The sequence below is a fragment of the Streptomyces pratensis genome (assembly GCF_037137275.1).
Classification (GTDB): Bacteria; Actinomycetota; Actinomycetes; order Streptomycetales; family Streptomycetaceae; genus Streptomyces; species Streptomyces pratensis_B.
In genome coordinates, this window is record NZ_JBBBEN010000092.1 from 1 (window position 1) to 57,671 (window position 57,671).

Consider the following 57,671-nt stretch of genomic DNA (forward strand, 5'->3'; position numbering starts at 1 on the left):
AGGAGAGCCGGCGTGAGCTTGAGGATCGTTGTCTGTGTGAAGTACGTGCCCGACGCGACCGGTGACCGGCGTTTCGCCGATGACCTGACGTTGGACCGTGAGGATGTGGACGGTCTGTTGTCGGAGCTGGACGAGTACGCGGTCGAGCAGGCGTTGCAGATCGCGGACGGGGCGGACGGTGCGGAGGTCACCGTGGTGACGGTGGGTCCGGAGGATGCCAGGGACGCGTTGCGCAAGGCGTTGTCGATGGGGGCGGACAAGGCGGTTCACGTCGAGGACGGTGCTGTGCACGGCAGTGATGTGATGGGGACGTCGCTGGTGCTGGCGAAGGCGGTGGAGAAGAGCGGGTATGACCTGGTGGTCTGTGGGATGGCTTCCACGGACGGGGTGATGGGGGTGCTTCCGGCTCTGCTCGCGGAGCGTCTGGGTGTTCCGCAGGTGACGTTGGTGTCGGAGGTCGCGGTGGCGGGGGGTGTGGTGACGGGGCGGCGTGACGGTGACACGGCGACGGAGTTGCTGGAGGCGTCGTTGCCGGCGGTGGTGTCGGTGACCGATCAGTCCGGTGAGGCTCGTTACCCGTCGTTCAAGGGGATCATGGCGGCGAAGAAGAAGCCGGTGGAGTCGCTGGATCTGGAGGATCTGGGTCTGGAGGCCGGTGAGGTGGGTCTGGCGGGTGCGTGGACGGCGGTGGACTCGGCCGTGGAGCGTCCGGCGCGTACGGCGGGCACGGTCGTGACGGACGAGGGCGAGGGCGGCCGGCAGCTCGCGGAGTTCCTCGCGGGCCAGAAGTTCATCTAGTGCCCGGGCCTGTTCCCGTGTCCGTGTCGGGGTCTGTTCCGGTGTCCGTGCCCGGTTCGGCGCCGGTGTGGGTGGGGTGGCCGGGTGCGGGTGTGTGTGCGGTTGTGTCTTGTCTTCCTGTGTCTTCTCTGTCTGGAGTGCGTTGTCATGGCTGAAGTTCTGGTTCTGGTCGATCATGTGGACGGTGCGGTGCGCAAGCCGACCCTGGAGCTGCTGACGCTGGCCCGTCGGGTCGGTGATCCGGTGGCGGTGGCGCTGGGTGCGGGGGCGCGGGAGACCGCCGGGGTGCTGGGTGAGCACGGTGCGGTGCGGGTTCTGGTGGCGGAGGCCGCGGAGTTCGGGGAGTATCTGGTGGTGCCGAAGGTGGACGCGCTGCAGGCTGCTTTCGGGGTGGTGGCTCCGGTGGCGGTGCTGGTGGCGTCGTCGGCCGAGGGCAAGGAGGTCGCGGCGCGTCTGGCGTTGCGGGTGGGGTCGGGTGTGATCACCGATGCCACGGATCTGGAGGCCGGTGAGCAGGGTCCGGTCGCCACGCAGTCGGCGTTCGCGGCTTCGTTCACGACGAGGTCCCGTGTCTCGCGGGGGGTGCCGGTGATCACGGTCAAGCCGAACTCGGCGCCGGTGGAGCCGGCCGCGGCGGCCGGTGCGGTGGAGGAGCTGGCGGTGTCGTTCGGTGACGCGGCCAGGGGCACGAAGGTCACCTCGCGTACGCCGCGGGAGTCCACGGGGCGCCCGGAGCTGACCGAGGCCGCGATCGTGGTGTCCGGCGGGCGGGGGGTCAACGGTGCGGAGAACTTCCCGCTGATCGAGGCGCTCGCCGACAGTCTGGGCGCGGCGGTGGGCGCTTCGCGCGCGGCGGTGGACGCGGGCTGGTACCCGCACACCAGCCAGGTCGGGCAGACCGGCAAGTCCGTCTCCCCGCAGCTGTACATCGCCTCGGGGATCTCCGGCGCGATCCAGCACCGGGCCGGGATGCAGACCTCCAAGACCATCGTCGCGATCAACAAGGACGCCGAGGCCCCGATCTTCGACCTCGTCGACTACGGCGTCGTCGGCGACCTGTTCACCGTCGTCCCCCAGCTCACCGAGGAGATCAACACCCGCAAGGGCTGACCCCGCACCCCCTCGCACCACCCTCGCCCTGGGCCGCACGGTGAACCCCACCGCGCGGCCCAGCGCCGCACCAGGCCACCATTGACGCACACCCCCCAGACGCATGGCGCCCAGAGGGCACGGCCGGCGGCTGGTCACCCCCGCCCGTCGACGGCCCCGGAGGGGTGGTCGCGCCGGCCGCGGGCGTGTCCGGCGAGGCCGAAGGCGGTGAAGGCGGTCCGGTCGGGAAGGAGGTACGTCTCCTTGCCCGTGAGCGCGTTGACGATCACCGCTGAGCGCCAGGCGGCCAGCCCCAGGTCGGGTACCCCCACGCCGTGGGTGTGCCGCTCGGCGTTCTGCACGAAGACGGAGCCCCCGATCTCCGGTGCGAGGACGAGCCGTTGGGCCTCGTCGACCTGCGCACGCCCGGCGTCGTCACGGACGACGTACGGGTCGAGCGCGGCGAGCAGCCGGTCCACGGGGCGCTCCCGGTATCCGGTGGCGAGAACGACCGCGTCGGTGGTGAGCCGGCCCCGGGACTGCTGCTGGCCGTGTTCCACGCGCAGTTCGACGCGTCCGGTGTCGGTGACCTTCGCGCCGGTGACCTCGATGCCGGGGGTGAGCGTCACGTCGGGCCAGCCACCGCCGAGGCTGCGCCGGTACAGCTCGTCGTGGATGTCTCCGAGGGTCTCCGCGCTGACCCCCTTGTAGAGCTGCCACTGTCGGGGCAGGAGCCGGTCCCGGGTCGCCTGCGGGAGCGAGTGGAAGTAGCGGGTGTAGTCGGGGGTGAACTGCTCCAGTCCGATCTTGCTGTACTCCATCGGGGCGAACGCCGGGGTACGGGCCAGCCAGGTGAGGCCTTCCGCTCCGTCGGGCCGGGAGCGCAGCAGGTCCAGCAGGATTTCGGCCCCCGACTGGCCGGACCCGACGACGGTGATGTGCCGGGCGGCCAGCAGCCGGTCCCGTCGGCCGAGGTAGTCCGCGGAGTGCAGCACAAGAGCCGCCGGGTCCCGGACCAGGTCCCGCAGCGGTCCGGGCACGTGCGGGGCGGTCCCGACGCCGAGGGCGAGGTGGCGGGCGTGGGCGAGGCCGGTCGAGAGCGTATCGCCTTCGGGGCCGAGGCGGCTGAACTCCACGGTGAACGCGCCCTGTCCGGTGTCCCAGGCCACGGTGTCGACGCGGTGGCCGAAGCGCGTGGAGGGGAGTTCGGCACTGGCCCAGCGGAGGTAGTCGTCGAACTCGGAGCGGTGGAGGTGCAGGCGCTCGGCGAAGTAGAAGGGGAACAGCCGGCGCCGGGTCTTGAGGTAATGGAGGAAGGACCAGGGGCTGGTGGGCTCGACCAGGCTCACCAGGTCGGCCAGGAAGGGTACTTGGAGAGTCGCTCCCTCGATCAGCAGGCCGGGGTGCCAGTGGAAGGCGGCACGCTGTTCGTAGAAGAGGCTGCGCAGGCCGGGCACGCCGTCGGCGAGTGCGGCGAGCGACAGGTTGAAGGGCCCTGCGCCCACCCCCAGCAGGTCGAGGGGCGGCGTGCGCGGTCCGGGCGTCATCGGGTTCCTCCGGCAGGGGTCACGGGTGCGCAGGGGTGTCGCCGGTCGCAGAACGGCCCTCCACCGGCGATTCGCTGGTGAGGCTAACCTAACTCTCCCGACGAGGGGGACTGTCCGGTCCGGCGTGCCGGTCATCGGCCCCCGGACTCCCGTCCCCCGGCTGGGCCCCCGCTCCGCACGGCGCGTCCCGCCTGTTCCCCGGCGCGCTCCGCGCGCGGCTGTTCAGGCAGCCCGTTCGGCCCTCCGCCGGGGCCCGGCCGCTGCTTCCGGGCAGCGGCCGCGCGGCGCCTGGCGACGGCCGCTACTTCGCGTACCAGCCGCCCAGGGTGTTGGGTCCCCCTTCCGCGGCCCGCGACAGCGCATCGGGGGTTCCCAGCAGGTCGGGCGGCAGATAGCCGGAGCGCACGCCGAGGTCCCAGCCGTGCACCTGGACGGCGAGGGCCGCCAGGGCGAGGGCGCCGAGCGGCAGGAGCGTCCTCGGCGCGGGGTCGGGGCCCGCGCCCTCGCGGTGCTCGACGAGCCGGGCCGCCAACGCCTCCTCGAAGGCGTGCTGGTCGTCGTCGAGGAGAACGCGCAGGAGTCGCCGGTCGGCTGCCAGGGGGCCTGCGGCGTCCAGCTTCTCGGCCGCGCCGGCGCGTTCGCCGGCGTCGGGCTTGCACAACGGCACAGTCGGCCAGTCCCGGGGCAGATGCCCCTCGGCTTCGGTCAGATAGCGGCACAGAGCGTCCATCGCGGCGAGGTCCACCGGGTGGGAGACCGACTCCGGTTTCGTATAGGGGACCCCGTCGTGGAGGGCGGGCGCGTAGTCGCTCCTCAGCAGGAGGCCGATCACCCGCTGCCAGTCCCACACGAGCCCGCTGACCAGGCAGGTCGCGAAGGCGTCGAGCCATGTTGCGGCCGAGGGGGCCCGCCCGCCTCCGCAGGCGACGACATCGCCGAAGGCTATGTCCTCGCTGCTGAGGCTCTCGCCGATGAGCGGGAAGAGGATCTCCTGGTCGCCGTCGGGGAAGCAGCCGACACTCAGGATTCCCAGGGCGCACTCCGCCGCCGTCCGCAGTGCCGCACGTGCCGGGCCGTCGAGCGGGCGTCCTTCCCCGGCACGGGCGGCGACATGGTCGAGCAGCTCGTCGCCCGTCTCCCGCAGCCGCTCGGGCGAGGCGTCGTCGTAGCGCATCGTGTGCCACCGCCCCACGGTCCGCGGGCCGATGCCTTCCAGCGCCTCGTTCAGGCGCGGGGCGCCGACCTCATGGCACGTCACTTCCCGCACGTCAGTCGTCCTTTCGCTCATTCCAACGAAGGCGCACGTTAGCAGCGGGCTCGGACATCGCCCTGCGGCGGCGGTGGTCCGGGCAGCCTCCCGGGGAGGCCGCCCGGACCGGCCGTCCGTCGGGCGGCGGCACAGTGGGACCGTCGGCGGACCCGGCCGAGTTCCGCCCCCGTTCGACTGGTCGTCATGTGCTTCCCGACGCCCGGTCAGGTCGTCCGTCTCCAATATGCGGGGGCGGTGACCCAGATGTAACCGAACGGCGTAGTCGGGGCGGAACCACTGAGCTTCACAGGCCGTTGTTCTTGCCAATACACGGCCGCCGACCCACGGCGGCGACGACCGAGGGATGCGCTGTATGAAGAAGACAGTCGGGTGGGCCCAGGACGGCGACGACTGGACGATCACCGTGAACGGCACCTTGTACCGGGCGGTGGAGCGACCCGCGGACGGGCGGGTGCACGACTATCTGGTGCGGGGCAACGACCTGAGCGCCGAGTGCCCGAGCCTGGGACACGGGCTCAAAGTGATCCGGGCCCACGAATCCCGGAGCTGACCTCCGGCCGGCCCGACGACGAGGCGCGGCGGCGGTGGCCGCCCGCGCCGCGGCGCGGGCCGGGAAGCGCGCGTGGCCGGGGCCACGCGCGGACCACGGCCCCGCCGGCCGAGCGGGCGCGCCCCGGGCGGACCGGGTCCGCTCGGCCGGACCGTTCGCCCGGTCGCGGTCCGCGGGCGGGCCGTGACCGGCCGTGCGGCTCCGGTCCGCGTCGGCCGCGGCCCGTCAGCTGTCACCGCCTCCGTGCGCGCCGTCTGCTCCGTGCCGCGCGGGGCCCCCGGCGCTCCCCGTGCCCGGCTCGCTCTCCGGCCGGCGGCGCAGCAGGTAGGTGTCCATGATCCAGCCGTGCCGCGCGCGGGCCTCCGCGCGCAGTCGGCTGATCCGGCCGGCGACCTCGTCGAGCGGGCCGGAGACCAGGAGCTCGTCGGGGGTGCCGATGTACGCGCCCCAGTGAATCCACAGGCCCCGCCCCGTGAGGTGGGTGAAGCTCTCGTGGCCGTCGAGCATCACGACGATGTCGCCGTCGTCCTGGGGGAAGCCCTCTGCGAGCCGTCTGCCGGGCGTGATGTGGATGGGGCGGCCGACCCGGTTCAGGGTGACGCGGTGGCGGGCGGCGAGGGCGGAGACGCTGCTGATGCCCGGGATCACCTCGTGGTCGAACGCCACGGCGCCGCGGCGCCGGATGTCCTCCAGGACGGCGAGCGTGCTGTCGTACAGGGACGGGTCGCCCCACACCAGGAAGGCGCCGCACTGCCCCGGCTCCAGCTCCTCGGAGATCAGCCGCTCGCAGAGGTCGGCGCGCCGGTGGCGCCAGTCGCGCACCGCAGAGGCATAGCGCGCGCCGTCCTCCTGCGTACGGTCGCGCCACGGGTCCGTGGCCTCCACGACCCGATAGGGGCCGGTGAGGTGGGCGTCGAGGATGTCCCTCCGCAGCCGGGTCAGCGACTCCTTCTCCGGGCCCTTGCCGAGAACGAAGAACACCTCGGTCCGGCGCATCGCCTTCACGGCGGCGAGGGTCAGGTGGTCGGGGTCGCCGGCGCCCATGCCGATGACGAGGATGTGCCGCGGTGTGTCGCTCATATCGGCGTTCCTTCCTGAAGCATGGCAGCGATTCTTCCTGAGGACGCGGCGTGCGGCGCCGCTTCCGGCCACGGTCGGGGCGCGAGCCCCGGCAGGGATGAACGGCGGCCCCATGCGCGTTATGGGCGATGGTGTCCGGCTCATCCCCGAACCGGGCTCGCGGACTGGAGCTGGAGGCAGGCTGTGCACGGTGAGTACAAGGTTCCCGGCGGCAAGCTGATCGTGGTGGACCTGGACGTCGGGGGCGGGGCCCTGCGCGGTGTCCGTGTCGCCGGGGACTTCTTCCTCGAACCGGACGAGGCGATCCTGGCGATCGACGCCGCGTTGGAGGGCGCACCGGCCAACACCGACACGGCCGGGCTGGCGGCCCGGATCGAGGCTGCGCTTCCCGACTCCGCGGTGATGTTCGGGCTCAGCGCGGAGGGCGTCGCCATCGCCGTACGCCGCGCTCTGGCGCAGGCGACGGAGTGGAGCGACTACGACTGGCAGCTGATCCACGACGCACCGCAGTCGCCCGCGCTGCACATGGCGCTGGACGAGGTCATCACCGCCGAGGTGGCCGCCGGGCGGCGTCCGCCGACGCTGCGGGTCTGGGAGTGGGACTCCCCCGCCGTGATCATCGGCAGCTTCCAGTCGCTGCGCAACGAGGTCGACCCGGCCGGCGTCGAGCGCCACGGCGTGAACGTCGTGCGCCGGATCTCGGGGGGCGGCGCGATGTTCGCCGAGCCGAGCAGCACCATCACCTACTCGCTGGCCGTCCCGCAGTCCCTGGTCTCCGGGCTGTCGTTCGCCGACAGTTACGCCTATCTGGACGACTGGGTGCTGGAGGCTCTCGCCGACATGGGCATCAAGGCCTGGTACCAGCCGCTGAACGACATCGCCACCGAGGTCGGCAAGATCGCGGGCGCGGCGCAGAAGCGGATGGTCGGGCCTGACGGAGGGCCGGGGGCCGTGCTCCACCACGTGACCATGGCGTACGACATCGACGCGGACAAGATGCTGGAGGTCCTGCGGATCGGCAAGGAGAAGATGTCCGACAAGGGCACCCGGTCCGCGAAGAAGCGCGTCGACCCGCTGCGGCGGCAGACGGGGCTGCCCCGTCAGGCCGTGATCGAGCGCATGATCGCGTCGTTCCGCAAGCGCCACGGCCTCGCCGCGGGCCATGTGACGGACGCCGAGCTGGCCCGCGCGGAGGAGCTCGTGCGCACCAAGTTCGCCGCGCCCGAGTGGACGGCCCGGGTGCCGTAGGGCGGGCCCGGCGGGCGCCCGGGGCCCGCGGCTTGGGGGACGCGAACCGCCCCGGCGGGCACGGGGCCGGCCGGGGCGGGACAACGGACGCGAGGGCGTCGGCTGCGGGCCGGCGCCTGGCGTCCGTGGGATCAGGCGAGGCTCGCGATCGCCTGGTTGAACGTGGCGGACGGGCGCATGATCGCGGCCGCCTTGGCCGCGTCGGGCTGGTAGTAGCCGCCGATCTCGGCCGGCGAGCCCTGCACCGCGGCCAGCTCGGCGACGATGGTGTCCTCCTGCTCGGCCAGCGTCCTGGCGAGCGGGCCGAACGCCTCCGCGAGCTTGGCGTCGTCGGTCTGCCGCGCCAGCTCCTGGGCCCAGTAGAGCGCCAGGTAGAAGTGGCTGCCCCGGTTGTCGATGCCGCCGAGGCGGCGGCTCGGGGACTTGTCCTCGTTGAGGAAGGTCCCGGTCGCCCGGTCCAGGGTGGCGGCGAGGACCTTGGCCCGCGCGTTGTCCGTGGTGGTGGCGAGGTGCTCGAAGCTGACGGCCAGCGCGAGGAACTCGCCCAGGCTGTCCCAGCGCAGGTAGTTCTCCTTGACCAGCTGCTGCACGTGCTTGGGGGCCGAGCCGCCCGCACCCGTCTCGAACAGGCCGCCGCCGTTCATCAGCGGGACGACGGAGAGCATCTTCGCGCTGGTGCCGAGCTCCAGGATCGGGAAGAGGTCGGTGAGGTAGTCACGCAGCACGTTGCCGGTGACGGAGATGGTGTCCTCACCGCGGCGGATGCGCTCCAGGGAGAAGGCCGTGGCCTCCTCCGGCGTGCGGATGGAGATGTCCAGGCCGTCTGTGTCGTGGTCGGCGAGGTAGGCGTTGACCTTGGCGATGAGGTGGGCGTCGTGCGCGCGGCCCTCGTCCAGCCAGAACACGGCGGGGCTGCCGGTCGCGCGGGCGCGGGTGACGGCGAGCCTGACCCAGTCCTGGATCGGCGCGTCCTTGGTCTGGCACATCCGGAAGATGTCGCCGGCGCCGACGGCCTGCTCCAGCACGGCGGTGCCGTTCGTGTCGACGACGCGAACGGTGCCGGTGGCGGGGATCTCGAAGGTCTTGTCGTGGCTGCCGTACTCCTCGGCCTTCTGCGCCATCAGGCCGACGTTGGGCACCGAGCCCATGGTCGACGGGTCGAAGGCGCCGTTGGCGCGGCAGTCGTCGATGACGACCTGGTAGACGCCGGCGTAGCTGCTGTCCGGCAGGACGGCGATGGTGTCGGCCTCCTCGCCGTCGGGGCCCCACATGTGACCCGAGGTGCGGATCATCGCGGGCATGGAGGCGTCCACGATGACGTCGCTGGGGACGTGCAGGTTGGTGATGCCCCGGTCGGAGTCGACCATCGCGAGGGCGGGGCCCTCGGCGAGCTCGGCCTCGAAGGACGCCTGGATCTCGGCGCCCACGTCCGGCACCGATCCCAGGCCCTTGAGGATGCCGCCCAGGCCGTCGTTGGGGGTCAGCCCCGCGGCGGTGAGCACATCGCCGTACTTGGCGAAGGTGTTCGGGAAGAAGGCGCGGACCGCGTGGCCGAAGATGATCGGGTCGGAGACCTTCATCATGGTGGCCTTGAGGTGCACGGAGAACAGCACGCCCTCGGCCTTGGCGCGGGCGACCTGCGCGGTGAAGAACTCGCGCAGCGCGGCGACGCGCATGACGGCCGCGTCGACGACCTCGCCCTTCAGGACGGGTACGGACTCGCGCAGCACCGTGGTGGCGCCGTCGTCGCCGTGCAGTTCGATGCGGAGCGAGCCGTCCTCGGGGACGACCACGGACTTCTCCGTGGAGCGGAAGTCGTCGACGCCCATGGTGGCGACGTTCGTCTTCGAGTCGGCCGACCAGGCGCCCATGCGGTGCGGGTGGGCCTTGGCGTAGTTCTTGACGGACGCGGGGGCGCGGCGGTCGGAGTTGCCCTCGCGCAGCACCGGGTTCACGGCGCTGCCCTTGACCTTGTCGTAACGGGCGCGGACGTCCTTGTCCTCATCGGTCCGCGGGTCGTCCGGGTAGTCCGGAAGGGCGTACCCCTGCTCCTGGAGCTCGGCGATCGCGGCCTTGAGCTGCGGGATGGACGCCGAGATGTTCGGCAGCTTGATGATGTTCGCGCCGGGCGTCCGGGCCAGCTCGCCCAGCTCGGCGAGTGCGTCGTCGATACGCTGCTCGGCCTTCAGCCGCTCCGGGAAACTGGCGATGATCCGCCCCGCGAGGGAGATGTCACGGCGCTCCACCGTGACGCCTGCGGTCGAGGCGTAGGCCTCGACGACGGGCAGGAACGAGTAGGTCGCCAGGGCAGGGGCCTCGTCGGTGTGCGTATAGATGATGGTCGAGTCAGTCACCGGGTGCTCCGCTCCACGTCTGCAACATTGCTTGACATCAAGATATCTCCTCGCCGCCCGGGGCTCCACAAGGCCCCCGCGCGGCTTCCCGGCCAGGACGGGAACGGGCGCGGGAGCGGCGGGGGCCCCGTGCTGTCACGGGGCCGGTGGCCGGTGCTCGAACCAGCGCCGGTCGTCCTCCAGCTGTGCGGCGAGTGCGATCAGCCGCTCCTCGCTGCGGGACGGGCCCAGTAGCTGCGCGCCGACGGGGAGCCCGGCGCGGGTGAAGCCTGCCGGGACGTTGACGCCGGGCCATCCCAGGACGTTCCAGGGCCAGGCGTACGGACAGGCGGCCGTCATCGCGAGGTCGGTGCGCCAGGCGCTGAGGCCGTCGAACCGGCCGATGCGGGGCGGCGGGGCGGCCGTGGTCGGGGTGAGGAGCACATCGAACCCGGAGACGTCGAAGAACGCTCCGATCCTGCGGTGCTGGCGCACCTCACGGGCGCGGGCGGCCCTGACCGCCCGGCCGCCGAGGCGGGTCCCGGTCCGCAGGGCGCTGCGGGTGCGCGGGTCGAGCAGGGCCGGGTCCGGGTGGCGGGCCGCGCATTCGGCGATCCCGGCCGTGGCGCGGGGGACGAAGGCGAGGCCGATCAGCCCGTACCGGGGGCGGGCCTCCTCGACGTGGTGGCCGAGCCGGGCGAGGGCTTCGGCCAGGTCGGTGACGGCCCGGCGCACCTCGGGGTCCGGGGCCGCGCCAGTGAGGGTGAGCGGGGGCCGCCAGGCGAGGGCGATGCGCAGCCGGCCCGGGTCTCGGCGGGAGGCCTCGACGGCCCGGATGGCGGGCGGCCGGTGGGGGTCGTCCGGGTGCGCCCCGGCGACCGCGTCCAGGAGCAGGGCGGCGTCGGCGACCGTGCGGGCGAGGGGACCGTTGACCGCGAGTCCCTGGAACGCGTCGCTGTACGGGTGGACCGAGACCCGGCCGCGCTGGGGTTTGATGCCGACGAGGTGGGTCCAGGCCGCGGGGATGCGCACCGACCCGGCGCCGTCAGAGCCGAGCGCGGCGGGGACGAGCCCGGCGGCGACGGCCGCCGCCGATCCACCGGACGATCCGCCCGGGGTGTGGGCGGTGTTCCAGGGGTTGCGGGTGGCGCCGAAGGCGGGGCCCTCGGTGAACGGCCACTGGCCCAGTTCGCAGGAGTTGGTCTTGCCGACGACCACGGCCCCCGCCGCGCGCAGGCGGCGGACCGCCTCGCTGTCGGCATCGGCCGGCGGCAGCTCGCCGCCGCACCCGAAGTGCGTGGGCAGGCCGGCCACATCGGTGTCGTCCTTGACGGCCACCGGCACGCCGAGAAGCGGCAGCCGCTCCCCCTCCGCCAGCCTGCGGTCCGCCTCTGCGGCTTCGGCGAGGGCCGCTTCGGCGCGCAGGTGGCGGAAGGCGTTCAGGGTGGGCCGGGTCGCCTCGATGCGGGCGAGCGCGTCGGCGACGAGTGCGGTGGAGGTGGTGGAGGAGTCGGCGAGCTTGCGCACGCTCTCCGTGAGTCCGGGCATCGGCGCGGGGGCGGGGCGGGGGGCCCGTCCGGCGCGGGGCTCGGGGGACGGGCCGGTCCGTTCGGTGGACTCCGCTGAGGACATGGGCGTGCCGCCTCCCTCGTGGGTGCGGGGCGGCCGGTCGTCCCGGCTGCGACCCCGCGTACTTACTGGAGGGTAACGAGAGGCGGCGGCACGCTCAAGCGTTCCGGCGGGCCGGCCCCGGGCGCGCCGGGCACCGCACCGTCCGGGCGGCGCGCCCCGAATCGGAGGTCCGGGCGGCCGGTGGTTCACGTCCGGGCCGGGGCCGGGCATCGCCCGGGCGTCCCTGCGATGACCGCCGGGCCGTGCGACCGCGGCCACGGCCCGGCGGTCACAGGCGGACGTGGATCTCGCCGATGCCGGCGCCGAGCGCCGGGCAGTGGGCTGGGCCGCCCGAGCGGGCGCGGCGGCCACCGTCCTCGCCCTCACGGGCCCCCGCCCGGCCCGGGGGCCCGTCCCTGTCGGGCCGGGCCCCCGGGCCGGGCGGAGGGGTCAGCCGGTCAGGGCCGGGATGACCTCGCTCCCATACGCGTCGATGGTCGCCTCGCGGGCGTCGTGCATGGCGTACAGCGCGAACTGGTCGACGCCCAGCGCCCGCAGGGCCCGCAGCTTCTCGATGTGCGCGTCGGCGGGGCCCAGCAGACAGAACCGGTCCACGATCTCGTCCGGGACGAAGGCGGTGTCCGGGTTGCCGGCGCGCCCGTGGTGGCTGTAGTCGTAGCCGGAGCGCCCGGCGATGTACGCGGTGAGCGCTTCGGGGACCAGGCCGGAGTGCTCACCGTAGCGGGCGACCAGGTCCGCGACGTGGTTGCCGACCATCCCGCCGAACCACCGGCACTGCTCGCGGGCGTGGCCGAGGTCGTCGCCGACGTAGGCCGGGGCGGCGACGCAGACGGTGACGGAGTCGGGGTCCCGGCCCGCGTCGGCCGCCGCGTCCCGTACCGCTTTGATCATCCACTCGGTGAGGAAGGGGTCGGCGAGTTGGAGGATCACTCCGTCCGCCTTCCGCCCCGCCAGGGCGAGCGCTCTGGGCCCGTAGGCCGCCATCCACACCGGCAGCCGCCCGCCCTCGACCCAGGGAATGCGCACCGGCTGCCCGTCGACCGCGGTCTCCCGGCCTTCGGCGAGGTCCCGGATGACGTCGATGGCCTCCCCGAGGCGGGCCAGGGTGTTGGGCCGGCGGCCCGCGACGCGCCTCGCGGAGTCGCCGCGCCCGATACCGCAGACGGTGCGGTTGCCGTACATGTCGTTGAGGGTGGCGAAGGTGGAGGCGGTGACCTCCCAGGTGCGGGTCGACGGGTTGGTGACCATAGGGCCGACCACCATCCGCTCGGTGTGCTCCAGGATGCGGCTGTAGATGACGAACGGCTCCTGCCAGAGCACCGCCGAGTCGAAGGTCCAGCCGTAGCGGAAGCCGTTGCGCTCGGCGCGCCGCATCAGGCCGACGACGGCGGACGCGGGCGGGTCGGTCTGGAGGACGAGTCCGAAGTCCATGGCGGGGTCTCCTAGTCCAGGTACTGACACGTGGCGCGGGGGGTGTACATGCCGTGCCCGGCGCGACCGGTGAACGTCCTCTTGTCGATGACGGTCTCGCCGCGTGAGAGCACGGTCTCGACCTGGCCGGTGACGCGCCTGCCCTCGTACGCGGAGTAGTCGACGTTCATGTGGTGCGTCCGCGCGGAGAGGGTCTGCCGGGCGGCCGGGTCGTAGACGACCACGTCCGCGTCGGCCCCGGGGGCGATGGTGCCCTTCTTCGGGTAGAGGCCGAACATCCGCGCCGGGGAGGCGCAGGCGATCTCGATCCAGCGGCGGCGGGAGAGGTGGCCGTCCACCACCGCCTGGTGCAGCAGATCCATCCGGTGCTCCACGCCGGGCATGCCGTTGGGGATCTTGGAGAAGTCGCCGCGGCCCAGCTCCTTCTGGCCGACGAAGCAGAAGGGGCAGTGGTCGGTGGAGACGACCTGGAGTTCGTCGTTGCGCAGGCCCCGCCACAGGGCCGCCTGGTGTTCCTTGGGGCGCAGCGGGGTGGAGCAGACGTACTTGGCGCCCTCGAAGTCCGGCTCGGCCAGGTTGTCGGTGGACAGGAACAGATACTGCGGGCAGGTCTCACCGAAGACCGGGAGGCCTTGGCGGCGGGCGCCGGCGATCTCGGCCACGGCCTCGTCGGCGGAGACGTGGACCACGTAGAGGGGGGCCCCGGCGACGCGGGCGAGCTGGACGGCGCGGTGGGTGGCCTCGGCCTCCAGGGCGACCTTGCGGACGTCCCCGTGGTAGCGGGGGTCGGTGTGGCCCTCGGCGAGCGCCTGCTCGACCAGGACGTCGATGGCGATGCCGTTCTCCGCGTGCATCATGATCAGCCCGCCGTTGCCTGCGGCCCGTTGCATGGCCCGCAGGATCTGGCCGTCGTCGCTGTAGAAGACGCCCGGGTAGGCCATGAACAGTTTGAACGAGGTGATGCCTTCGGCGACGAGGAGGTCCATCTCCTTCAGCGAGGAGGGGTTCACGTCCGCGAGGATCATGTGGAAGGCGTAGTCGATGGCGCAGTTGCCGTCCGCCTTGCCGTACCAGCTGTCCAGCCCTTCGCGCAGGGAGCGGCCCCTGCTCTGGATCGCGAAGTCGACGATGGTGGTGGTGCCGCCCCAGGCCGCGGCGCGGGTGCCGGTCTCGAAGGTGTCGGCGGCGTACGTGCCGCCGAACGGCATCTCCATGTGCGTGTGGGCGTCGACGCCGCCCGGGACGACGTATTTGCCGGTGGCGTCGATCCTCCGGTCGGCGCTCCAGCCGGCGGCGGCGTCGGTTCCGTGGGCGGCGAGCGCTGCGATGCGACCGCCCTCGATGAGCACGTCGGCGTGGATCTCGTCGGACGCGGTGATGACGAGGCCGCCGTGGATGACGGTGCGGCTCATGGGTGCCTCCTCACTGCGGGGCGCCCCGCCGGCCCCGTGGGCGTGCGGTGGGGCGCCCCGCGCGGCGTTGGGTGTACGGTGCCGGCGCGTGGGTCCGGGCGGGCCTGGTCAGCCCGCCGCGTGCAGTGCGTCCGCGAGGATGGCCGCGCCTTCCTCTGCCTCGGCGACGGTCAGGGTCAGCGGCGGGGCGATCCTGAGGACGCTGGTGCTGTGGCCGCCGCCCTTGCCGATGAGCAGCCCGCCTTCCCGGGCCGCTTCCAGCACGGCCGTCGCGGCGCCGGGGTCGGCCTCTTCTGTGCCGGGTCTCACCAGCTCGACGCCGATCATCAGGCCCCGGCCGCGCACTTCGCGTACGGCCGGGAAGCGGGCGGCGACGGACCGGAGCCGCTCGATGAGGAGCCCGCCGACCCGGCGCGCGTTGCCCTGGAGGTCGTGCTCCAGCAGATACGCGAGGTTGGCCAGCGACGCGGCCATGGTCACCGGCGAACCGCCGAAGGTGGAGATGGAGTTGGCGTCCAGGCAGTTCATCACCTCGGCGCGGGCGACCACTCCGCCGACGGACATGCCGTTGCCGATGCCCTTGGCGAAGGTGAGGATGTCCGGCGGCCCGTTCTCCGCGTGCGCCTGCCAGCCCCAGAAGTGGTCGCCGGTGCGCCCCCAGCCCGTCTGCACCTCGTCCGAGATCCACAACACCCCATGCCGGTCCAGGACTTCGCGGAACGCGGCGAACAGCCCGTCGGGCGGCGAGGTGAAACCGCCGACTCCCTGCACGGGTTCGGCGATCAACGCCGCGGGCCGACGGCTGTGTCCGAGGAGGTCTTCCAGGTCGGCGACGCACGCCTCGATGAAGCGTTCGTCGCTCAGTTCGGCGTACGGTCCCCGGCCGCGGACGCCGCCATGGACGTACAGGGTCTGGAGCGGCGAGAGACTCGTGGGCGACCAGGCCTGGTTGCCGGTGATGGAGACCGTGGAGAACGACCGGCCGTGGTAGCTGTTGCGCATCGCGAGGATCTGGTTGGACCGGCGGTACGCGGTGGCGAGCAGCAGCGCCGTGTCGTTGGCCTCGGTGCCGGACGTGGTGAAGAAGACCCGGGCCTCCGGGATGCCCGAGAGGACGGCGATCCGCTCGGCCAGCTCCACCATGGGGCGGTTGAGGTAGAGGGTGGAGGAGTGGATGATGCGCCCGGCCTGTTCCGTGACCGCCTGCGTCACCTCGGGCAGGGCGTGGGCGGTCATCGTGGTGAGGATGCCGCCGAAGAAGTCCAGGTAGCGGTTGCCGTCCGCGTCCCAGACGTGGCGGCCCCGGCCGTGGGTGAGCTCCAGGGGGTTTCGGTAGTAGAGGGCCAGCCAGTCGGGGCTGACGGCGAGGTGGCGCTCGTGCAGCCGACTCACGGCTCCACCAGCCCGTCGTACGCGTCCGGGCGGCGGTCCCGGTAGAAGGCCCACTGGTGCCGCACTTGTTCGATCAACCCGAAGTCCAGGTCGCGCACGAGGAGTTGTTCCTCCGTGTCGCTCGCGACGTCCCCGACGAACTGGCCGCGCGGGTCGACGAAGTAGCTGGTGCCGTAGAAGTCGTTGTCGCCGTACTCCTCCCGGCCGACCCGGTTGATCGCGGCGACGAAGTACTCGTTGGCGACGGCGGAGGCGGGCTGTTCCAGCTGCCAGAGGTGGCCGGAGAGACCGCGTGAGGTCGCCGAGGGGTTGTACACCAACTGGGCTCCGTTGAGGCCGAGTTGCCGCCACCCTTCGGGGAAGTGGCGGTCGTAGCAGATGTAGACGCCGACCTTGCCGACCGCCGTGTCGAAGACCGGCCAGCCGACGTTTCCGGGCTTGAAGTAGTACTTCTCCCAGAAGCCCTCGACCTGCGGGATGTGGTGCTTGCGGTACTTGCCGAGATACGAGCCGTCGGCGTCGATCACGGCCGCGGTGTTGTAGTAGAAGCCGGGCCGCTCGACCTCGAAGACCGGGACGACCACGACCATGCCGGTCTCACGGGCCAGGTCCCGCATCCGCCGGACGGTCGGCCCGTCGGGCACCGGCTCGGCCCAGCGGTAGTGCTCCGGTTCCTGGACCTGGCAGAAGTAGGGGGCGTTGAACACCTCCTGGAATCCGATGATCCCCGCCCCCTGCCGGGCGGCCTCGCGCGCGTGCTCCTCGTGCTTGGCGATCATGGATTCGGTGTCGCCGGTCCAGGTCGCCTGGACGAGTGCGGCGCGTACGACGTGGGACATGAGCTGCTCCTTCGACGCGGCGTCAGAGAGCCTGCACGCGTTCTCTACGCACGTAGATCGGTGCATGGAGGGAGAACGTAAGCCCGTCCGTCCGGCGGGGCAAGACCATCGCCGTGAACCGGCGGAGTCGATCATGTTTCGCACCCGAGCGGTCCACAACGGATACCCGGACCGCCGCCCCCGGGCGTTTCCCGTCACAACAGACGACGGCGGCGGCGGAGAGGGAGGGGCGCGCCCTCGCCGCCGGCGCCGTTCGTACCCGTGACCGTGTCCATGGAGCGGCCCGGCGCGGCCACCGGCGGCCGGGGTCAGAAGGTGACGGCGATCCCGGTGTGCGGACGCTTGCCCAGCCGGACGACCGTGGCCGGCCAGTCGACCAGCCAGAACTTCCAGGTGTACTTGCGGGCCAGCAGTTTGCGCGCCTCGCGGGTGCCGTCCTCGTCGAGGAGCCGCGCGGCGCCCTCGGCGCTGGGGGCCCCTTCGGCGATCCGGCCGCGTACGTCGCAGACGGTGACGCGGACGGCGCCGTTGTTCCGCAACCGCTTGACCTTCCCGGAGTCGGAGCGGGTCCAGACGTAGAGCACGCCCCCTTCCGCCGCCGCCCAGACGGGCGTGGCGACGGGCGTGCCGTCCTTGCGGTACGTGGTCAGGCTGACGTATTCACTGCGGGCGAAGTCCTGGAGAGTCACGGGCGCGACCCTACGCCCCGGCGCATCGGGCCGCTACGCGATCAGGGGGGCCGCGGCCGGTTCCGGCGCGCAACGGCCGAGCAGGTCGTCCAGCGAGAGGCCCAGGGCCCCGGCGAGGGCGGCCACCGTGAAAAAGGCGGGGGTGGGCGCGCGACCGGTCTCGATCTTGCGGAGCGTCTCCGCGGAGATTCCGGCGCTCGCGGCGACGGAGACCATGCTGCGGCCCCCGCGCGCCTCACGCAGCAGTCGGCCGAGCCGTTCGCCGCGCAGGCGCTCTTCGGGAGTGAGAGGGGTGCGGACCATGAGGCGATCCTACTACGCGACGCCCCCTCCTGCCGTTATTACTATAACGGCTCGACCGGTATAGTAATGGGCATGGTGCAACTCAAGACAGACACATCCATCGACGCGATGCGCGAGGCCGGCCGGGTCGTCGCACAGATGCTCACCCGGGCCAGGGAGGTGGCGGCGGTCGGCGTGACGCCCCGCGAACTGGACGAGGCGGCCCACGGGATACTGCGCGAGGCGGGAGCCTCCTCGCCCTTCCTGAACTACCGCCCCCACTTCGCTCCCACCCCGTTCCCGGCCGTCGTCTGCGTCTCGGTCAACGACGCGATCGTGCACGGCATCCCCTCGGCGGAGCCGCTGCGTGAGGGGGACCTGGTCAGCGTGGACGCGGGTGCGCTCCTCGACGGCTGGGCCGGAGACTCGGCCGTCAGCTTCACCGTGGGCCGTGCCCGGCCAGCCGACACCCGGCTGATCGACGCCGCGTACGAGGCTCTGGCGGCCGGGATCGGCGCGGCCGTCGTGGGCAACCGGATCGGCGACATCGCCCATGCCATCGGCACGGTCTGCCGGGCGGCGGGCTACGGCATCCCCGACGGCTTCGGCGGGCACGGCATCGGACGGTCGATGCACGAGGACCCCTCCGTGCCGAACGAGGGGCGCGCCGGGCGCGGCATGCCCCTGCGGCACGGGATGGTCCTGGCGATCGAGCCCATGCTGATCGGCGGCGGCCTCGACGACTTCCGGCCCGACCCGGACGGCTGGACCCTGCGGACGACCGACGGCAGCCGGGCCGCGCACGCCGAGCACACGGTGGCGATCACGGACGACGGCCCACGCATCCTGACCGCGCTGTGACCGCTCGCTGATCGCGGGGCGCGGGCCTTCGGAACGGCCGGGCACGGCGGGCGGGCCTCGGCCCGGCACGGGGGCGGGCCCCCGGCCGCCGGGGGCGCCGCGGCCGGGCCGCCCCGGGCATGCGGGCACCGTGCTCGGCCCGCACCACGGGTACCCGGAGTGCGGTCGCGTCGTCTGGCGCGTGGCGGCCGCGCCGGGAGCGGACTACGGCCCCGTGACGAACTTCCCGGCCAGCTCCTCCCCCCGGCTCCGCGCCAGCGCGCCGTCTTCGATCGAAGCGATGCGGGAGTCCTTGAACGCGATGTAGGTGACCCCGGATTCGGCGCCTCCGCTCACCGGGTCCGGGTCGATGCCCAGCTCCCGGGCCATGGCGTAGGACGCCTCCCCGATGATGCCCGCGGGGCCGGTGTCACCGATGACGCCGTACCGGACCCGGTCGCGGTACACCACCGCGACGACGCTGCCGCCGGTGAGCCCCGCCGTGCGGTAGTCCCACACCCCGCTCGGTCCCGGTACGACCACATGGGGCAGGGCGGCCGAGTCGAGGGGCTCGCCGCGCGACGTCCGGAACGCGGTCTCCGGCAGGAAGTACGGGTCGGTCCGCTTGTTGCAGACCGCGGTCTCCCGGCCGTCGCAGTCGATGTCCATGTCCGCCTTCCAGAACACGGCGTCCGTGGTGCCGCAGACGGGGACGGTGGCCTTCGCGCGGCCGCTGTCCGTGCGGTACCGGCCCTTCGAGATCCGGGTGCAGGAGCGGACCTCGGCCAGCAGTTCGGCAGCGGTCACGGCGGCGCCGTCCTCCTGGACCGCGCTCGCCGGCGCCGCCCCGGGGCCCCGGAGGGGGCCGGGGACGGTCTCGGCCGTCGCGGGCAGGGCCGCCGCCGCGAGCAGCGCGACCCCGCCCGCGGCGGAGGTCAGGGTGAGCGTTCGGGTGCGCATGGTGCGGTGGGGACCCTTCCGGTGGACCGAGGGGCCCGTAAGGGCCCCCTTGCCGGCGCGTCGTTCCCTGACCGCCCCCGCGGGCGGACGTGCGCCAAGGCCGCGGGGCCGACGGTGCGCGCTGTCCCGCGCGTCGCCGGTCCCGCCGCCCCTGCGTCCGGCCGGCTCAGTGCCTGCCGCCCGGACGCACCACCATGGCCGAGCCCCCGCCCCGGCGCACCTTTTCCGCCGCCGCCAGCCACCGGCCGTCGGGCAGCCGCTGGACGCCGGTGGCGGCCCCCAGCTCCGGGGTCTGCCGGAAGACGTGGCCGAGCCGCTCCAGCTCCGCGCGCACCGGGCTGTTCCACAGGCCCGGTTCGATCTGCGTCGTCGCCGTGTTGCGCTGGCTGGCACGGGGCGAGGCGATCGCGTCGACCAGCGGGAGTCCCCGGTCCAGGTGCCCGGTCAGCGTCTGGAGGACGGTGGTGATGATCGTGGCCCCGCCCGGCGAGCCGAGGGCGAGCACCGGCTCACCGTGCTCCAGCACGATGGTCGGGGAGATCGACGAGCGCGGCCGCTTGCCCGGGCCGGGCAGGTTCGGGTCGTGGACCGCCGGGTCGGCCGGGGCGAAGGAGAAGTCCGTGAGCTCGTTGTTGAGGAGGAAGCCGCGGCCGGGCACCGTGATGCCGCTGCCTCCGGTGGACTCGATCGTCAGGGTGTAGGCGACGACATTGCCCCACTTGTCGGCCGTCGTCAGGTGCGTGGTGTTCTCGCCCTCGTACGTGGTCGGAGCGGCGGCGCCAACGCTCCCGCAGCGCTCGGGGTGGCGGGGGTCGCCCGGGGCCAGCGGGCTGGCCAGCACCGCGTCGTCCTTGATGAGACAGGCGCGCGCGTCGGCGAACCGCTGGCTCAACAGCTCTTCGGTGGGGACGTCCTCGAAGGCCGGGTCGCCCACCCAGCGCCCCCGGTCGGCGAACGCGATGCGGCTCGCCTCGATGAGCCGGTGCAGATACCGGGTCCGGTCAAGGCTTGAAAGAGAGGTGGTCTCCAGCATGTTGAGGGCCTGGCCCACGCTGGTCCCGCCGGACGACGAGGGGGCCATGCCGTAGACGTCCAGGCCCCGGTAGCCGACCTTGGTCGGGTTCTTGCGCAACGTCCGGTAGGAGGCCAGGTCCCCGCGGGTCAGGTCGCCGGGCCGCACCGCACGGGCGGCGCCGGGGTCGACGGGCGGGTTGCGCACGGTGCGGACGATGTCGTGGGCCAGCTCGCCCCGGTAGAGCTCGCCGACGCCCTTGCGGCCGATCTCCTCGTACGTGCGGGCGAGGTCGGGGTTCTTGAACACCGAGCCGACGACCGGCAGCCGCCCGCCCGGGAGGAACAGCTCCGCGGAGGCCGGGAAGTCCGCGAAGCGCGCCTGGTTGGAGGCGGTCTGCGCCCGGAACGTGCCGTCCACCACGAAGCCGTCCCGCGCCAGGCGTCGGGCCGGCTGCAACAGCGCCCGCAGGGACTTGGTGCCCCAGGCGTCCAGGGCCCGCTCCCAGGTGGCCGGGGTGCCGGGCGTGCCGACGCCGAGGCCGCTGGTCTTCGCCTCCTCGAACGGGACGGGGCGGCCGTTCTCCAGGAAGAGGGAGGCGTCCGCGCTGCGCGGCGCGGTCTCGCGGCCGTCGATGGTCCGCACCGCGCGCGACTTCGCGTCGTAGTGGACAAGGTAGCCCCCGCCTCCGATGCCCGCCGAGTACGGCTCCGTCACGCCGAGCGCCGCCGCGGTCGCCACGGCCGCGTCCACCGCGTTGCCGCCCTTGCGCAGCACCTCGATGCCGGCCGCCGACGCGTCGGGGTCGACGCTCGCCACCGCTCCCCCGTGCCCCACCGCCACCGGGGACTTGGGCGGCGCCGGGCGCGGTCCGGCGGGGGCGGCCGGACCGGCGGGGGCGGCGCCCACCGAAGCCATCACGGCGAGCACGGCCAACAGCGACATGTTCCGACCGACGGAACGGCGCATACGTACCTCCAGTCAACGGATGTTCGCGCAGAGTAGCCCCGGAGCGCCCGAATCGTCAGGAGCGCCTCGGCCGAAAGACCCGGACGCCAGGGGCCGTGCGCGCACGGGACGGTCCGCGTCCGCGCGCCCTCCGCCGAAGTCGGTACCGGGCGGCCCGGCCCCGCCGCCGGACATCCCGTAACGGGCACGCCGACGGCCGCGTCCCGCGCCGTCCCCGTGCGATCGGCACACACCGGTCCGGTAGGCGTCTTCGGTAGCGAGTCCGCCCGGAACACGCCATTGGCCGTTCCACGCCAGCGTGGGGCAGGACACGCGCGTCCGCGCCCCGTACCCCCTCCCAGGTGCGTCGCTGCCGTGGGAGAACAGCCTTCACGCCACTGTGTGAAGGCGCGCGCACACGGCCTCCACCGTCGCACCGCTTTCAGCCGTGGTCCGTACGCGGTGCGGCGCGGGGTGCAGACGGTGTCCTGAAGCCGTGCTTAATCTCCCGGGCCATGAGATTCACTCGCACGAGACGCCTAGGTCTCGCCACCGTCATCGCCCTCGCCCTCGCCGTCTTCGGCCTGGCGCCCTCCGCGACCGCCGCCGACCCGGCCCCGGCCGAGCTGTCGTTCAGCACCGACGCCGCCACCACCACGCCCGGCGGGGCGGTGAACCTGTCGATGACGCTGAAGAACAACCAGACGTACGACATCTGGTTCGTCTACCAGACCATCGACCCGACGTGGCTGACCACCCAGCGGCCCGACCTCAAGTACAGCTTCACGGGGTGCAGTCTGGCGACGGACGCCGGGGCCGTGCCGTGCTCCGGCACCGGACCGGCCGACCTCGGCGGCAACTACGGCACCACCATCCCGCCGGGCCAGAGCCGTACCGTCACGCTGACCCTGCAGGTCGCGGAGGACTCGGGCTGCAACGGCAACATCGGCTTCTACTCCTACTTCTACGCGGAGTTCAGCGACAGCACCAGCCTCAGCGGCGGTCCCGTCCACACCCCGGAGACCCGTGTGACGTGCGCCTGACCGCACCCCCGCGCGCCACCGGCGGCGCGCGGCCCTGCTGAACGGACCCCGAAAAACGAAGACGGCGGCCGCCCCCTGCTCCATGTCGGCCGCCGTCGGCACGCCGTTTCGAGGATGACTTGATTCCGCTTCCCGTCGGTCGGCGTTCTGGTGGAGACCAATGACGTCTCGCCTCCCCACGATCCGGCCGGTCGCGGCCCACCGTTCTCCTTCCGCAGCAGCACACAGGCCTGCGGGCATGCCCCTCCCCCGCCAGACGAGGGCACCGCATCACCCCGGCCACCCATCTTGTCGCACTAATAGCCACATACGTTTTTCCGTCAAGTTCCTCGGAGAGCACACAAAAGCTCCACACAGACCTCACCATGTGAGGCGACGAACGCGTCGACGACCGGCGTCCCGAAGGGGCGTCGGCGTGCTCATGGGGGTGGGGCAGGCTCCGGCAGGAGCCCACTCTCCCCTGCCCTGGGGAGGGGTTCTACCGCATGAAGCGGACCATTCGCACCACCGCGCTCTTAGTGGGCACCCTGATGACAGCGGTCATGCTGCCGACGGTCACTGCCCAGGCCGCCGCTCCCACGCCGCGCGTCGATCTGCGCGTGCTGGTCGTGAGCGACGGTGGGCCGTCCACCGACGCCATCGCCGCCGAGCTGGAGAACGCCGGAACGCCTTACACGGAGGTCGACCTGCGGGACGCCGACCGGTCCGTGATCGACGCGGCCTTTCTCGCCGACACGTTCGACGGCCGACCGCGTGCGAAGTACCAGGCCGTCGTCCTGCCCAACGACAACCCCTTCCCGACGGGCTCCAGCGAGATGGCGGCCCTCATCGCCTACGAACAGACGTACGCCATCCCGCAGGTCGACGCATACACCTACGCGCGTCCGCAGGTGGGGCTCAACGCGGCGGTGGGCACCGGCTACGCCGGCAGCGTCGACGGCGTGCGGGCCGAGGTGACCGAGGCCGGCAAGGCCGGAGTCTTCGGCTATCTGGAGGGCGCCGTCCCCTTCGAGGACAACTCCCCCACCGTGGGCGAGTCCTACGCCTACCTCTCGACTCCGGCGGCCGGCGCCGACTTCGTCCCCTACGTCCAGGCCGCCATCCCGGGCCGGGCGACGAAGGGCTCCCTGGTGGGCGAGTACCGGCACGACGGTCGGCGTGAACTCGTCGTCACCTTCGTCTACAACCAGCACCAACAGCAGTTCCGTCTGCTGGCCCGGGGCATCGTGGAGTGGATGACCGGAGGGGTGCATCTCGGCGCGAACCGCAACTACTTCGCGGTCCACGTCGACGACGTCTTCGCCGCCGACGACCGCTGGGACACCGTGCTCAACTGCACCCCGGGCGACGTGGACTGCCAACCGGGGGAGGGCACCCTGAACCCGATCCGCATGGTCCCCGCCGACGTCGACCACGCCACCGCCTGGCAGAACAGCCGGGACTTCACCCTGGACTTCGCCTACAACGCGTCGGGCACCGTGGACCACCGCCAGGACAACGGCGGTCAGGACCCACTCGCCGACAGACTGCTGGCGGAGCGCGACCGGTTCCGCTGGATCAACCACACCTACACCCACGCCTTTCTGGGCTGCGTGCAGGACACGGCCGTGGTGCCGTGGAAGTGCGCGACGAACCCGGACGGCTCCACCCGCTGGGTCGGACGGAACGAGATCGCCGACGAGATCGCGGCCAACGAGGCGTGGGGTGTAGCAGCCGGACTCCCCCTCCACAAAGTGGAGTTGGTCACCGGCGAGCACTCCGGTCTGAAGGTGACCCCGCAACAGCCGGTCGACAACCCCAATCTGGGGCCCGCCCTCACGGACACGGGTATCGCCTGGCTGGGCTCGGACAACTCCCGTGACCCCGTGCAGCGCCGGGTCGGCACCGCCACAACGGTCTCCCGCTACCCGATGAACGTCTTCTACAACGCCGGGCGCACGGCCGAGCAGGTCGACGAGTACAACTGGATCTACACCAGCCGCGCCCAGGGCGGCAGCGGGATCTGCGAGGACAACCCGGCCACCTCCACCTGCCTGGCCGCGCCGCTGGACGTCGCCACCGGCTACACCGAGCACATCGTGCCGCTGGAGACCCGGATCGCGCTGGGACACGTCCTCGCCAACGACCCCCGGCCGCACTTCATCCACCAGTCGAACCTCGCAGAGGACCGCATCGCCTATCCGGTTCTCGACGGTGTCCTCGGCGACTACGAGGCCCTGTTCACCGACGACGCCCCCGTGATGAACCTCCGTATGAAGGAGATCGGCGTCGAGATGCGGCAGCGGACGGCCTGGCGGGCCGCCCTCGACGCCGGCACGGTCACCGCCTACCGGATCGGCGACAGAGTGACCGTGCTGACGCCCGGCGATGTGGCGTTCGCGGCCACCCTGCCCGCCGGCGCACAGCACGACGGCACGGACTTCGGGACCCCCTACGCCGGCGCGGTCTCCGGCTGGGGCAGGAGCGGCGGGTCGCCGTACACCCTGGACCTCCCCCCGTCCGCCGACACGCCGACCACAGCGGTCGCACCGGGCCGCACGCCCGCCCCGGCTCCCACCGCACCACGCACCGAGGTGCCCGCCGGCGCCCGTCAGCAGATCCCCTACAGCGCGGAGCGCTGACAAGCGCACGCCCGGCCGCCCCGGCCGCCGGCACGGCGGCCGGGGCGGGCCCGCGTCCCCGGGCACATGACCCCCACTTCCCTGCCGTGGAGCACAGTTGAAGCACTTTCCCCACGGCGCGCGACGCCCCGGCGCGTCGCGCGTCACCCTGCTCACCGAAGGCACCTACCCGCACAGCCACGGCGGTGTGAGCGTCTGGTGCGACCAGCTCGTCACGGGCATGCCCGACATCGCCTTCGACGTGATCGCCGTCACCGGCACCGGGCGCGAGCCGGTCGTCTGGGACGTGCCCGCTCACGTCGGCCGCGTCGTCTCCGTCCCCATGTGGGGCCCCGCCCCGGACGGGCGCGCGCCCCGCGGATACCGTCTGGGGCAGCTCTCCGAGGCCTACGAGCAGCTCCTGGCCGCCCTGCTCGACCCACGTGCCGAGGACGGCTTCGGCCCGGCCCTGTACGCGCTCGCGCGGGCCGCCCAGGCCGGCCGGCTCAGCCCGTTCCTGCGCGGGGACCAGGCCATCGGCATCCTGGCGGCACTCTGGAACCGGCCCGGGCTCCCGGTGCACGAGGCCCGGCCGACCCTCCAGGACGCGGTGACCGCCACCGTGCTGCTGGAGCACGCGCTGCGACCGCTGGCCGCGCCGTTCCCGCGGACGGGTGTGGCGCACGCCGTCAGCGGCGGCGTGGCGGCGCTGCCCGGCCTCGCCGCGCTGGAGGGGCACGGGGTGCCGCTGCTGCTCACCGAGCACGGTGTCTACCTGCGCGAGCGCTACCTGGGATACCGCACCGCCCCTTACCGGTGGCCGGTGAAGGCGCTCCTGCTGGGCTTCTTCCGGCTGCTGGCGGAGGAGACCTACCGGCGGGCCGCCCTGATCACTCCGGGCAACCGTTACAACCGGCTCTGGGAGGAGCGCGGCGGCGCGGCCCCGGAGTCGATCCGGACGGTCTACAACGGCGTGGACCCCGCCGCGTTCCCTCCCGCCGGGCCCGAGCCGGCCGGCCCCGTGCTCAGCTGGGCCGGCCGGGTGGACCCCATCAAGGACCTGGAGACCCTGATCCGCGCCTTCGCCCTCGTACGTGCCCGGGTGCCCGCCGCGCGGCTGCGCCTGTTCGGCGGAACGCCGCGGGGCGGGGAGGGCTATCGAAACCGGTGCGAGGCGCTGGCCGCGGAGCTGGGCCACGCCGAAGCGGTCACCTTCGAGGGCCGGGTCGAGGACATCAAGGACGCCTATGCCGCGGGCACCGTGGTGATGCTCTCCAGCATCAGCGAGGGCTTCCCGTTCACCCTGATCGAGGCCATGTCCTGCGGGCGGGCGACCGTCTCCACGGACGTGGGCGGTGTCCGGGAGGCCGTCGGCGACGCCGGCCTCGTCGTGCCGCCCCGCGACCCGGCCGCGATGGCCGCCGCGGCGCTGGAGCTGCTGGCCGACGCGGGGAGGCGCCGGAGGATGGGCGAGGCGGCCCGACTCAGGGTCATCGAACAGTTCACCCTGCGGCAGACCATCGACACCTTCCGCTCGATCTACGCGGAGCTTTCGGAGCCCGGCAGCCGGATCTCGACCGCAGAACGCGCGCCGACGGCGGGCGGATCACCGGTGAGGAGGGCGGCCGGATGAGCGGCCCCCTGCCCCTGGGACCGGGCGGCGCGGAGCAGGACGCCCTGGCCCTGCGCCTCGCCGACGACCGTACCCTCGCCCTGCGCGTGGCCGACCAGCACACGCTGACGCTGGTGCTGCCCGGCCACGCGGCGCGACGCGACGCGGTGGACCGGCTCGCGGCCGCGCTGGCCGACCGCATAGCGCCCGCGGTTCACCCGTACGAGGTGGCCGCGCTGCTGGAGTCCGAGGGGCTGACAGGCGAAGCGATCCGGGAGAAGTACGGGCACGCCGACCTGTTCTCGCTGGCGTCGGCGTTGTACCAGTGCGTGCCGCGGGCGTACCCCGAGCCGCCGCGGGGCCCCGACCCCTGGCGGCCGGACCATCTGCGGTGCGCCCTGCGCGGGCTGCTGTTCGCGCTGCCCGGCCTCGCCTACGCGCTCGCCGGGCGGCTGCTGCCGTCCGACGGCACGGTGCGGGCGCTGGTGGTGGCCGGGCTGGTCTCCTGGGCGTGGAACCAGGCGCTGGGCCACCGGGCGTACCTGCGCCTGGCCGTCGGGCGGCGGGAGGCGGGCCGCACTCTGGCCAGGGGGGCGCCGCTGGGCGCTGTCGCGGCGGCGCTCTCCGGCGCCGCGCTGGCCGGTCCGGGCGCGACGGCGGCGGCGGTCGCGGTCCAGTCCGCGTATCTCGCCGCGGCCGGAGTGCTCCTCGTCCTGGGCCGGGAGCGGTTGCTCCTGGCGGCCCTGGCGCCGGTCACCGTCGGCGGGGCGGCGCTGCTGTGGTGGGAGCCAGGGACCGTGCTGCGGGCCGGGCTGCCGCTGCTGTCGCTGCTGGGAGCGGTCGCTGCGGCCGGCTGGGCGGTGCGGGCCGCCCGCAGGGCCCCGGCCGCGCCCGGCGCCACGCGTGCGCCGCTGTGGCCGTCCCTGCCGTACGGGCTGTTCGGCCTGGCCGCCGGGTCGCTGGTGTTCCTGGCGGGCCGGCACCATCCCTGGGCGGTGATCGTCCTGACCCTGAGCATGGGACCGGCCGAGTGGCTGCTGTACCGCTACCGCGGGCTGTCGACAGCGGCGTTGCGGTCCACGAGAACACCGGCCGGGTTCCGGGCCCGTTCCGCCGCCGTCCTCACCGGATGCCTGATGGCGTACCTCGGCCCGCTCGTGCCGGCGGCGTTGCTCGTGGACGCAGAGCCGGTCGCCCTGCTGCTGCTCGCCGCTGTGCTGTGGGTCTCTCTGCTGCTCCAGGCATTCGGCATCGCGTGGCCGCCGGCGGCCCTGTGCCTCACCGCGGCGATGCTCACCGCCGCGGTGACGCTGACCGGAGCCCCGCCGGGCGCCGTGGTGCTGCCGCTGTCCTGCGGCGCCGCCGTGCTCGCTCTGGGCGCGGTGGCCGTGCGGCGGCTGGGCCGGCCGGCCGCCCACGGCTGACGGCGCGCTCGCTCCACCGCACCGCTCCTCCCGTCCTCCCGGGCCGCCCGCGGCCCACCGTCGTCCATCTCCCACTTCCTGCCGGAAGGACACCGCCTTGACCGCCGCACCGCTCGCCGCCGTCACCGGAGCCGAGGGCTTCATCGGCTCCCACCTCACCGAGGCGCTCGTCGCCTCCGGGTTCCGGGTGAGGGCCATGGCGCAGTACAACTCCTTCTCGTCGTACGGCTGGTTGGAGACCCTGCCCCCCGATGTCCTGGACCGGGTCGAGATCGTCCTGGGCGACGTCCGCGACCCGGGCTCGGTCCGCCATCTCGTCGAAGGAGCCGAGTGCGTCTACCACTTGGCCGCGCTCATCGCGATCCCGTACTCCTATCGTGCACCGCACAGTTACGTGGACACCAACGTGACCGGCACCCTGAACGTGCTGGAGGCGGTGCGGGCCGCGGGCACGCCGCGGCTGGTCCACACCTCCACCAGCGAGACGTACGGCACCGCGCAGACCGTGCCGATCACCGAGGACCACCCGATCAACACCCAGTCGCCGTATGCGGCTTCGAAGGCGGGCGGGGACCGGCTCGCCGACAGCTACCACGCGAGTTTCGCCACGCCGGTGGTGACGTTGCGGCCGTTCAACACGTTCGGACCGCGACAGTCCATGCGGGCGGTGATCCCGACGGTCATCGGCCAGGTAGCGGCCGGGGAGCGGACCATAACCCTCGGCGATCTGCGGCCCACCCGTGACTTCACCTTCGTCAAGGACACCGCGCAGGCGTTCCTGGCGGTCGGTTCCGCGCCCGCCGGACACGTCGTGGGCCGCACCTTCAACGCCGGTACCGGTGGCGAGATCTCCGTCGGCGACCTGGTCGCCCTCATCGGCAAGGTGATGGACACCGAGCTCGACGTACGGGAGGACCCGCAGCGGCTGCGGCCCGCGAACTCGGAGGTGATGCGCCTGGTCGCGGACGCCGGCCGACTGCGCGCGGCGACCGGCTGGAGCCCGGCGCACGATCTGGAGCAAGGACTCGCGCGCACGGTGGAGTTCTTCCGCGAACCGGCCAATCTGGCCCGCTACAAGACCGGCATCTACAACATCTGACCGCGTCCCGCACGTCGAGCAAGGGGATAACCATGCACGTAGTGATCCTGGCCGGTGGCAAGGGCGTCCGTCTGCGGCCCTACACCACAGCGCTGCCCAAGCCCCTGGTCCCCATCGGCGACCAGCACGCCATCCTGGAGATCGTCCTGCGTCAGCTCGCGTCTGCCGGCTTCAGCAGCTGCACCATCGCCATAGGCCATCTCGGGGAGATCATCCGCGCCTATGTCGGCGACGGCTCCCAATGGGGCCTGGAGGTCGACTACTGCACCGAGAGCTCCCCGCTGGGGACCATGGGGCCGTTGGTGACGATGCGTGAGCGACTGCCGGAGCACTTCCTGGCGATGAACGGGGACATCCTCACCGACCTCGACTACGCCGACGTGCTGCACCGCCACCGGGCCTCCCGGGCGCCCCTGACGATCGCCACGTACGCGCGCGAGGTGCGCATCGACTTCGGGGTGCTGACCACCGAGGCGAGCCGGGTCGTCGCCTTCACCGAGAAACCGACCATCGACTACCGCGTCTCCATGGGGGTCTACGGGTTGTCCCGGGCGACACTGGACGGGTACACCGCCGGGCTGCCGCTGGGCTTCGACGAGCTGGTGCTGGACCTGCTGGGGTCCGGAAGCCCACCGCACGCCTACGATTTCGACGGCTACTGGCTGGACATCGGCCGCCCCGACGACTACGACCGGGCCAACGCGGAGTTCACCAGCCGCAAGTCCCTGCTGCTCAAAGGAGTCTGAGCACCGCATGCGCATTCTCCTCCTGGGTTCCACCGGCTTTCTGGGCGCCCACGTCGCCGAGCGGTTCGACGCCCTGCGGGGCGCGCGGCTCCTCACCGGCGGCCGGTCCCCCGCCGCCGACGTCCCCGTCGACCTCGCCGCCGACTCCGCCCGGCAGCTCGCGAAGACCCTGGCGTCGGTGGCCCCCGACGCCGTGGTCAACTGCGCCGGTGCGACCGGCGGCGACCCGGTGGCGCTGGCGGAGGCCAACGTCCGGGGGCCCGCCGTCCTGTGCGCGGCGATCGGTCTCGCCTGCCCGTCGGCCCGGCTGGTCCATCTCGGTTCGGCCGCCGAGTACGGGCCGGCGACCGGCCGGGTCCCGACGGCGGAGTCGGCGGCCACCCGCCCGCTCACCGCCTACGGGGCCACGAAACTGGCGGGCACGGTCACCGTCTCCGCCTCCGCTCTGGACGCGCTCGTACTGCGGGTCGGCAACCCGGTGGGGGCGGGTGCGCCGGCTGCCGGCCTGCCCGGCCGGGTCGCCCGGCTGTTGCGGGAGGCGGGGCCGGGCCCGGACGCGGTGCTCCCTCTCGGGGACCTGTCGGCGTACCGCGACTTCGTCGACGCACGCGACGTGGCCCGTGCGGTGGAGCGGGCGGTGACCGCGGCCGCCCCCCTGCCGCGCGTGCTCAACATCGGCGGCGGTGACGCGGTGCCGGTGCGCCGTCTGGTGCGTACGCTCGCGGACATCGCCGGTTTCGCGGGGCGCGTCGAGGAGCGGGGGGCCGGCTCCGCCCGTTCGGAACAGGTGTCCTGGCAGTGCTCCGACATCTCCGCCGCCCGGGAGGCCCTGGGCTGGCGCCCCTCGCACACGCTGGAGGGATCGCTGGCGGCGCTGTGGGCGGCCGGCGACCGCCCCGCGTACCCGCGCGGGGGAGGCGAGCCGGCGTCGTGAGTCTGCTGATCCCCCTGTACGTGCACCCGGCCGAGGACCCGGACGCCTGGCGCCGTCTCGTCGCGGCGGCCGACCGCACCTGCGCGGTCGTGCTCAACCCGGCGGACGGGCCGGGCAGCTCGCCGGACCCCGCTTTCACGGCCGCGGCGGCCGCGGTGCGTGGAGCGGGCGCGCGGCTGCTCGGCTACGTGGACACCGACTACGGGGCCCGGCCCGCCGCGGAGGTTCTCGCGGACGCGGCCAGGCACCGGGAGTGGTACGCGACCGACGGTTGTTTTCTGGACCAGGTGAGCGCGGACGCGGGCGCGCTGCCCGCCTACCGGACCCTGGTGCGGGCGCTGCGCCGACGGGGCGCGTCTCCCGTCGTGCTCAACCCGGGTGTGCACCCGGCCGCCGGCTACGCGCGGCTCGCCGATCTCCTCGTCACGTTCGAGGGTTCCTGGGCCACCTACGTGTCCGCGTTCAGTAGACCCGGCTGGACGACGCGTCACTCCTCCGACCGTTTCTGCCATCTCGTGTACGGGGTACCGGAGGCGCTGGTCCCGCTGGCCGTGCGCACCGCCCACGAGCGGGGGGCGGCGGTGTCGGGCCCTGTGACCGGGGAGCCGCCCAACCCGTGGGCCCGGCTGACGCCGGTGCTGGGCGGAGCGGATCGGTGAGGCGGGGGGCCGGGGCGCTGCTGACGGTGCTGGCGGCCCTGGCGACGACCGCGCTCGGCGGCTGTTCCGTCGCGGGGGGCAGCCGTGGCGAGGCGCCGGCCGAGCGGTGGCAGCCCCGTCCGGGGCTGGCCTGGCAGTGGCAGCTCGACGGGAAGGTCGACCCGGCGGCGGCCGACGTACCGGTGTACGACATCGACGGTTTCGAGAACGACGCCGCCGACGTCGCCCGGCTCCACCGTGCGGGCCGCAAAGTCATCTGCTACGTCAACGTGGGCGCCTGGGAGGACTACCGGCCCGACAAGGACGCCTTTCCCCGGTCGGTGCTGGGTCGGGCGAACGGCTGGCACGGCGAGCGCTGGCTCGACATCCGGCGGATCTCCGTGCTGCGGCCGATTATGGAACGGCGGTTCGACATGTGCCGGGAGAAGGGGTTCGACGCCGTGGAGCCGGACCTGATGGAGGGGTACGGCGACGACACCGGTTTCCCGCTCACCGCGCGGGACCAGCTGAGGTACAACCGCATGATCGCCCACATCGCCCACGAGCGCGGACTGGCCGTGGGATTGAAGAACGACCTGCCCCAGGTCCCGGACCTCGTCGACGCCTTCGACTTCGCGGTCAACGAGCAGTGCGCGCAGTACGGCGAGTGCGCGCGGCTCACACCGTTCATCGAGGCCGGCAAGGCGGTGTTCCACGTCGAGTACACCGAGCCGACCCACCGCTTCTGCCCCGAGTCACGCAGGCTGGGGCTTTCCTCCATGCAGAAGAAGTGGGAACTGGGGGTCTGGCGCAGGGCTTGCTGAGCAGTCGGCCCCGGGCGCGCAGGAGCCGATGGAGCCGTACCGGTTCGGTCGGCGGGGCTGGCTGCCGAGGGGCCTGCCTCCATCGCCACCAGGCGGCAAGTCACCTTTTTCCGGAGCGGACGGAACCCGGCCGGGGAGAAATCGCCTCTCCCCCGGTGAGCGTTCCCGCCCTGGAGGTTTTTCCGTTGAGTTCCGCACGCCCGCACATCCGTCGTACCCCCGCGGCCGGCCGCAGCGCCCGGCTCGTTCTGACCGGCCCGGCGGCGCTGCTCTGCGCCGCGCTCACCGCCTGCTCGGGCGCGTCGGCCGACGTGGCCGTCACGCCGGGTGGGGAGACGAAGGCGCCCGACACCGGCATCTCGGTGAACCTGCGGGGTGAGGCGGCGGCACCGGGCGAGCCGGTGAAGGTCACGCTGGCGCACGGGAAGCTCGCGTCGGTGTCCGTGACAGCCGACGAGGGGGACGCGCTGGCCGGGAGGATATCCGCCGACGGCCGGACCTGGACGTCCGCGCGGGTCGCCGCTCCGGGCACCGCGTACACCGTGGAGGCGACCGACGCGGACGGTGGAAGCGACCGGGCCGCGTTCACCACCGCAGAGGCGGAGAAGGTCAACAAGCTGACGCTCGCGCCGGGCAAGGACACCACCGTCGGCATCGCCCAGCCGCTGTCCGTCGTCTTCGACCACCCGGTGAAGAACAAGGCTGCTGTCGAGAAGGCGCTGCGGGTCTCCACGTCCAACGACACCGAGGGCTCCTGGGGCTGGCTGCGGGACTACTCGGGCCGGGACCGCGTCGACTGGCGGCCCGAGGAGTACTGGAAGCCGGGCACGAAGGTCACCCTGGACGCGGAGCTGAACGGGATCGACACGGGCGCGGACGGCGGCTGGTTCGTCCGCGACTACCTGACGACGTTCACCGTCGGCGCGGCGCAGGTGGTCGAGGTCGACCTGGACCGGCACCGCCTCGCCCTGCGGCGGGACGGGCGGCAGGTCCTGGACGTGCCGATGTCGGCGGGGACGCCGGGCGGCGAGAAGGCCTCGTGGCGGGGGACGGCGGTGCTCATGTCGAAGGAGGGCACGATCAACATGCGCTCCGAGACGGTGGGCCTGGGAGACGCCTACGACAAGATGGTCGACTACTCGATGCAGCTCACCTGGTCGGGGATGTACGCGCACGCCGCTCCGTGGAACGTCGGCCACTTCGGCCGGGCGAACCGGAGTTCGGGCTGTGTCGGCATGAGCGACGCGGACGCCGCCGCCCTGTACGGGCAGGTGCGGGTGGGCGACCCGTTCGAGATCACCGGCGCGGACGCCAAGGGCACGGTCGCCGAGGGCAACGGATACGGCGCGTGGAACGTCTCGTGGGCCGACTGGCAGGCCAAGAGCGCCCTGAAGTGATCCGGCGGCCTCCGCGGCGCTGCTGACGCCACGTCCGACAATCGTTACCCTCACGCAACACACCAGGGAGTTACCAGCGGTAAAGACGCGGGGTTACCGTCGGGTCACTTTGCACTGACACGCGTGAGGAGTGACCCGTGGCACCCCCCAGACCCGCCCTGCGCACCACCGCTTCTACCGCCATCGCCGCCGCCCTGCTCGCCGGCGCCGCCTTCGGTGCGACCCCGGCGGCCGCCGTCCCGGTGACCGCCCCGTCGGCCACGACCACGCAGGGGCTGACGTTCCACGACATCCCCGGGCACGGGGGCATCACACTCAAGGGCAACGTCGTCGTCCCGGCCGGGGCGGCGGCCGGGGCGAAGTATCCGCTGATCGTGTTCCCCACGAGCTGGGCGATGCCGCAGATCGAGTACCTGGCCCAGGCGCAGAAGCTCGCCGACTCCGGCTACGTCGTGGTGAGTTACACCTCCCGGGGCTTCTGGCTCTCGGGCGGGAGCATAGAGGTGGCCGGTCCGCCGGACATCGCGGACGCGTCCGCCGTCATCGACTGGGCCCTGGAGCACACCTCCGCCGACGCCGACCGCATCGGCATGGGCGGCGTCTCCTACGGTGCGGGGATCAGCCTGCTGGCGGCCGGACATGATCCCCGGATCAAGGCGGTCGCCGCGCTCAGCGGCTGGGGCGACCTGATCGACTCGATCTACAGCGGGCGCACCCAGCACCTCCAGGCCGCCGCCCTGCTCGGCGGCGCGGGCCTGGTCACCGGCCGCCCCGGCGACGAACTGACGTCCATACTGCGGGACTTCCTCGGCTCCCGCCTCGACAAGGAGCCGGAGATGATCGCCTGGGGGAAGAAGCGCTCCCCCGCGACCCATCTGGACCGGATCAACGCCAACGGCGCGGCCGTCATGCTGGGCAACGCCTGGGGGGACACGATCTTCCCGCCCAACCAGTACGCCTCGTTCTACGAGAAGCTCACCGGCCCCAAGCGGCTGGAGTTCCGTCCGGGCGACCACGCCACCGCAGAGGCCACCGGACTGCTGGGGCTGCCCAACGACACCTGGACGAGCACCCGCCGCTGGTTCGACCGCTATCTCAAGGACGAGCGCAACGGCATCGACACCGAGCAGCCCGTCCAGCTCTCCTCGCGTACGGGCCGGGGCTACGAGGGCTACCCGGACTGGAAGTCGGTGGGCGCCGTCAAGGAGCGGATACCGCTGGACGGCACCAAGAAGGTCTGGGCGAACGTCGATTCGGGCGCCAACGGCGGCGTCTCGATCCTGTCCAACGCGCTGGACCAGTTCCTGCGACTGCCCCCGGCCGTCTCCGTGCCGCTGCTGCCGCGCACCTTCGCGGGCGTCTGGCAGTCGCAGAGGTACGCCAGCGCGCAGCACATCCGCGGCACGGCCGAGCTGCACACCACGGTGACCAGCACGAAGTCGAGCGGCACCCTCGTCGCCTATCTCTACGACGTGGGCCCCCTCGGCGTCGGCAAGCTGGTGAGCAACGCTCCGTACACGTTCCACGGACAGACGCCGGGCCGGCCGTTCCCCGTCGACCTGGAGCTGTACTCCACGGCCTACGACGTCCCGGCCGGTCACCGGCTCGCCCTGGTGATCGACACCGTCGACCCGCTCTACATCGAGCACAACCCGACCGGCGCGCAGCTGACCTTCTCCTCGCCCGGCACGGACCCGAGTCATCTCTCGGTCCCGCTGCGCGAGGAGTGATCACCGACTGCTGCCGGGCGGGCACGGCCCGGCTACTGCCCTCCCGGCAGCAGCGTCCCCGGTTCGGCCGGGGCCACCCCCACCGCCTTCGTCCTCGGACTGCGCCGCTGACGTCGGGCTGCCCAGGTGGCGAACCACGAGAGCAGCATGCACATCCCGATGTAGATCGGAGAGATCACCATCACGACGGGGATGAAGGGAAGATCGTAGTCGAGATTCGACGCGATCAGTTTCCCGGCGTGGAGGAATTCCTCATAGGTGATCAGATAGCCCAGTGAGGTGTCCTTGAGCGCGACCACCAGCTGGCTGATGATGGTCGGCAGCATCGCGCGCACGGCCTGGGGCGCCAGAACGAAGGTGGTGACCTGCGTCTTGCGCATGCCCAGCGCGTACGCCGCCTCACGCTGGCCCCGGTCCACGGAGTCGATCCCCGTGCGGAACACCTCCGCGAGGACGGAGCCGTTGTAGAGCGTGAGCCCGGCGACCAGGGCCGGTAGCGGCCGTACCTGGAGCGCGACGAAGATGAAGAAGATCATCACCAGTACCGGCATCGCCCGGAAGAACTCGACGAGCAAGGTGGAGACCCAGCGCAGCGGACGGTGCGCGGAGAGCCGGCCGACGGCCAGCAGCGCCCCCAGCGCAAGCGAGAGGACTGCCGCGTACGCGAACGCCTTGAGCGTGTTGCCGAGCCCGCGGAGCAGGAGCTCCTGGATGCCCTCGTAGGCGAAGGGCCGCCACTTCTCGGTGGTGAACTGGTCGGTGGCGAAGAGCAGGTGGACGATCAAGCCGAACAGCGCGGCGATCACGGCCGTCGAGGCGATCGCGTAGACGCGGTGCCGTTTGCGGGCCGCCGGCCCGGGGACGTCGTACAGCGCGGTGGCCGAGGGCTGTGCCTGTTTGCGGGGGCGGACGGGGGTTCGGGTCATCGTGCGACTCCCCAGCGCTTCTCCAGCACGTTGAAGAGCGCGCTGATGGTCAGGGTGATGAGGAGGTAGCCGACGGCGATCCAGACGAAGGACCAGATGATGCTGTATCCCAGCTCGTTGAGCGTCTTGTAGGTGCCGAGCAGCTCGGTGACGCTGAAGGCCCCGGCGATGGCGGAGTTCTTCGCCAGGGCGATCAGGGTCGAGCCGACCGGCGGGATCACCGAGCGGAAGGCCTGCGGCAGCACCACGGTGCTCAGGGTCTGGCCGAAGTTCATGCCGAGACTGCGGGCTGCCTCGCCCTGGCCCCGGGGGACGGTGTTGATGCCCGAGCGCAGCACCTCGCAGATGAACGCGGAGGTGTAGCAGCCCAGCGCGATGACCGCGAAGACCTGGAAGGGCAGCACGAGCCCGAAGCGGGGCAGCCCGAGCAGGACCGCGAAGAACAGCAGCGTGAGCGGGGTGTTGCGGAGCACGGTCACCCAGACCGCGCCCAGCACTCGGAATGAGCTGATGGGCGCGACCCGGAAGGAGGCCATCAGGAAACCGAGGAAGAGTGCCAGCGCGGAGGCGTAGACGGTCAGTTCGACGGTGCCGAGGAAGCCCTTGCCGTAGAGGGAGAAGTTGTCTGTCAGTACGTCCATGGAGTGGGCCGTCCCCTCAGTTCGCCGGGTAGCGGTCGATGGGCGGCGGGGTCGGCGCGGGCGCTCCGGAGAGGCCCAGCGTCGCTTCGAACGCCTTCTTCCAGTTGCCGTTCTTCTCGTTGGCCTCCAGCGCGTCGTTGAGCGCCGTCCGCAGCGCGTCGTCGTCGCGCGGCACGCCGATGCCGTACGGCTCCTCGGAGAATGCCTTGCCGACGACCTTCATCTCCTCCGGGGCCTTGGCCGCGAACCCCAGCAGGATCGCGTCGTCGGTGGTGACCGCGTCGACCTGGTAGGTCAGCAGGTTGTCGACGCAGATCGAGTACGTGTCATAGGCGACGAGCAGCGCCTTGGGGAAGTCGGCGTCGATGCGCTGGTAGGGCGTGGAACCGGCCGCGGAGCAGACGGTTCTGCCGTCCAGGTCCTGCGGGCCGTCGATCCCGTCCTCGTCGGTGCGCACCAGCAGCCCCTGACCGGCCAGGTAGTAGGGCCCGGCGAAACCGACGAGTTTCTTGCGCATGTCGTTGATGGTGTAGGTGCCGACGTAGTAGTCGATCTGCCCGTTCTGCAGGGCGGTCTCGCGGTTCGCGGAGGCGATCGTGCGGAAGCGGATCGTCTTCGGGTCGAATCCGATCGAGGCCGCCAGCATCCGGGCGATCTCGATGTCGAACCCGGAGTAGACGCCGGTGGCCGGGTCCTTCTCCCCCAGATACGGCTGGTCCTCCTTGGCGCCGACCACCAGGTGGCCGCGCTGCCTCGCTCTGGACCAGGTGCCGGACTCAGGCAGTCGGAAGCCGGCGTCGACCTCGTACACCGGCAGGGCCTCGGCCTGCGGCCCCTTCACCGGCGGACTGCCCTCCTTGCCGCAACCCGCGGCGAGCGCGGCGAGCAGGAGGCCGGCCACGAGGGCGGCGGCCCCGCCCGTACGCGTGTTCCTGGTGCGCGACATGACATCCCCCTCAGTGCTTGAGGATCTTGGACAGGAAGTCCTTGGCGCGGTCGCTCGACGGGGACGTGAAGAAGTCCTCCGGGGTGCGGTCCTCGACGATGCAGCCGTCGGACATGAACACCACGCGGTTGGCCGCGGAGCGGGCGAAGCCCATTTCGTGGGTGACGACGATCATCGTCATCCCGTCCCGGGCGAGTTGCTGCATGACCTCCAGCACCTCGTTGATCATCTCCGGGTCGAGCGCCGAGGTCGGCTCGTCGAAGAGGAGCGCCTTGGGGTCCATGGCCAGGGCGCGGGCGATGGCCACGCGCTGCTGCTGCCCGCCGGAGAGCTGGGCGGGGAACTTGTCGGCGTGGGCGGCCAGGCCGACCCGCTCCAGCAGTTCCCGGGAGCGGCGGTCGGCCTCCTCCTTCTTGCGCTTGCGGACCTTGAGCTGCGCCAGCGAGACGTTGTCCACCACGGTCCTGTGGGCGAACAGGTTGAACGACTGGAAGACCATGCCGACTTCGGCGCGGAGCTGGGCGAGCCCCTTGCCCTCCTCCGGGAGGGGGCGGCCGTCGATCGTGATGCTGCCCGACTCGATCGTCTCCAGCCGGTTGACCACCCGGCAGAGGGTGGACTTCCCGGAGCCGGAGGGTCCGATGACCACCACCACCTCCCCGCGGCCGACGGTGAGATCGACGTCCTGAAGTACGTGCAGCTCTCCGAAGTGTTTGTTGACGCCCCTCAGTTCGATCAACGGATCGACGGCCATACGCTGCCCTGCCCACTTGTCGCTGTGTCGAGGTCAGCGCAAACTATCCGCCCCGATAAGGGACTTCGCACCCGACACGCGCAGATGCCGCCATAAGGCTTCTTATCCGGATCAGATGACGAGCGCAGTCGCCCGGTCAGCTCTCCGCGGACTCGGCGTAGACCTGCGACAGCTCGGGGCTGCCCGTCACCGCCCAGTCGAGGCCGGCCGCGACGACGTCGATCTCCCGCCCGGAGGACAGCCGCACCACGGGCTGTCCGTTCGGCCGGAACTCCCACGCGGCGCCCGCGACGGTCCGGACGGTCACGGTGCCGAGGTAGAGACCGGCGTCGTTGCCCAGCCAGGGCAGCTCCTCCGGGTCCTCGCGCCAGCGGGGCGGCAGCTGGTCGAGCGCGGCCAAAGACGCCGGTGTGTCGTCGAGTTCGAGCCCTTGCTGTCCTGCCCGGACCCTCAGCAGCTCGCACTCGGCGAGCATCTCGGCCACGCCGTCGGGGTCTGCCTCGACGGCGGCCGCGAGCGCGCCCCCCTGCGTACCGCCCTGACGTTTACGCCAGTTGTCCAAGAAGGGGAGATTCATACCGCCAGGGTCCCACCACCGCCGACTGCGCACCACGAGGCGCGCGGCGTTCTCCGATCCGGCGCCCGCCCCGTCGGCGGCCGGGAGCGGGTGCTTAGGGTACGGGCATGAATGCGCAGACCTACGTGTCAGAACTGTTCTCGCTGGAGGGCCGGGTGGCCGTGGTGACGGGCGGCAGCTCCGGCATCGGCCGGGGGATCGCCACCGCCCTCGCCCACGCGGGAGCGGCGGTCACCGTGGTGGCCCGCCGGGAGGCGGAGCTGAGGGCGACCGTCGAGGGGCTGACCGCCGACGGCTGCCGGGCGGCCTGGGTGAGCGCGGACCTGGCCACTGCCGAGGGCGCGCGGGCGGGCGCCGAGGCAGCCGCCGACGCCTTCGGGGAGCCGGACATCCTGGTGAACTGCGCGGGGGTCAACCTCCGCCCGCCGATGAACGACCTCGGAGAGGACGTCTGGGACACCACGATGGCGGTGAACCTGAAGGCGCCGTTCCTGCTGGGGCAGCGCTTCGGTCCGGGCATGGCCGAGCGGGGCTACGGGCGGATCATCCACGTCACCTCGCAACAGGCCCACCGGGCCTTCGTGAACAGCGGCGCGTACGGGGCCTCCAAGGGCGGACTGGAGTCCCTGGCCCGCTCGCAGGCGGAGGCGTGGTCGGCGCACGGGGTCACCGTGAACACCCTGGTGCCCGGATTCGTGCTGACGCCGCTGAACGAGCGGCTGGCCTCCGATCCCCGGAAGGTGGCCTCGCTCGCAGCGCGGACCCTGGTCGGCCGCAACGGGCTGGCGGAGGACTTCGCGGGGGCGGCGGTGTTCCTGGCGGGGCGTTCCTCCGCGTACGTCACCGGGCAGTCGGTCTTCGTGGACGGCGGGTTCTCGGTGCACTGACCTCGCGGCGGGCACGGGAGGGCCCCGGAGCCCGCCGTCCGGGGACGGGCGGACGCGCGGTCAGGGCTGCTGCCGCCCCAGGGCGTCCGCCGCTTCGGCCACCGCGGTCTCGACAGCGGCCGAGACCGCCTCCTTGCCCAGGCCGAGGCCGGTCAGCACCCCCGAGCCGTCCTCCAACTCCAGCAGGGCGAGCAGAAGGTGCTCGGTGCCGACGAAGTCGTGCCCGAGCCGGAGCGCCTCGCGGAAGGTCAGCTCCAGGACCTTGCGGGAGTCCGCGTCGTAGGGGATCAGCTCCGGCGCCTCCTCCACGGGGGGAGGCAGCACGGCGGCCACCGCCGCACGGACGGTGTCCGGCGCCACACCCTGCCCGGCGACGACCCGGGCGGCGATGCCCTCGGGCTCGGTGAGGAGGCCGAGCACCAGGTGGGCCGGGAGGATCTCGCCGTGCCGGGAGGCCCGGGCCTCGTTGTGGGCCGCCATGACGACGTTGCGGGCCCGCTGCGTGAAGCGGCCGAACCCCTGGCTGGGGTCCAGGTCGGAGGTCTCGTCGGTCTTCTTGGGCACGAAGCGCTTCTGGGCCGCCTGGCGGGTGACCCCCATGCTCCGGCCGATGTCCGTCCAGGAGGCGCCGGAACGCCGCGCCTGGTCCACGAAGTGGCCGATCAGGTGGTCGGCGACGTCACCGAGGTGGTCGGCGGCGACGACGGCGCCGGTGAGCTGGTCCAGAGCGTCGGTGTGGACGTTCTTGATGGCCTGGATCAGGTCGTCGAGGCGGAGGGAGGGGACGGCGGGAGTGGGCTGCGTCATGCGTCAACCCTAAGTTGACACCTCCTGAGTGTCAACCTCGGGTTGTCACCCGGTCGCGGTTTCGGCCGCCTCCCCCGGGCCGCCTCCTTCAGCGCCGCCTCCCTCAGGGCCGCCCCCCGGTGGTCCGCCCCATCCGGGGCCCGGACTCAGAGGTCGAGGTCCACGACCACCGGGGCGTGGTCGGACGCTCCCTTCCCCTTGCGCTCCTCGCGGTCGACATAGCTGTCCTTGACGGCGGCGGTGAAAGGGGCGTTGCCGTAGGTCAGGTCGATCCGCATGCCCTTGTTCTTCGGGAACCTCAGCTCGCGGTAGTCCCAGAAGGTGTACGCGCGGTCGTACTTGAGAGGGCGGGGCAGCACCTCGCTCAGGCCCTCCTGCTCCAGGGCCGCGAGGGCGGCGCGCTCGGCCGGCGTGACGTGCGTGGCTCCCGCGAAGAGGGCCGGGTCCCAGACGTCGTCGTCGGTCGGGGCCACGTTGAAGTCGCCGAGGACCGCGAACGGCAGCGTCCCCGCGGCGTCCACCGTCACGGCCTTGCGCAGAGCCTCCAGCCAGCGCAGCTTGTACGCGTAATGGGGGTGCTCGACCTCCCGGCCGTTGGGCACGTAGACCGACCAGAGGCGCACGGGGCCGCAGGTGGCCGAGATCGCGCGAGGCTCGGGCAGCCCGTCGTACTCCGGGCCGCCGGGCAGCCCGGCCACGATGTCGGTGAGCCCGACCCGGGAGACCAGCGCGACTCCGTTCCACCGGCCCGTGGCGTTGACGGCGGACTCGTACCCCAGCTCCCGCAGCTGCTCGAAGGGGAACTGCTCGGCCGCGCACTTGGTCTCCTGGATGCACAGCACGTCGGTGCCGCTGCTCTCCAGCCAGGCCAGCAGCCTCGGCAACCGGGCGGTGATCGAATTGACGTTCCAGGTGGCGATGCGCATGGCAGCAAACCTAGCGGCTCCCACTGACAGTCGCCGTACCGCTCACAGTTCCGTGACGCCGCCCGGGGCCAGCCGGCCGTGCTCCGCGCCGGCCAGGGCGCCGATCTGCTGGTCGTAGATCGGCCGCGCGAGATCGGTCAGGAGGGCGTCGTGGACGTCGATGGCACGCCGCGGCCCCACCTCGCGCACGTAGTCGATGACCTCGGAGATCTTGCTCCACGGGGCCATCACCGGCAGCAGCAGCGTCTCCACGGGGCGCTCGGGGACGGTCAGCGCGTCGCCGGGATGGAAGACGGAGCCGTCGACCAGGAAGCCCACGTTGGTGATCCTCGGGATGTCCGGGTGGATGACCGCGTGCAGCTCGCCGTGGACCGTGACGTCGAACCCGCCGGCGGTGAACGCGTCACCGTGGCCGACCGTGTGCACCCGCCCCGGGAAGGCGGCGGAGAGCTGCTCGGCGACGCTCCGCAGGGTCCACACCTCGGCCGCCGGATTGGTCTCCAGCCCCGCCCGCAGGCGTGCCTCGTCGAAGTGGTCGGGATGCTCGTGCGTGACCAGGAGGACGTCCGCGCCGAGCGCCGCGTCGTCCTCGGAGAAGCCGCCGGGGTCGATGACCAGGACACGCCCCTCCTTCTCGATCCGGATGCAGGAGTGCGTCTTCTTGGTGAGCGTCAGAGGCGTCGCGTTCATCCCTCCATCCTGCTACGCGGGCGGAGTGGTTTCCTCCTGGATCACCTTCTGCGCGACGGCGAAGGCCGCGTCGGCGGCCGGGACGCCGCAGTGGACGGCGGTCTGGAGGAGGACCTCCCGGATCTCGGCGGGCGTCAGTCCGTTGCGCAGGGCGGCGCGGGTGTGGGCGGCCAGGCTCTCCAGCCGGCCCGAGGCGACGAGCGCGGTGAGGGCGACACAGCTGCGGGTACGGCGGTCCAGCCCGTCCCGGCTCCAGACATCACCCCAGACGTACCGGGTGACCAGCTCCTGGAAGTCCTCGGTGAACGCGTCCGAAGCGGCGCCGGCCGCGTCGACATGGGCGTCCCCCAGCACCTCGCGGCGCACCCTCGCCCCCCGCTCGTACCGCTCGTCCGGCGCCGGCGCGGCGGCCTCGGGCGCGGCCGGGGAGGCGGCCTCTGTCACGGGGGCGAAGGGCGCGGGCGCGGCGGGGCCGGGGACGAGGCTCGGCGCGGGGAATGCGGAGAGGGTGTCCTGCCAGGCGGTGGAGAAGTGCGTCAGGAGCAGGTCGCAGACGGCGGCCGGCTGCTCGACCGGTGCGAGGTGGGAGGCCCCGGGGACGAGGGCGAGGCGGGCGTCGGGTATTCCGGCGACCAGGGTGCGGGCCTCGGCGGCCCCGGTCACCCGGTCCTCCGCCCCGACCAGGACCAGAGTGGGGACGCCGATCCGGCTCAGATCGGCCCGGATGTCGAATGCCGCGAGCGCCTCACAGGCCGCGATGTAGCACCCGGGGTCGGTGGTGCGGACCATCTGCACGGCCCACTCGACGATGGCGGGCTGCGCGGCGGCGAAACCGGCGGTGAACCACCGCTCCGGCGCGGTGCGGGCCATCGGCTCCAGCCCGTTGGCCCGCACCATCACCCCGCGCTGACGGAACTCGTCGGGTGTGCCGAACCGGGGCGAGGAGGCGACGAGCGCCAGCGAGGCGACCCGGTGCGGGTGGCGCAGGGCCAGGTCGGCGCCGACCGCGCCGCCGATCGCGCAGCCCGCGTAGCCGAAGCGCCGGACGCCGAGCCCGTCCAGCGTCGCGAGCAGCCGGTCGGACAGCTCGGCGACGGAGTCGACGGCCTGGGCGGGGGCCCCGCCGTGACCGGGCAGGTCGTAGCGGAAGACCCGCCAGTGCTGAGCCAGCTCGGGCACCTGCCGGTCCCACATGTGCCAGGTAGCACCGAGGGAGGTCCCCATGACGAGGACCGGGGCGTCTTCTGGCCCGTCGAAGCGGTATTTCAGGGATTCAACATTCTTCTCACTCACCCGCTCACGCTCCCACATCTCACAGGCGCTTCGTAGGCGGGTCCGGGCACTCGCCAGTTCTCCCCACTTAGCCTCCGTCGGCCGTAGACCCTCCACATCCGGCTTCACGTACCAGCGCTTGGTCGTGCGGACTTCGGTGTGACCTGCCCAGCGGACAAGAAGGTGGTCCGGCACCCCCTTGTTCGCCGGGTACGTGAGCAACTCGCGCGGGCGTCGTACAGCCGGACCCGGCGCAGCGAGTACTCGGCCATGGCCTTGTACGCCCTCTCACGCAGCTGCCGCCCGTTGAGTGCCCTGCCGACCCCGTCCACGAGCACGTATCCGTTGTCCTCGTACCTCTCCCCCACCGCGAGCTTCTCCGCGATCTGCGTGGCCTTGAAATCGGCGAGGGCGTCGCCCACCAGGTCGGGAAGGGGAAGCTGACGCTCCCCTGCAAAGGACTTGGTGTCCTTTCCAACCACCACCTTGTTGCCCATCAGGGTCCGGATCCGGCTGACGGTCAGGGTGGCCTGGCCGAGGTCGACGTCGCTCCAGGGCATGCCACAGGTCTCCGCCGGCCGCAGACCCATCAGGGACAGGAGAAGGACGGCACACAGACGGTCGTCCATGACCGCGCCCACGAAGGCGCGCACCTCCTGGAGGTTCCAGGGCGGAATCACCGTCTTCATCCGCCGCTCCGCCTTCCGATAGTTGCGAGGGACCTTCACCTCTCGGGCGACGTTCACCTCAACGAGGCGCCGAGCCACCGCCCGGTCGAGCGCCTCCTTCAACCGCGCCAGTGACATCTCGACCGAGGCCACCCCCAGCCCCGTACCCGCCTTGCCACCTCGCGCCGAGCCCTCGCGCAGCGCCCACTTCATCCCCGCCTCGATATCGTCCTCGGCAAGATCCTGTAGCCGGATGTGCCCGAGCATTCCCCCGAAGACGCGCCAGAGTCATGGTGTAGCTGTAGACGGTGCTCTCCTCGAAGTCCTCCGCCTTCCTGGCCAGGGGACTGTAAAACGTTCGGTGTAACTCCCGATCATGGAAGATGCATCGATGACCAGCAACAACGTGACCGAGGCCGAGGTCGGCGAACCGTCTGAGACCGCGCCGGTGAAGTCTGTGGACGACCGGCTGATCGACGAGTGGTCGACCGGGACCAGGCCGAGGGCCTTCAGCTCACCGGCGAGGGCGGGCTGCTCCAGCAGCTGACGAAGCGGCTCCTCGAGTCCGCTTTCGAGGGCGAGATCACCGACCACCTCGGCTATGACAAGCACGATCCGGCAGGGAAGAACAGCGGTAACGCACGCAACGGCACCCGCGCCAAGACCGTACTGACCGATGTCGGCCCGGTGGAGATAACCGTGCCCCGCGACCGCGAGGGCTCCTTCGAGCCGAAAATCGTCAAGAAGCGCCAGAAGCGTCTGTCCGGCGTCGACGAGATGGTCATCTCACTCGCAGCGAAGGGCCTGACCACCGGCGAGGCCCAGGCCCACCTGGCCGAGGTCTATGGCGCCGACGTGTCGCGCCAGACGATCTCCACGATCACCGACAAGGTCCTCGAAGGCATGGCCGAATGGCAGAACCGGCCCCTGGACGCGGGGCGGATTCCATCAATGGTTGCGAATTACCTGGTCAATGGGCTTGCGAGGCATTCTCGCATGGCCTCGACTGGGGTCTTGTCTCCGAGCACGATGCGAGGTCGGCGGTTGAGCTGATGGGCGACGGCGCGAAGGTCTTGTGCGGTGTGGACGGAGAGGTCGGTGCCCTTGGGAAAGTACTGCCGCAGCAGGCCATTCATGTTCTCGTTGGTGCCGCGCTGCCAAGGCGAGTGAGGGTCGCAGAAGTAGATCCGGAAGCCGGTGAGGGCCTCGATGTCCTCGTGGAGTGTGAGTTCGCGCCCCTGGTCCCAGGTGAGGGTCCGCTTCATCTGGGGTGGGATGTGCGCGGTCTGTGTGATCAGCGCGTTGCGGACTTGCGGGGCCTTCCAACCGGCGGGCAAGTGGATCAGATGGACGTAGCGAGTGGTGCGTTCGACCAGGGTGCCGATCGCGGAGCCCTGTCCGCGGCCGATGATCAGGTCGCCTTCCCAATGCCCGTGAGTTCTGCGGTCGTTGACCTCGACGGGGCGCTGATGGATCAGCGTCATATTCTTGATCTTGTTCAGGGTCGGCACTCCGCGACGCTGCTTCCTACGTCGGGTTCGGCCGGTACGGAGCTTGGCGACGCGACGTCCGAGCTGGCTGGCGAACAGGGCCCGGTAGATCGTCTCTGGGCAGGCCCGCATTGATGTGTCGGGGGCGTGTTCGCGGGTCAGGTGGCGTGAGATGTGCTGAGGTGACCACTTCTCAGTGAGCTTCTCGCGCACGAACGTTCGCAGCGGTTCGCCGGCCCGGATCTTCTCTTCCTTGGGGCGCCTGCGACGCAGGAGTGCCTGGTTGTGGGCCCACCAAGGGTTGTAGCGGCCATCAGGCTTGCTGTTGCGCTTGATCTCCCGGTAGACGCTCTGAAAGCTCTTCCCGATCGACGATGCGATCCGCTTCACGCTCTGGTCAGCGCGCAGGCCGTCGGCGATCGCGATGCGGTCGTCTTGGGTGAGGAAGCGCGGCGATTTTGGGCCGCCGTCAGGAACGATCATGCTTCCAGCATCGATGAACCACAACGAGCCGCAGCTCGTGGACACCCCGACTTGGCGGGCGGCAGCCGCACCTCGGTATCCCTCGTGCAGCAGCTCGAAGTACCTCTTCTTCACAGCAGTCGGCACTCTGTTGGGGGCGTACCTCGGCATGCGAACACTCTCCTTCCGCAGCATTCGCAACCACCGATAGAACTCAAGCCGCCTATCCGGTGGTCTTCATCGACGCGATCCACGTGAAGATCCGCGACGGCGCGGTCGCGAACAGGCCCATCTACGTGGCCCTGGCCGTCACCGTCGAGGGCCGCCGGGACATCCTCGGGCTGTGGGCCGGCGACGGCGGCGAGGGCGCCAAGCACTGGATGCACATCCTCACCGAGATCAAGAACCGCGGCGTGAGCGACGTCCTCATGCTCGTCTGCGACGGGCTCAAGGGCCTGCCCGACGCCGTCGAGACCGTCTGGCCCCGCACCATCGTGCAGACCTGCGTGGTCCACCTGCTGCGGAACTCCTTCCGCTATGCCGCCCGCCAGGACTGGGACAAGATCGCCAAGGTACTCAAGCCCATATACACAGCGGCGACCGAGGAAGCCGCACTCGACCGGTTCGCCGAGTTCGCCGACGTCTGGGGCATGAAGTATCCGGCGATCGTGCGGCTCTGGGAGAACGCGTGGGAGGAGTTCACCCCGTTCCTCCGCTTCGACACCGAGATCCGCCGCATCGTCTGCACGACCAACGCGATCGAATCCGTGAACGCCAGGATCCGCCGGGCGGTCAAGGCCCGCGGCCACTGCCCCAACGAGCAGGCCGCACTGAAGTGCGTCTACATGGCGATCATGTCGCTGGACCCGACCAGCAAGGGCCAGGCCCGCTGGACCATGCGCTGGAAGACCGCGCTGAACGCCTTCGACATCACCTTCGACGGCCGACTCTCCGCAGCACGGTAGTATCCCTCAACGACCCGAGTTACACCGCTCGTTTGACAGACCCGTTCACGGGCGACGCGTGGGCGGCTCCGCCCGCTGCCGCTGCGGACGCACCCACATCAAGAGTGACCCGCTCCTCGGCACCCCACTCGACCCCGAGCGGTACGACTACACCGGCGCCGTGCTGTGGAACGCCCACGCCCCCGCCCTGTGGGCCCGCTTCATGCTCCACCTGCGCCGCACCATCGCCGCCGCAGCCGGTGTCCCGCAACGACTGCTCTCCAAGGTCGTCCGCGTCTCGTACGCCAAGGTCGCCGAATACCAGCAGCGCGGACTGATCCACTTCCACGCCGTGATCCGCCTCGACGGCCCCGCAGGCCCCTACACCCCGCCACCCGCATGGGCCACACCCGACCTCCTGGCCGACGCCATCCAGATCGCAGCCACCCGCGCCCACATCGACGGGCCCGAGGTCAGCGGCCGCTCCCGCTCCTTCGCCTTCCCCGACCACCCTCGTCCTCGCCCACTGGGCCTACGACGGCACCGGCCTCACCCCAGACCTCGAACGCCTCGCCGCACTCATCCACGGCGGCCCGACACGCGAACAGGGAGTGACAGCCGGTGCGTGACGACGAACTCCTCACCGTCCCCGAGGCGATGGCCCGCCTCAAGATCGGCCGCTCCGCCCTCTACGACCTCCTGCGCACCCGCCGCCTGGCCTCTCTGACCATCGGCCGCGCCCGCCGCATCCCCACCCACGCCCTGGGCGACTACGTCCAGCGCCACCTGGAAGAAGCCGCTCGATGACCGCCCCCAAGCGCAAGAAGGCCCGCGCCAACGGCGAAGGCACCATCTACCAGCGCAAGGACGGCCGCTGAGAAGCCGCCGGCTACGTCCTCGCCGCCAACGGCACCCGCAAACGCGTCCGCGTCTACGACACCACCCGCAGAGAAGCCGCCGACAAACTCGCCGAGAAGATCGCCGACAGCAACCGCGGTCTCCCTGCCGCCACCGCCGACAGCACCGTCGGCGACTACCTCACCTACTGGCTCGGCAGTGTCGCCGTTCACCGGCTCCGCGAGAACACTCATACCCGATACGCCGCCTGCGTCCGCCTCCACCTCATCCCCGGACTCGGCACCAAGAAGGTCGCCCGCCTCACGGCCAAGGACGTACGCACCTTCCTCGACCGGCTCCGCACCACCTGCCAGTGCTGCACCCAGGGCCTAGACACCGAACGGAAGAGGTGCTGCGCCATCGGCGAGTGCTGCCAGAAGCGACTGTCGCCCTCGACCGTGACCTACGTGCATTCGGTCCTCAAGTCCGCCCTCGAACACGCCGTCCGCGAAGACGAGCTGCCCTGCAACGTCGCTCGCAACGTCAAGACCACCGCACCCCGGCCGACGCGTTTCCGGCCTCTCACCGCAGTCGAGGCTCGCCACTTCCTCGACGCCGCCCGCGCCGACCGGCTGCACGCGCTGTATGAACTCGCCATCCGCACTGGCCTCCGCAAGGGCGAACTCCTCGGCCTCCGCTGGGAAGACCTCGACCTCACCACCGGAACGGCCAGCATCCGGCGCTCGCTCCAGCGCACTCGCACCGGAGGTCTCACGCATCTGCCCACCAAGACCCGAGCGTCCGAGCGCCGCATCGCCCTCCCGACCGAATGTCTCCACTCCCTCAAAGAACACAAGGAGCGGCAGGACAAGGAGCGCGAGATCGCAGGGCCGGACGGGAGAGGCGAGAGCCTCGTCTTCACCACACCCACAGGACGGCCTCTCGACCCGGCCAACCTCACCCGCCGCTTCCGCAGCTTCCTCGGTCGGGCAGGAATCCGTCGCATCCGCTTCCACGAACTTCGACACTCGACTGCGACCCTGCTCCTGGAACAGGGGGTCGACCTCGTCGTGATCAAGGAACTCCTCGGCCACGCCCACATCGGCGTCACCGCCGGCGTCTACGCCCACGTTCGACTCCGCCTCCAACGCCAAGCCATCGACACCCTGAGCGGCGCCCTATGGCACGCCGAGGAACCCCCTGACGAGCCGCCTGCCGCAACGCTCGTCCGCTGGCGTTGCCGTCACCGTTGCCGTCAGACCACGTTGAAGCCCCGCCAGGTGTCACCTGGCGGGGCTTCAGATTTGCATCGTGGATTCACTCCCGGTGCCGCTGATTGGGCATCATCACCGGGGCGTCGCAACGCATCCGGAGCGCCCCTGCTCTCTTACGGGAGAGGATCAGAGCGTATCGATTTCGTTCCCCTTTGAGTCAATGATCGCGTAGTCGCCGGGATAGGGAACCCAAACCCCAATCCCATTAGGCCACGAGACAATCTCAAGCGAGGCCACGTTTGAGATTGCGGTCCGGAGAAAGACCGCCTCACCGTCGCTCAGGGAGAAGGTGGTTCCTACCGGCTCGAAGCACACCTCGACGCTTTCCCCTTGCGCCGCCGCAAATTTCAGGTCTACGACCTGCTCTTCCTTGCTCACCTGACTATCTCCAAGCATCGATGATCTCCTGAGTCAGCACCACGCGCGCCGGTGCAGTCTTTCCGCCCTTTCCTGCGAGCGCTGCACTCTGGTAGAAGTCCTGCAATTTCTCCGCATCACCCCTGCTTGCCAACCCGCGCAAATCAGCCGGAGCGCGTGTTCCTACGAGGTGGGAGGGATCTCCGGAACCCCATACGCGCCCGCCCACTTCTTGCAGGGTGCCACCTTCAAGTTTCGGAACGCCAACCCTGCCGCCCGGATTGGCGAGATCGGTGGCGTTCCCCTTGGAGTCGACCGAGAAGCGAGGATCACAGTTGCTGTTGTGAACCAGGACCGGCGTCTGACCAGCCAGCACATAGTACGTGTGCAGGTCGTCGACGGTGAGGTTGTAGGTGCGGGCGTGCTTCGAGAACGGCTTGTTTCCGGTGACGATAACCGTGTCGCCGTCGTCGGTCCGAAGCGTCATGCCCTTCGTGAGTTCCCTCGCAGGCACCCAGCGCTTCTCGGAGGGTGACCAGAAGGGATGCTCGTGGGTTGCTGTGAGTTGCTCGATGCCGCTCTCGGTCGCAATGAAGAGCTTGTTGAAGTTCTTGTCTTCTTCGGTGCGTATGAGACGGGTTACCTCGCGAGGACCCTGCTCGCCTGTTTCCGGATCGGTGGCCAGCACCTTGTCACCAAGTTCAATATCCTCGATGTCTTTGGTTGCTCCGTCTGACACGAGGACGTCTGTGCCGGCGAGGAAGCATTTGCAGCCGGAAGCACCCTTTTCCCCCTTCTTTCCGAGAAGTCCCTTGACTGTTTTGGCTCCAGTTTTCAGCGACTTCACCGCGGGCGCTGCTGTCGCCGCACAGTTGATAGCTTCCGTAACACCGTCTGCGCAGTTCAGGACCTTACCGGCATCGAATTCTCCTTGCTTTATGTCGTAGGCTGCAGATATGACCGTCGCCGGAATGGATACGAGTGGAATCGGTACCGACGACAACTCATTGGCAGTCTCTTCCCAGTTCTTCGGCCGATCTTGGACAATTTCCCACGTGTATCCGCTGCCGAAGCCGGCAGGGCGGCTGTAGCTCCAACTATTTCCCTTGCTGTCCCTCGTCCAGCTCTGGTAGCTCCAGCCCTTCTCGGTCTGCGTCCAGGATTCATTGACCGTCGGCTTGCTGTGCGCGTCGCCGCAGGTGGTGATGATTCCGCCGCAACGCCCCTCGGGTGCCAGTCCGGTGGGGTCTGAAAATGTCGCGGGGTTGTTGTTGGCGTAGGTGTACCCGTGCATCTGCTGCGGGTCCGCGAGGTCCATGATCGGGTCGACGCTGATGAAACGGCCCAGCGCGGGGTCGTATTCGCGGGCACCAAGGTGGGTCAGGCCGGTGGCCTTGGTGTCGTCGGTGCCGCCGACGAAGCCCTTGGTGCCGGGCCACGCGGAGGGTGTGGTGCCGCGGGGAGAGCCGAACAGATCCGTGCGGCGCTGCTGGACGGCGAGGTTGTCGGCGTTGATGGCGAGTTGGCCGGTGCCGTGATGGTCGGCAATAGTGAAGTCGAATGTGCCGTCATCGCTTCGGATGGCTTGGTGGCCGCCACCGATTTCGATGTAGCGGGTGGCCTTGGCGGTGGTGGCGCCCTTGGGCAGGGTGACTTCGGTGTGGCCGAGGTAGAGGGTGGTTTCGGTGGCGGTACGGCCGATGAGGCGGCTACCACCTGCGTCATAGACGTATTCGGTGGTCCTGCCGTCTTCGGTGACCTTGGAAAGCTTGCCCTCGGCGTCCCAGGTCAAGGACTGGCCTGGGCGGGCCGTGGTGTTGCCGGTGCTGTCGTAGCTGTAGTTTTCGGTGCTGATGCCGCTCGCGTTCTTGGTGGCGACGGAGCTGAGCGTATGTGGCTGCCTGGCGCCGGCCGCGGGGTAACTGTAGGTGCGCTGGATGTTCTTAGTGGTATCGCCAGCCGGGTCGTGCCGGGTCTCTGCGAGCCGGTTACCGACCTTGTCGTAGGTGTAAGAGTTCCAATACGGAGCCGGGCCACCGACTGCGGACGTGCTGGGCGTAGTGGCGCAGGCGTTGGACGGCTGGGACCATGCCTCCGTCACGCGGCGCAGATAGTCGTAGACGAAGCACTGGTTGTCAGTGCCGGTGCGTGAGGTATCAGAGATGGACAGGATATTGCCCATCTCGTCGTACTTGTAGGTGGCGTGGCGGTCGACGCCGGCCTGTTCCTCACGGTCGACGCGGGAGGTGGCCAGGCGCTGGGTGCCCCACTCGTAGGTGTTGGTGGTCCAGGTCTTCTTCCCGCTGTCGGTGAGACCGAGTTCGTACTGGAGCGGTTTTCCGGTGTTGCTGTACTTGACCGAGGTGGTCATGCCCTGGCCGAACACGGCCGTCGGGCGCAGGGTCTGGTCCTCGTAGCTGTAGTTGACCGAGCCGCCGGGCAGTGCCCCGGCCGCGGAGTAGCTGAACCCGCCGACCAGGCCGGAGGGGGCGTAGCTGGTGCCTGTCTGGTAGGTGCCGGCCAGGGCGCCTTCGGAGTCGGGGATCACCACTGCGGTCCTGATGGGCCGGTAGAGCCTGTCGTACTGGGTGACCTTGGTGGTGTATGCGTGGCCGGCCTGGTAGCGGGTGGTCTCGGCCAGGTGGCCCTTCGCTCCGGTGAGAGTGTCGTAGGCCCAGCTGGCGCGCAGGCTTCCGGTTGCGGAGCCTTCGCGCAACTCCAGCTGGCGGCCGAGGTTGTCGTAGGTGTTGAAGAGGCTCGTGTTGCGTGCGTCCTTGGTGGAGGTCACCTGGCCGCGGTCGTCATAGACGGTGGTGGTGACGCCCTTGTCGGGATCTTCGCTCTTGGTCTGGCGGCCGAGTTGGTCGTAGGTGTAGCTCCAGGAGTTGCCGGCGGGGTCGGTGACCTTGGCAAGCTGGCCGTGCGGCGTGTGGCGGTAGGTGGTGGTGTCGTAGGCCGCGTCGATGTTGCGGGAGTGGTGCTGGCGTAGCTCGGTGGTCTGGCCGCGGGCGTCGGTCAGGGTGGTGGTGGCGGTGCCGCCTGCTGGGGGGATGACCGTGGTCCGGTCACCGCCGTAGATCGTCTTGGTGGTGGCGAGGCTGGTGCCGCCGTCGCCGTTGCCGGCGATCTGCTGGCTCTGCACTGCGCGGCCCAAGCCGTCGAACGTGGTGCGGGTCTGGGTTTCTACCGCGAGTGCGTCGACCGGCTTGAACAGCTCCATTGACGGCGCACCGGTGGCGTAGTAGGGCGCGAACGTCTTGGTGGCGAGCCCGCGCTCGTCGTAGAAGGTGTCGGTCAAGATGCGGCCGCCGTCCGGCCCCGGTGTCTGGCTCTGGCGTTCGCGCAGGAACCCGTCATACAGCAGGTGGGAGCTGATCTGTCCGCCGTTGTTGTTGAGGCGCTTGGTGGTGACGGCGACCGGCTTGCCTTCTGCCACCCGGTAGGCGAACTCGTAGCTCGGTGTCTGGGTCTTTCTGCGGTTGGCGAGCCATACCTTGGCGTTGCGGCCGAGTGCGTCGTAGGTGAACTCGGTCACGTTGCCGTTAGTGTCGGTCTGCGTGAGCCGCTGGCTACGCAGAGGGTCGATCGTGGTGGTGGTGGTCTGAGCGGTGGCAGCGTCCCCTGCTTTGGCGGGCGGGGTGGTGGACGTGGTCTGGGTGGGCAGTCCCGTGGCCGGACTGAACGACGTCTTGGTGGTGCGGCCGTCGTCGCGCGCGGTGCGCACCGGCGCGGCGGTGCCGTCGACGGTGACGGTGGCGGTCAGATCGGTGCTGGTCAGCACGCGGCCATAGCCGTCGAAGGTGGCGCCGGTCTCCAGATAGGTGGCCTTGGTGCCGTCGTGGCTCTTCAGTGTCGCCACGCTGGTGGCGTCGCCCTTGGTCGGCGCGGCGTTGTAGGCGCCGCCGTCGTAGGCGGTACGGACATCGGAGGTGACGTCCTTGGACCGGTCAGGGGTGGTGCCGCATGCCTTGGCGACGGTCTCCACCCGCGACGGCAGTGCGAGGATGTTCTTGCTGATGTTGCTGGCGTACGTGGTGCGTGTGCACTGATCGTCGCTGGTACTGGAGGTGTCGCCCTGATTGTCGACCTGGGTGAGGCGGCCGCCAACGGTGTCGTATGTCGCAGCAGTCGCGCTGATGCGCCACTTGTCGCCCGCGCCGTTGTCGAGCGAGGTCCATGTCCTGGACTCCGCGGTGCCGCTGAAGTTCGCGGTGACGGTGCCCCAATCGCGGACCTTCTTGGCGGTCTCGTGGTGCCAGGGACGGCTGACCGACTTGGCCAGCACCTTGCCGCCCGGGGCATCGAAGGTGACCGTTTTGTAGTTGCTGCCTGCAGCCGACTCGTGATCGGTGATCGCCGCGCCCTCACCGGCGGCGAGCGCCACGGTGACAGACTTGGTGCCACCGGTCTTGTCCTTGCGGTCACCGTGCATGCCGCGCAGGAAGTAGGAGTCGTACTGCGACTTCATCGAGCCGCCCTGACCACCGGTCTTGACCCGGACATGGCCGTAGCCACGCCACTGCGACCAGGTCTTGCTCTTCTCTTTGGCCAGCCCGTCGGTGTCGTCGAAGTGCCAGGCCGCGCCGTCCAGGTATGCGTACTGCGTGACCTGGTCCGGGGAACCGCCCGTGCGGTCGGTCGCGGTGACCGAGGTGACGACGTACTTGTTGAACCAGTGCAGCTCCGGGTCACTGAAGCTGTCGCCGCCGATGTACTGCGGGAAGCAGCGGGTTGTGTTGGTGTGCGGGGTGGGAGGGCTGCCCTCCTTGCACGCCGGTGTCGAGTAGTTGGCGTCGATCTGGCCGCCGGATTCGTCCGCGACGGTGGACAGGCGGGACTTGATGAACGGCGCGATGCCGTCGCCGGTCTCGTCCAGCCGGTTCTCCAGCTGGGTGTAGGCGAAGGTGGTTTTCGGCAATGTGACCGGTGTGCTCGCGGTGTGGCCGGTGTGCTGGACACTGTCAAGGAGGAGCTGGTAGTCGACGTCGGCCGTGCCCCAGCGGTGCGCAAGCTTCCAGGAGTCGACCTTGCCGTAGGCGCCGTCTGGCTTCAGGGCCTGGGTGGTGACCTCGGTCAGGCGCTTACGTGTCCAGAAGGACGGTGAGAGACGGCCCTTGTCGCAGTCGGTGCCGGCCTTGCAGTTCAGGTCCCACGGCGTGTCGTACCAGTACTGCTTGTTGGCATCGATGGTGTCCGCCGCGCAGGTCACCCCGGACTGCGGGATACACCGCTCGGTGTTGCTGAAGACGACCTTCGCCTGCGGCTTGTCGACGTATGCCTTGTCCCACTTCAGCCCGTACTCGATACGGTCGAGATATCCGCCTCGGGTGTAGCGGGTGTCATCCGATGCCTTGAGGTTGCGCCCGTAGGAGTTCTTTTCCGTGTTGTAGTAGTAGGTGACCGCGTTACCGTGGGCGTCGATGACGTAGTCGAGGTTCCAACGCCATCCCTGCTGGCACCATGAGCTGGCGAAATCGGATGCATGACACGGCTCACCGTCGTTGTTCCCGAAGACCGGAGTCGTCCAGGTGGAGTCGGTGGTTTCCTTACCCTCGGCCCAGCCGGAGAGCCGGTTGTAGCCGAAGTAGGCGCGCGTCCCGTCCGGGGTGGTCACTCGCCAGTACTCGCCATCGTTGTCCCCGTTGGCGCGGCTGGTGGACTTGAGGCGGTCGATCTTCGTGCCGTCGTCGTTCTTCAGCTTCCACGAGTTCGCTCCGGCCGGGACGAGCTCGCCGCCCTTGCCGTTGAAGGAAATGAAGGCGTTGTCGTAGCCCCAGCACAGGTCACCGGGCTTGTTGCCGTCAGCGTTCTTCTCGCCGTCGTCGGCGCACGGCTTGTACTTTCGCTCGATATAGCCCGGCCACAGGTCAAACCCGTCACCGACCCAAGACCCCTGATTGTTGGTGCCACCCGTGCGTCCGTCGATGGACCCGGAGGAATAGCTCATGCCGACACTCGGCTTGAGGCCCCCGGGAACCTCGGGCACCGGCATGGCATAGGACCAGGTGAAATCGCCGGCATTGAGGTTTGTACCCCATTCGGCAGAGGCGGCCAGGTCGGTCGCTGCGTAGTCGCCCTTCTCGCCCGCCGCCGCCGCGACCACGGCGAGAACCGTCGGCCCCTCAGCACTCAGCCTGACCGCCTTGGCAGTCAGCTCCTGTTTGCCGGTGTCGTTGACACTTATCACTGGTTCGCCCGTGCGGCACGTCTTCTTGCCCGGGGTGGTCAGCGCACAGGGGGGTAGTTCCACCAATTGCAGACGGGAGGCATAGCCGCCGCCGAAGGCATCCGCGAAAGCGGCGTAGTCCACCGTGACCGTGGTTCTGTCGCCGCCGTCGGCGGCGGCCGTGTTCCGGGCTGTGCCCTTGAGGGTTTTGGTGGTGTCGCGCTTCGGGGTGAGAGAGAACAACACGCCCCGCACCCCGGCGCGTTCCGTCGCCTTGCGGTCCAGCACGCGGGCCTCGACCTCACCGCGCACGGAGTCCTTGGCCCGCTTCGCGGATGCGAGCGTGATCGGCAGCCCCTTGGTGGCGACCGCTTTGGGTGCAGACGTGGACGTCGGGTCAGGCATATCGACCACGGCCGAACCTGCCTGGGGCCAGGTGACCGCCGGGGCCTTGCTCGGGGTCTTCGCCCCCTTGGTCAGGGTGCGCGGTTTGATCCTCTGATCATCTTCGCCCGCGACCGGCCTATCGGTGTTCGGCAAGTCGGGGCGGGTATTGCCCTGGGCATTGGCCGGCGGGGTTGCCGTGAACTGTATGAGTCCGCCGACCATGACCGCCGACAGAACCAGTGAGGTCCTTCGATACAGGAATGCTTTGGAGCGCACCCCGGAAAAGGGTTTCATCATCCTTGTGCCTATCGCTATCTGTGCCGCGCCCGCGTGGATGCGGGACACGACCACGAATGTGGGAGGGAGGCATTACCGTTTGCCCGCGCCCCGCTGCTGTGCGGGGCGCGGGCGGTTGCGCGTCAGCCGGAGGGGACCTCGGTCGGCAGGTCGAACCAGCTGCGGGCCAGTACTCCGATCTGTTCGTCGTTCAGGGCGCCTTGGAAGGCCCACACGTCATCGACGACACCGGGGAAGTAGCCGCCCCAGGCACCGTTCTCCTTAGCGCGACCGATCTGGAGGGACTTGCCTGCCTTGAAGGTCAGCGTGTCCTCGGACCAAGAGATCAGATCCTCGCAGCCTGTCTCGTCCACCTCCCCGTCACCGTCCGCATCGCCGCAGGCGACCTCCTGGAGATAGCCGTTCACATACAGCCGGGCCTGCTTGCTGAAGCCGTCATAGACCAAGGCCAGGTGATTCCACTCCATCACGTCGGTGAACTCGCTGTTGGCGATCCGCACCACGGCCGGTGCAGATGTGTCCGCGCCGGGCAAGGAAACCTCCCAGCGGCCCAGCCCCTCGGTGTTGCTCGCATCGGGCACGAACCTGAGGACGAACGCGCTCTGCGCGGCGCCTTCAGCGCTCACCACCGCGGCCGCTTGCTCAGGTGTAGCGGCTGCCTGCGCCCAGCCGGCGATAGTGAAGCTCGTACCGGTATCGATCGGCACCGTCGAAGTGGATGCGTAGCCGCCCACTCCGTCGAGCTCCAGGCCTGAGTCCATGAAGCCCCAGCCAATCTTCGCGCCACCCGCCAATCTCATGGCGTTGCCGGTGCCGACGTCGTCCGGGGTCGTGGTGGTGGCTTCATCGAGCTTCCAGCGGGACTTCACCAGGGGGCGCTGCCGGTACATCTGCAGCACCTCCTCGGAGGAGACCGGCCGGTCGAAAAGGCGCACCTCGTCGATGGATCCGGGGAAGTAGTTGC

The 57,671-nt window shown here is 70.9% G+C and carries 45 protein-coding genes and 4 pseudogenes (1 of these 49 running past the window's edge); 22 read left to right on the top strand and 27 right to left on the bottom strand.

Going from position 1 to position 57,671, the window contains the following annotated elements:
• The first annotated feature begins 12 nt into the window (after positions 1 to 12).
• Together V9U70_RS16920 and V9U70_RS16925 are read left to right on the top strand one after the other, a co-directional pair.
• A complete protein-coding gene (locus tag V9U70_RS16920) occupies positions 13 to 798 on the top strand; it encodes an electron transfer flavoprotein subunit beta/FixA family protein (protein ID WP_336673358.1) in 786 nt (261 codons plus the stop codon).
• A 147-nt stretch (positions 799 to 945) separates the two neighbouring features.
• Positions 946 to 1,908: an electron transfer flavoprotein subunit alpha/FixB family protein gene (locus V9U70_RS16925; RefSeq protein WP_336673359.1), complete on the top strand. Its 963-nt coding sequence runs from the start codon at positions 946 to 948 to the stop codon at positions 1,906 to 1,908.
• A gap of 134 nt (positions 1,909 to 2,042) precedes the next feature.
• On the opposite strand, the gene V9U70_RS16930 is transcribed toward V9U70_RS16925, so the two are convergent.
• A complete protein-coding gene (locus V9U70_RS16930; RefSeq protein WP_336676140.1) occupies positions 2,043 to 3,434 on the bottom strand; it encodes a lysine N(6)-hydroxylase/L-ornithine N(5)-oxygenase family protein in 1,392 nt (463 codons plus the stop codon).
• Positions 3,435 to 3,735: 301 nt separating this feature from the next.
• The gene (locus V9U70_RS16935; RefSeq protein WP_336676141.1) at positions 3,736 to 4,701 is read right to left on the bottom strand and encodes an immunity 49 family protein; all 966 of its coding nucleotides are present in this window, start codon (positions 4,699 to 4,701) and stop codon (positions 3,736 to 3,738) included.
• 355 nt (positions 4,702 to 5,056) lie between these two features.
• Here V9U70_RS16935 and V9U70_RS16940 point away from each other — a divergent pair, with 355 nt between their 5' ends.
• Entirely contained in the window at positions 5,057 to 5,254 is a 198-nt protein-coding gene (locus V9U70_RS16940; protein WP_336676143.1) for a hypothetical protein, read from the top strand.
• A gap of 225 nt (positions 5,255 to 5,479) precedes the next feature.
• Here V9U70_RS16940 and cobF read toward each other — a convergent pair whose 3' ends face one another.
• Positions 5,480 to 6,334, bottom strand: a complete 855-nt coding sequence (gene cobF / locus V9U70_RS16945) for a precorrin-6A synthase (deacetylating) (protein WP_336676145.1) — start codon at positions 6,332 to 6,334, stop codon at positions 5,480 to 5,482.
• A 183-nt stretch (positions 6,335 to 6,517) separates the two neighbouring features.
• Between cobF and V9U70_RS16950 the strand changes: the two genes are divergently transcribed.
• Positions 6,518 to 7,582 (top strand): lipoate-protein ligase LplAB, encoded by a 1,065-nt coding sequence (locus tag V9U70_RS16950; protein WP_336676146.1) that lies wholly within the window; start codon positions 6,518 to 6,520, stop codon positions 7,580 to 7,582.
• Positions 7,583 to 7,713: 131 nt separating this feature from the next.
• Here V9U70_RS16950 and V9U70_RS16955 read toward each other — a convergent pair whose 3' ends face one another.
• From V9U70_RS16955 to V9U70_RS16990, 8 genes are all read right to left on the bottom strand, one after another.
• The gene (locus tag V9U70_RS16955) at positions 7,714 to 9,936 is read right to left on the bottom strand and encodes an NADP-dependent isocitrate dehydrogenase (RefSeq protein WP_336676148.1); all 2,223 of its coding nucleotides are present in this window, start codon (positions 9,934 to 9,936) and stop codon (positions 7,714 to 7,716) included.
• 135 nt (positions 9,937 to 10,071) lie between these two features.
• Positions 10,072 to 11,547: an amidase gene (locus V9U70_RS16960; RefSeq protein WP_336676149.1), complete on the bottom strand. Its 1,476-nt coding sequence runs from the start codon at positions 11,545 to 11,547 to the stop codon at positions 10,072 to 10,074.
• Positions 11,548 to 11,976: 429 nt separating this feature from the next.
• Positions 11,977 to 12,978 carry a TIGR03842 family LLM class F420-dependent oxidoreductase gene (locus V9U70_RS16965; RefSeq protein ID WP_336676150.1) on the bottom strand — a complete coding sequence of 334 codons (1,002 nt, stop codon included), beginning with the start codon at positions 12,976 to 12,978 and terminating at the stop codon, positions 11,977 to 11,979.
• 11 nt (positions 12,979 to 12,989) lie between these two features.
• Positions 12,990 to 14,390 carry a dihydropyrimidinase gene (gene hydA / locus V9U70_RS16970; protein ID WP_336676151.1) on the bottom strand — a complete coding sequence of 467 codons (1,401 nt, stop codon included), beginning with the start codon at positions 14,388 to 14,390 and terminating at the stop codon, positions 12,990 to 12,992.
• Between the two features lie 108 nt (positions 14,391 to 14,498).
• Entirely contained in the window at positions 14,499 to 15,782 is a 1,284-nt protein-coding gene (locus V9U70_RS16975; protein WP_336676152.1) for an aspartate aminotransferase family protein, read from the bottom strand.
• A complete protein-coding gene (locus V9U70_RS16980) occupies positions 15,779 to 16,621 on the bottom strand; it encodes a nitrilase-related carbon-nitrogen hydrolase (RefSeq protein ID WP_336676154.1) in 843 nt (280 codons plus the stop codon). Before V9U70_RS16980 ends, V9U70_RS16975 begins: the two co-directional genes overlap by 4 nt.
• Before the next feature lie 308 nt (positions 16,622 to 16,929).
• A complete protein-coding gene (locus tag V9U70_RS16985; RefSeq protein WP_336676156.1) occupies positions 16,930 to 17,310 on the bottom strand; it encodes a PPOX class F420-dependent oxidoreductase in 381 nt (126 codons plus the stop codon).
• 33 nt (positions 17,311 to 17,343) lie between these two features.
• Complete coding sequence (locus V9U70_RS16990) at positions 17,344 to 17,613, bottom strand: helix-turn-helix domain-containing protein (protein WP_336676158.1); 270 nt, start codon at positions 17,611 to 17,613, stop codon at positions 17,344 to 17,346.
• Between the two features lie 72 nt (positions 17,614 to 17,685).
• On the opposite strand from V9U70_RS16990, the gene map reads away from it, so the two are divergent.
• Positions 17,686 to 18,453 (top strand): type I methionyl aminopeptidase, encoded by a 768-nt coding sequence (map, locus tag V9U70_RS16995; protein WP_336676159.1) that lies wholly within the window; start codon positions 17,686 to 17,688, stop codon positions 18,451 to 18,453.
• A 204-nt stretch (positions 18,454 to 18,657) separates the two neighbouring features.
• Here map and V9U70_RS17000 read toward each other — a convergent pair whose 3' ends face one another.
• Together V9U70_RS17000 and ggt are read right to left on the bottom strand one after the other, a co-directional pair.
• Positions 18,658 to 19,392: a glycoside hydrolase family 75 protein gene (locus V9U70_RS17000; protein ID WP_336676160.1), complete on the bottom strand. Its 735-nt coding sequence runs from the start codon at positions 19,390 to 19,392 to the stop codon at positions 18,658 to 18,660.
• Between the two features lie 166 nt (positions 19,393 to 19,558).
• The gene (ggt, locus tag V9U70_RS17005; protein WP_336676162.1) at positions 19,559 to 21,373 is read right to left on the bottom strand and encodes a gamma-glutamyltransferase; all 1,815 of its coding nucleotides are present in this window, start codon (positions 21,371 to 21,373) and stop codon (positions 19,559 to 19,561) included.
• A 494-nt stretch (positions 21,374 to 21,867) separates the two neighbouring features.
• On the opposite strand from ggt, the gene V9U70_RS17010 reads away from it, so the two are divergent.
• The 11 genes from V9U70_RS17010 (at position 21,868) to V9U70_RS17060 (ending at position 35,399) form a co-directional block, all read left to right on the top strand.
• Positions 21,868 to 22,395, top strand: a complete 528-nt coding sequence (locus V9U70_RS17010; protein ID WP_336676164.1) for a COG1361 family protein — start codon at positions 21,868 to 21,870, stop codon at positions 22,393 to 22,395.
• A gap of 485 nt (positions 22,396 to 22,880) precedes the next feature.
• On the top strand, positions 22,881 to 25,016 hold the full coding sequence (locus V9U70_RS17015; protein ID WP_336676165.1) for a hypothetical protein: 2,136 nt from the start codon (positions 22,881 to 22,883) through the stop codon (positions 25,014 to 25,016).
• A 97-nt stretch (positions 25,017 to 25,113) separates the two neighbouring features.
• A complete protein-coding gene (gene pelF / locus V9U70_RS17020) occupies positions 25,114 to 26,628 on the top strand; it encodes a GT4 family glycosyltransferase PelF (protein WP_336676167.1) in 1,515 nt (504 codons plus the stop codon).
• Positions 26,625 to 28,031, top strand: a complete 1,407-nt coding sequence (locus tag V9U70_RS17025; RefSeq protein WP_336676169.1) for a hypothetical protein — start codon at positions 26,625 to 26,627, stop codon at positions 28,029 to 28,031. The genes pelF and V9U70_RS17025 overlap by 4 nt, the downstream gene beginning before the upstream one ends.
• Positions 28,032 to 28,128: 97 nt before the next feature.
• Positions 28,129 to 29,130, top strand: a complete 1,002-nt coding sequence (locus V9U70_RS17030; protein ID WP_336676171.1) for an SDR family NAD(P)-dependent oxidoreductase — start codon at positions 28,129 to 28,131, stop codon at positions 29,128 to 29,130.
• 32 nt (positions 29,131 to 29,162) lie between these two features.
• Positions 29,163 to 29,876 (top strand): nucleotidyltransferase family protein, encoded by a 714-nt coding sequence (locus V9U70_RS17035; RefSeq protein WP_336676173.1) that lies wholly within the window; start codon positions 29,163 to 29,165, stop codon positions 29,874 to 29,876.
• A 7-nt stretch (positions 29,877 to 29,883) separates the two neighbouring features.
• Positions 29,884 to 30,810, top strand: coding sequence for an NAD-dependent epimerase/dehydratase family protein (locus V9U70_RS17040; RefSeq protein ID WP_336676174.1), 927 nt, complete (start codon positions 29,884 to 29,886; stop codon positions 30,808 to 30,810).
• Positions 30,807 to 31,469, top strand: a complete 663-nt coding sequence (locus V9U70_RS17045) for a spherulation-specific family 4 protein (RefSeq protein WP_336676176.1) — start codon at positions 30,807 to 30,809, stop codon at positions 31,467 to 31,469. The genes V9U70_RS17040 and V9U70_RS17045 overlap by 4 nt, the downstream gene beginning before the upstream one ends.
• Positions 31,466 to 32,272, top strand: a complete 807-nt coding sequence (locus V9U70_RS17050; RefSeq protein ID WP_336676178.1) for an endo alpha-1,4 polygalactosaminidase — start codon at positions 31,466 to 31,468, stop codon at positions 32,270 to 32,272. The genes V9U70_RS17045 and V9U70_RS17050 overlap by 4 nt, the downstream gene beginning before the upstream one ends.
• A gap of 185 nt (positions 32,273 to 32,457) precedes the next feature.
• On the top strand, positions 32,458 to 33,669 hold the full coding sequence (locus V9U70_RS17055; RefSeq protein WP_336676180.1) for a L,D-transpeptidase: 1,212 nt from the start codon (positions 32,458 to 32,460) through the stop codon (positions 33,667 to 33,669).
• Between the two features lie 137 nt (positions 33,670 to 33,806).
• A complete protein-coding gene (locus V9U70_RS17060; protein WP_336676182.1) occupies positions 33,807 to 35,399 on the top strand; it encodes a CocE/NonD family hydrolase in 1,593 nt (530 codons plus the stop codon).
• Positions 35,400 to 35,431: 32 nt separating this feature from the next.
• On the opposite strand, the gene V9U70_RS17065 is transcribed toward V9U70_RS17060, so the two are convergent.
• The 5 genes from V9U70_RS17065 to V9U70_RS17085 all read right to left on the bottom strand — a co-directional run bounded on the left by V9U70_RS17065 (position 35,432) and on the right by V9U70_RS17085 (position 39,243).
• Complete coding sequence (locus tag V9U70_RS17065; protein ID WP_336676184.1) at positions 35,432 to 36,325, bottom strand: amino acid ABC transporter permease; 894 nt, start codon at positions 36,323 to 36,325, stop codon at positions 35,432 to 35,434.
• A complete protein-coding gene (locus tag V9U70_RS17070; protein WP_336676186.1) occupies positions 36,322 to 36,966 on the bottom strand; it encodes an amino acid ABC transporter permease in 645 nt (214 codons plus the stop codon). The genes V9U70_RS17065 and V9U70_RS17070 overlap by 4 nt, the downstream gene beginning before the upstream one ends.
• A gap of 16 nt (positions 36,967 to 36,982) precedes the next feature.
• Positions 36,983 to 37,912, bottom strand: coding sequence for a glutamate ABC transporter substrate-binding protein (locus V9U70_RS17075; RefSeq protein WP_336676188.1), 930 nt, complete (start codon positions 37,910 to 37,912; stop codon positions 36,983 to 36,985).
• 10 nt (positions 37,913 to 37,922) lie between these two features.
• Entirely contained in the window at positions 37,923 to 38,666 is a 744-nt protein-coding gene (locus tag V9U70_RS17080) for an amino acid ABC transporter ATP-binding protein (RefSeq protein WP_336676190.1), read from the bottom strand.
• A 136-nt stretch (positions 38,667 to 38,802) separates the two neighbouring features.
• A complete protein-coding gene (locus V9U70_RS17085) occupies positions 38,803 to 39,243 on the bottom strand; it encodes a DUF6278 family protein (protein WP_336676192.1) in 441 nt (146 codons plus the stop codon).
• 107 nt (positions 39,244 to 39,350) lie between these two features.
• Between V9U70_RS17085 and V9U70_RS17090 the strand changes: the two genes are divergently transcribed.
• Entirely contained in the window at positions 39,351 to 40,130 is a 780-nt protein-coding gene (locus V9U70_RS17090) for an SDR family NAD(P)-dependent oxidoreductase (protein ID WP_336676195.1), read from the top strand.
• Positions 40,131 to 40,190: 60 nt separating this feature from the next.
• Here V9U70_RS17090 and V9U70_RS17095 read toward each other — a convergent pair whose 3' ends face one another.
• The 5 genes from V9U70_RS17095 to V9U70_RS17115 form a co-directional block, all read right to left on the bottom strand.
• Positions 40,191 to 40,937 (bottom strand): Clp protease N-terminal domain-containing protein, encoded by a 747-nt coding sequence (locus tag V9U70_RS17095; RefSeq protein ID WP_336676196.1) that lies wholly within the window; start codon positions 40,935 to 40,937, stop codon positions 40,191 to 40,193.
• 146 nt (positions 40,938 to 41,083) lie between these two features.
• Positions 41,084 to 41,863, bottom strand: a complete 780-nt coding sequence (locus V9U70_RS17100; protein WP_336676198.1) for an exodeoxyribonuclease III — start codon at positions 41,861 to 41,863, stop codon at positions 41,084 to 41,086.
• A gap of 42 nt (positions 41,864 to 41,905) precedes the next feature.
• On the bottom strand, positions 41,906 to 42,553 hold the full coding sequence (locus V9U70_RS17105) for an MBL fold metallo-hydrolase (RefSeq protein ID WP_336676199.1): 648 nt from the start codon (positions 42,551 to 42,553) through the stop codon (positions 41,906 to 41,908).
• 12 nt (positions 42,554 to 42,565) lie between these two features.
• On the bottom strand, positions 42,566 to 43,864 hold the full coding sequence (gene pcaDC / locus V9U70_RS17110; protein WP_419723990.1) for a bifunctional 3-oxoadipate enol-lactonase/4-carboxymuconolactone decarboxylase PcaDC: 1,299 nt from the start codon (positions 43,862 to 43,864) through the stop codon (positions 42,566 to 42,568).
• 86 nt (positions 43,865 to 43,950) lie between these two features.
• Positions 43,951 to 44,760 carry a site-specific integrase gene (locus tag V9U70_RS17115; RefSeq protein WP_336676203.1) on the bottom strand — a complete coding sequence of 270 codons (810 nt, stop codon included), beginning with the start codon at positions 44,758 to 44,760 and terminating at the stop codon, positions 43,951 to 43,953.
• A 124-nt stretch (positions 44,761 to 44,884) separates the two neighbouring features.
• Here V9U70_RS17115 and V9U70_RS17120 point away from each other — a divergent pair.
• Positions 44,885 to 45,426: pseudogene (locus V9U70_RS17120) on the top strand (transposase); the annotation flags it as partial.
• 29 nt (positions 45,427 to 45,455) lie between these two features.
• Here the strand turns inward: V9U70_RS17120 and V9U70_RS17125 are convergent.
• Positions 45,456 to 46,616: an IS30 family transposase gene (locus tag V9U70_RS17125; RefSeq protein WP_473828700.1), complete on the bottom strand. Its 1,161-nt coding sequence runs from the start codon at positions 46,614 to 46,616 to the stop codon at positions 45,456 to 45,458.
• A gap of 53 nt (positions 46,617 to 46,669) precedes the next feature.
• Between V9U70_RS17125 and V9U70_RS17130 the strand changes: the two are divergent.
• From V9U70_RS17130 to V9U70_RS17145, 4 genes and pseudogenes are all read left to right on the top strand, one after another.
• Positions 46,670 to 47,410: pseudogene (locus V9U70_RS17130) on the top strand (IS256 family transposase); the annotation flags it as partial.
• A gap of 58 nt (positions 47,411 to 47,468) precedes the next feature.
• Positions 47,469 to 47,831 (top strand): annotated as a pseudogene (locus V9U70_RS17135) (replication initiator); the annotation flags it as partial.
• A 179-nt stretch (positions 47,832 to 48,010) separates the two neighbouring features.
• The gene (locus V9U70_RS17140; RefSeq protein ID WP_336676205.1) at positions 48,011 to 48,196 is read left to right on the top strand and encodes a helix-turn-helix domain-containing protein; all 186 of its coding nucleotides are present in this window, start codon (positions 48,011 to 48,013) and stop codon (positions 48,194 to 48,196) included.
• A pseudogene (locus V9U70_RS17145) lies at positions 48,193 to 49,458 on the top strand (tyrosine-type recombinase/integrase); the annotation flags it as partial. The gene V9U70_RS17140 and the pseudogene V9U70_RS17145, both read left to right, overlap by 4 nt.
• 168 nt (positions 49,459 to 49,626) lie before the next feature.
• On the opposite strand, the gene V9U70_RS17150 reads toward V9U70_RS17145, so the two are convergent.
• The 3 genes from V9U70_RS17150 to V9U70_RS17160 form a co-directional block, all read right to left on the bottom strand.
• A complete protein-coding gene (locus V9U70_RS17150) occupies positions 49,627 to 49,878 on the bottom strand; it encodes a hypothetical protein (protein WP_336676207.1) in 252 nt (83 codons plus the stop codon).
• A gap of 4 nt (positions 49,879 to 49,882) precedes the next feature.
• Entirely contained in the window at positions 49,883 to 56,704 is a 6,822-nt protein-coding gene (locus V9U70_RS17155) for a polymorphic toxin-type HINT domain-containing protein (protein ID WP_336676826.1), read from the bottom strand.
• Between the two features lie 125 nt (positions 56,705 to 56,829).
• Positions 56,830 to 57,671, bottom strand: partial view of a LamG-like jellyroll fold domain-containing protein gene (locus V9U70_RS17160; RefSeq protein ID WP_336676828.1) — the end only. Its footprint extends 3,181 nt past the window's final position; 842 of the gene's 4,023 nt are visible here — the last part of the coding sequence; its start codon lies off the right edge, out of view; the stop codon is at positions 56,830 to 56,832.

What these genes read in the sequence shown, in the direction of transcription:
- V9U70_RS17015 (WP_336676165.1), top strand. Translation starts at nt 22,881, where the DNA reads ATGAAGCGGACCATTCGCACCACCGCGCTCTTAGTGGGCACCCTGATG.
- V9U70_RS16960 (WP_336676149.1), bottom strand. Translation starts at nt 11,547, where the DNA reads ATGTCCTCAGCGGAGTCCACCGAACGGACCGGCCCGTCCCCCGAGCCC.
- pcaDC (WP_419723990.1), bottom strand. Translation starts at nt 43,864, where the DNA reads ATGTGGGAGCGTGAGCGGGTGAGTGAGAAGAATGTTGAATCCCTGAAA.
- map (WP_336676159.1), top strand. Translation starts at nt 17,686, where the DNA reads ATGGTGCAACTCAAGACAGACACATCCATCGACGCGATGCGCGAGGCC.
- V9U70_RS17040 (WP_336676174.1), top strand. Translation starts at nt 29,884, where the DNA reads ATGCGCATTCTCCTCCTGGGTTCCACCGGCTTTCTGGGCGCCCACGTC.
- V9U70_RS17155 (WP_336676826.1), bottom strand. Translation starts at nt 56,704, where the DNA reads ATGAAACCCTTTTCCGGGGTGCGCTCCAAAGCATTCCTGTATCGAAGG.
- V9U70_RS16930 (WP_336676140.1), bottom strand. Translation starts at nt 3,434, where the DNA reads ATGACGCCCGGACCGCGCACGCCGCCCCTCGACCTGCTGGGGGTGGGC.
- V9U70_RS17080 (WP_336676190.1), bottom strand. Translation starts at nt 38,666, where the DNA reads ATGGCCGTCGATCCGTTGATCGAACTGAGGGGCGTCAACAAACACTTC.
- V9U70_RS16940 (WP_336676143.1), top strand. Translation starts at nt 5,057, where the DNA reads ATGAAGAAGACAGTCGGGTGGGCCCAGGACGGCGACGACTGGACGATC.
- V9U70_RS17025 (WP_336676169.1), top strand. Translation starts at nt 26,625, where the DNA reads ATGAGCGGCCCCCTGCCCCTGGGACCGGGCGGCGCGGAGCAGGACGCC.
- V9U70_RS17095 (WP_336676196.1), bottom strand. Translation starts at nt 40,937, where the DNA reads ATGACGCAGCCCACTCCCGCCGTCCCCTCCCTCCGCCTCGACGACCTG.
- V9U70_RS17085 (WP_336676192.1), bottom strand. Translation starts at nt 39,243, where the DNA reads ATGAATCTCCCCTTCTTGGACAACTGGCGTAAACGTCAGGGCGGTACG.
- V9U70_RS16965 (WP_336676150.1), bottom strand. Translation starts at nt 12,978, where the DNA reads ATGGACTTCGGACTCGTCCTCCAGACCGACCCGCCCGCGTCCGCCGTC.
- V9U70_RS16990 (WP_336676158.1), bottom strand. Translation starts at nt 17,613, where the DNA reads ATGGTCCGCACCCCTCTCACTCCCGAAGAGCGCCTGCGCGGCGAACGG.
- cobF (WP_336676145.1), bottom strand. Translation starts at nt 6,334, where the DNA reads ATGAGCGACACACCGCGGCACATCCTCGTCATCGGCATGGGCGCCGGC.
- V9U70_RS17115 (WP_336676203.1), bottom strand. Translation starts at nt 44,760, where the DNA reads ATGCTCGGGCACATCCGGCTACAGGATCTTGCCGAGGACGATATCGAG.
- V9U70_RS17075 (WP_336676188.1), bottom strand. Translation starts at nt 37,912, where the DNA reads ATGTCGCGCACCAGGAACACGCGTACGGGCGGGGCCGCCGCCCTCGTG.
- V9U70_RS17070 (WP_336676186.1), bottom strand. Translation starts at nt 36,966, where the DNA reads ATGGACGTACTGACAGACAACTTCTCCCTCTACGGCAAGGGCTTCCTC.
- V9U70_RS17010 (WP_336676164.1), top strand. Translation starts at nt 21,868, where the DNA reads ATGAGATTCACTCGCACGAGACGCCTAGGTCTCGCCACCGTCATCGCC.
- V9U70_RS17125 (WP_473828700.1), bottom strand. Translation starts at nt 46,616, where the DNA reads ATGCCGAGGTACGCCCCCAACAGAGTGCCGACTGCTGTGAAGAAGAGG.
- V9U70_RS17000 (WP_336676160.1), bottom strand. Translation starts at nt 19,392, where the DNA reads ATGCGCACCCGAACGCTCACCCTGACCTCCGCCGCGGGCGGGGTCGCG.
- V9U70_RS17065 (WP_336676184.1), bottom strand. Translation starts at nt 36,325, where the DNA reads ATGACCCGAACCCCCGTCCGCCCCCGCAAACAGGCACAGCCCTCGGCC.
- V9U70_RS16925 (WP_336673359.1), top strand. Translation starts at nt 946, where the DNA reads ATGGCTGAAGTTCTGGTTCTGGTCGATCATGTGGACGGTGCGGTGCGC.
- V9U70_RS17090 (WP_336676195.1), top strand. Translation starts at nt 39,351, where the DNA reads ATGAATGCGCAGACCTACGTGTCAGAACTGTTCTCGCTGGAGGGCCGG.
- ggt (WP_336676162.1), bottom strand. Translation starts at nt 21,373, where the DNA reads ATGCGCCGTTCCGTCGGTCGGAACATGTCGCTGTTGGCCGTGCTCGCC.
- hydA (WP_336676151.1), bottom strand. Translation starts at nt 14,390, where the DNA reads ATGAGCCGCACCGTCATCCACGGCGGCCTCGTCATCACCGCGTCCGAC.
- V9U70_RS17035 (WP_336676173.1), top strand. Translation starts at nt 29,163, where the DNA reads ATGCACGTAGTGATCCTGGCCGGTGGCAAGGGCGTCCGTCTGCGGCCC.
- V9U70_RS17100 (WP_336676198.1), bottom strand. Translation starts at nt 41,863, where the DNA reads ATGCGCATCGCCACCTGGAACGTCAATTCGATCACCGCCCGGTTGCCG.
- V9U70_RS16980 (WP_336676154.1), bottom strand. Translation starts at nt 16,621, where the DNA reads ATGTCCCACGTCGTACGCGCCGCACTCGTCCAGGCGACCTGGACCGGC.
- V9U70_RS17105 (WP_336676199.1), bottom strand. Translation starts at nt 42,553, where the DNA reads ATGAACGCGACGCCTCTGACGCTCACCAAGAAGACGCACTCCTGCATC.